Source organism: Polaromonas sp. YR568, assembly GCF_943369415.1.
GTDB lineage: Bacteria > Pseudomonadota > Gammaproteobacteria > Burkholderiales > Burkholderiaceae_C > Polaromonas.
The window spans coordinates 1-55,929 of sequence record NZ_CALRNF020000020.1 but is presented as its reverse complement, the minus strand read 5'-3'; the positions used below and the strand labels follow the sequence as shown (position 1 = coordinate 55,929).

Here is a 55,929-nt window from a genome sequence, read left to right as displayed (position 1 = left end):
CGGTGTGAGATCGAGCGCCAGCATCGCCAGTTCGGTGGTATCGAGGTGCACCGTGCCGCCTTCCACGCGCACGCTGAACTTCTGCACGCAGCCTTCGTCGGGCGCCCGGGCGCAGCCGCCCTCCAGGTCTATGGTCCAGTTGTGCAGTGGGCAGGCCACGCTGGTGCCGAAGACGATGCCCTGGCTCAGCGGTCCGCCCTTGTGCGGGCAGCGGTCCAGCACCGCGAAGACCTGGTCCTCGCCGTTGCGGAAGACCGCGACGTCCATGCCCTGCGCGCGCGCGACACGCCGTGAACCGAGGACGGGGATTTCATCGACCCGGCAGATTTTTTTCCATTCGGACATGGTGATTTCTTCAGGAAGTTTCAGAGGACGGCGAGTTTTTCGAACTGCCGGGTGTCGACGGAGGCTTCCTTGACGTCGAACCACGGGTCGGGCTCGCCGTCGAGCGCGAACTGCAGGCGTTCCCACAGCGCCTTGCGGCCTTCGTGGTCTTCCAGGATGCGCTTCTTGACGTAGTCCAGGCCCACGCGGTTCACGTAGTGCACCGTGCGCTCCAGGTACCAGCCTTCCTGGCGGTAGAGCTCGCAGAAGGCGCCGGTGTATTCGAGTACCTCGGCCGCGGTCTTGAGCTTGGTGAAGAAATGCGCGACCTCGGTCTTGATGCCGCCGTTGCCGGCGATGTACATCTCCCAGCCCGAATCGACGCCAATGATGCCGACGTCCTTGATGCCGGCCTCGGCGCAGTTGCGCGGGCAGCCGCTGACGGCGAACTTCACCTTGTGCGGCGCATACATGCGCCACATCGCGCGTTCCAGGTCCTTGCCCATCTGCGTGCTGTCCTGCGTGCCCATGCGACACCATTCGCTGCCCACACAGGTTTTCACCGTGCGCAGGGCCTTGGCGTAAGCGTGGCCGGACGGCATGCCGATGTCGTTCCAGACGTTCTGCAGGTCCTCTTTCTTCACGCCCAGCAAATCGATGCGCTGGCCGCCGGTGACCTTGACGGTCGGGATCTTGTATTTGTCGACCGCGTCGGCGATGCGGCGCAGCTCGCTGGCCGTGGTCTCGCCGCCCCACATGCGTGGAATGACGCTGTAGGTGCCGTCTTTCTGGATGTTGGCGTGGCTGCGTTCGTTGATGAAGCGGCTTTGCGGGTCGTCCCTGGCCTCCTTGGGCCAGCTGCTGGTGACGTAGTAGTTGACGGCCGGGCGGCAGGTGGCGCAGCCGTTCGGCGTCTTCCATTCCATGAACTTGTAGACGCCCGAGATCGTCAGCAGCTTGTTGTCGCGGATGGCGTCGCGCACGGCCTGGTGGCCGTGGTCGGTGCAGGCGCACATGGCCTTGAGCTTGGGCGTGGCCGAGTAGTCGCCGCCGGCGGTGAACATCAGGATCTGCTCGACCAGGCCGGTGCAGGAGCCGCAGGAGGCGCTGGCCTTGGTGTGCTTGCGCACTTCATCGAGCGTGAACAGGCCTTTTTCCTTGATGGCCTTGCAGATCGTGCCCTTGTTGACACCGTTGCAGCCGCAGACTTCCGCGTCGTCAGCCATCAGCGCGGCCTTGTTCTGGCCTTCGTGGCCCGCGTCGCCGAGGTTGGATTCCCCGAAAATCAGCTTGTCGCGGATGTCGCTGACGCTGCGGCCGTCGCGCAGCAGCTTGAAGTAGTAGCTGCCGTCCACCGTGTCGCCGTAGAGGCAGGCGCCGACCAGCTTGTCGTCCTTGATGACCAGCTTTTTGTAGACGCCGCCGAAGGGGTCGCTCATCACGATTTCCTCGGTGCCGTCGCCGCCCATGAACTCGCCGGCGCTGAAGAGGTCTATGCCCGTGACCTTGAGCTTGGTGGAGGTCAGCGAGCCCGAATAGCGCCCTATGCCGTACTGCGCCAGGTGGTTGGCCGCCACCTTGGCCTGCTCGAACAGGGGCGCGACCAGGCCGTAGGCGATGCCGCGGTGCGCCGCGCACTCGCCGACGGAATAGATGCGCGCATCCGTGACGGTCTGCATGGTGTCGTTGACGACGATGCCCTTGCTGCAGTGCAGGCGCATCGATTCGGCCAGCTGGGTGTTGGGGCGTATGCCGACGGCCATCACCACGAGGTCGGTGGCCACTTCGGTGCCGTCCTTGAACTTGATGGAGGCCACGCGGCCCTCGGCGTTGCCGGTGAGTTCCTGCGTCTGCGCGCCCATCATGAATTTGAGGCCGCGGTCTTCCAGCGATTTCTGCAGCAGCTTGCCCGCCACGTCGTCGAGCTGGCGCTCCATCAGCCAGGGCATGACGTGCACCACGGTGACTTCCATGCCGCGCAGCATCAGGCCGTTGGCCGCTTCCAGGCCCAGCAGGCCGCCGCCTATGACGACCGCCTTTTTGTACTTCTCGGATGCTTCGATCATCGCGTTCGTGTCGGCGATGTCGCGGTAGGCGATCACGCCCTGCAGCTCCTTGCCGGGCACCGGCAGGATGAAGGGGTTGGAGCCTGTGCACATCAGCAGGCGGTCGTAGGCCTCTTCGGTGCCGTCCTCGGCGCGCACCACGCGCTTGATGCGGTCGACTTCCACGACTTTTTTGCCGGCGTGCAGCGTGATCTGGTTGTCGGTGTACCAGTCCCAGGAGTTCAGCACGATCTCGTCCAGCGTCTGCTCGCCGGCCAGCACCGGCGACAGCAGGATGCGGTTGTAGTTGGGATGGGGCTCAGCGCCGAAGACGGTGATGTCGTACATGCCGGGCGCGATCTTCAGCAACTCTTCCAGCGTGCGCACGCCGGCCATGCCGTTGCCGACCATCACCAGTTTCTGCTTTTCCTTGACGCGCATGTCCATGGCGGTCTCCTTGGGTTGTCTCTGTGCTGTGTTGCGGGGCGGCTGGTCAGGCGGCTTTTTCCACATGCGCCTGGCGCGTGTAGAGGAAGTCGATCACCGCCTTGCGGTAATGCAGGTATTGCGTGCTTTCCGCCAGTTCCACCCGGCTGCGGGGCCGCGGCAGTTCGATGGCCAGCACCTCGCCTATGGTGGCCGAGGGGCCGTTGGTCATCATCACGATGCGGTCGGACAGCAGTACCGCCTCATCCACGTCGTGCGTCACCATCACCACCGTGCTCTGCGTGGTGGCGACGATCTGCAGCAGCTCGTCCTGCAGCTTGGCGCGGGTCAGCGCGTCCAGCGCGCCGAAAGGTTCGTCGAGCAGCAGCACCTTGGGCTCCATCGACAGCGCGCGCGCGATGCCGACGCGCTGCTTCATGCCGCCTGAAATCTCGCCGGGTCGCTTTTGCGCGGCGGCGGTCAGCCCGACCATGGCCAGCGCCGCATCGGTGCGGGCCTTGAGCTGAGCCTTGTTTTCGGTCGCCGAGAACACGCGCTCGACGGCCAGGTAGACGTTCTCAAAGCAGGTGAGCCAGGGCAGCAGCGAATGGTTCTGGAACACCACGGCGCGCTCGGGGCCGGGGCCGCTGATTTCGCGGTTGGCGCACAGCAGGCTGCCCTGGGTGGGCGTCGTCAGGCCGGCGACCAGGTTGAGCAGGGTGGACTTGCCGCAGCCCGAGTGGCCGATCAGCGCGACGAACTCGCCCCGGGCGACCGTCAGGTTGATGTCCTTGAGTGCGCAGAACGGCCCCTTCTTGGTCTTGAAGGTCTGCTCGACGCCCTGGATCTCGATGTACTTGCTGCTGAAAGATTCGCTCATGATGTGCTCCGGTTTTTTAGGAGGACCATCGCGGAACCGGCTTTGCCGGGCCGCAGGTGGTGCCCCCTTGAGGGGGAGGCGCCGAAGGCGCTTCGGGGGGGCGTTTTTTTTAGTTCTTGACTTCTTCAAAGGTGAAGGCCGTGGCCAGCTTGATCAGGGCGAACTCCAGCAGCAGGCCGACGATGCCGATCACGAAAATCGCGATGATGATGTTCTTGACGTTGAGGTTGTTCCACTCGTCCCAGACCCAGAAACCGATGCCGACGCCGCCGGTCAGCATCTCGGCCGCCACGATCACAAGCCAGGCGGTGCCGACGGCCAGGCGCACGCCGGTCAGCATGTAGGGCAGCACGGCGGGAAAGAGGATCTTGGTGACGATCTTCCATTCGCTGAGGTTGAGCACGCGCGCCACGTTCATGTAGTCCTGCGGAACGCGCTGCACGCCGACGGCGGTGTTGATGATCATGGGCCAGATGGAGCAGATGAAGATGGTCCAGATGGCGGCCGGGTTGGCGCCCTTGAAGACCAGCAGGCCTATCGGCAGCCAGGCCAGCGGCGAGACCGGGCGCAGCAGGCTGATCAGCGGGTTGAACATCCGGCTCAAAAAGCTGAAGCGGCCGATCAGGAAGCCGACCGGGATGCCGACGACGGCCGCCAGACCGAAGCCCATGGCCACGCGCTTGAGTGAGGACAGCACGTTCCAGCCCACGCCCTGGTCGTTGGGGCCCTTGCTGTAAAACGGGTCGCTGAAGATCTGCACCGCCTGCAGGAAAGTGTCTTTCGGCGAAGGGATGCTGCCGCCCGTGCCCATGAAGACCAGTTCCCACACCAGGGCCAACAGGCCCAGGCCCAGCAGCGGCGGCAACAGGCTCAGCCAGATGAACGAGAGGTCCCATGGTGCGCGGGCCGCCGGGGTGGTGGCCGCCTGCACGGCGGGGGAAGCGGTGGTGGGGTTTGTCATGTCGTTGTGGGCGGTTGCCAAAGGAGCGCCGGCTTCCCGGGCCCTGGTTTTGTCGCCGCCGCGGGCCGCGGGCGCGGCCTCAAGCGGGCTGTGGAATACGGCACTGACCATGGCGTGACCTCTTTGCGTGGGGTGGAGAATTCGGTGAACTGGGGTGGGGCCGGCCGGAACGAGCCTAGGCGCGAATCTTGAAGCTGTCGGCGTACTTCTTCGGGTCCTTGCCGTCCCAGACTGTGCCGTCCAGCAGCTTGCTGCTGCGCATCGCGTCCTTGGGCACGCTGACCTTGGCGGCGCTGGCCGCCTGCTTGTAGATCTCGATCTGGTTGATCTGTTTGGCGATGCCCAGGTAGTCGGGGTGGTCCTTGACCAGGCCCCAGCGCTTGTGCTGCGTGAGGAACCACATGCCGTCGGACAGGTAGGGAAAGTTGACCGCGCCGTCGTTGAAGAACTTCATGTAGTTGGGGTCGTCCCAGGTCTTGCCCATGCCGTTCTGGTAGCGGCCCAGGATGCGCTGGTTGATGGCGTCGACGCTGGTGTTGACGTAGCTCTTGTCGGCGATGGTCTCGGCCATCTTCTGCTTGTTGCTGAGATTGGCATCGATCCACTTGCCCGCTTCGATGATGGCGGCTGTCACGGCTCGCGCGGTGTTGGGGTTTTTCTGGACGAATTCGGCGGTGGTACCGAGCACCTTCTCGGGGTGGTCCTTCCAGATGTCCTGGGTGGTGACGGCAGTCACGCCTATGCCGTCGATGATGGCGCGGTGGCCCCAGGGCTCGCCTACGCAGAAGCCGTCCATATTGCCCACGCGCATATTGGCCACCATCTGCGGCGGCGGCACGGTGATGACCTTGGCGTCCTTCATCGGGTTGATGCCGTTGGCGGCCAGCCAGTAGTACAGCCACATCGCATGGGTGCCGGTGGGGAAGGTCTGGGCGAAGGTGTATTCGCGTTTGTCGCTGGCCATGAGCCTGGCCAGGCCCGCGCCGTCCACCGCGCCCTTGTCGGCCAGTTTTTTCGACAGGGTGATGGCCTGGCCGTTGTTGTTGAGCGTCATCAGCACGGCCATGTCTTTTTTCGGGCCGGACGTGCCCATGTGCACGCCGTAGACCAGGCCGTACAGCACGTGGGCGAAATCCAGTTCGCCGTTGACCAGCTTGTCGCGCACGCCGGCCCAGCTGGCTTCCTTGGTCGGGATGATCTTGACGCCGTATTTCTGGTCTATTCCCAGCACCGAGGCCATCACGACGGAGGCGCAATCGGTCAGTGGAATGAAGCCTATCTTCACTTCCTTCTTTTCCGGCGCGTCGGAGCCCGCGGCCCAGGCCCCGCCGGGGAGCATGCCGGCGAACAGCGCGGCGCTGCCGGCGGCGCCGGCTTTTTTGATGAAATCGCGGCGGGCGGGTTTGAAGGGGCCGTAAGACTGCTGCGTCATGCTGAACTCCTGGTGGCAAAGGTAGAAGAGAAGAAAAACACGCTGAAAAACAAAAACGGCGTCCACCTTTCACCTGCACGAAGCGGGTAAGAGATGGACGCCGTTGTCCGGGACAAACCTTGGAGGGCTTGCTGTCGAGCCGCCTTTGGCTCAACTTGGCAATGTTTCAAGCAGAAAGCGTGCCAGCGGGTTGAGGTGGTGAAGGGTCTGGATTTTTTCCTTTAAAAACAAGGACCTGGAGGAAAACAGGATGGAGCACGGCGGGATTGCGGCGCTCCCATCGTGGTGCGCGGCAGGGCGGCAGGCACGGGTTTTGTGCAGTGCAGCAGGCCGGGCGGGCGCGGCGCTGGCAGCGTGGTGCGTTTACAGGTAGTCGGCCATCGCCAGCACGGACTCGGCCACATCCAGCAGCCGGCGGTTCTGGCTCATGGCGGTCTGCCGCAGCATCTTGTAGGCGTCGTCTTCGCTGAGCTTGCGGGTGGCCATCAGCAGGCCTTTGGCACGCTCCACCACCTTGCGCTCGTTGAGCGCGGCGCGCACGGTTTCGAGTTCATCGCTCATGACCTGCAGGCGATGCGCCTGTTCCTGCACCAGGCCGAGGATGGAGCGCTCCAACTGGGGGCCGTAGTGGGCGGGGGCGTGCGGGCCGGCATCGGCCTGGCGCGAGAGTTCGTCCAGGATGGCCTTCTGGTCGCGCAGCTCGGCATGCGCCTGGGCGATCTTGCGTTCGCACAGGCCGCGCAAATTGGCTGCCAGCAGGTCTTCCACCGTTTTCATCGCGTCTATGCGCTGGGTGCAGCAGTCGAACCAGGTCTGGCTCAGGTTGGCGTCCAGCCTTCCGCCGGCATTCGGGGCGCAACCCGTGCGGCGCAAGCGCTCCAGTTCGGCCATGGATTCGGCCAGCTGGGCGACGTTCCAGGCATTGAGGACCGCCGGGTCCGCGAAGTCCGTGAACACTTCAAAGCAGCGCTCCTGGGATTCAATCAGGTGCAGCCACTGCTGCTGGCGCGCCGCGTCCGTGTGGCCCGAGGCGAAGGTGGCCGCGCCGCAGGCACGTTCCTGCCCGGCAAACTCCTTGCCCTGCATGAAGTTGAACATGGCCACCAGCGCGCGGGAGATTTCGGGGTCGGTGGCACTGTCGGCCGCTTCAAAAACCACCACCAGCAGGCCCGCGATCAGCCGTATGAAGGCTGTTGTGGACTCGTCGGGCGTGATCGCCTGGGCGGCTACGCGCCGGCGCAAGGCGGGCAAGGCGTCCAGCGCGTGCAGCACGAAGGCAATGCGGCTGAAGAGCCGGGCGCCGTTGCGCACGCGGCTGGGGGCAGTGTCCAGTGCGTCAAAGTGATCGCGCACGAACTGCTGGACCCGCTCGCATTCGGCGACCTGTTGCAAGCGCTGCTCGGCAAAGCGCGTGCCCTGCGAGCCGAGAAACACATTGCAAATGCCGCGCTCCTTTTGCAGCGCATGGATCAGGCGGCCTATGGCATTGACCAGCTCGCTGGTAAGCGCAAGCTGCTCGAGTTCGCCGATTTCACATTGGCGGGCGGCGATCAGGAAACTGAGTGGGGATTTCGGCATGGGTATCTTTTATCGACCGCAACATCTGTGCCGTGAGCGTCCATCAGGCGGCCAAGCGGGCGGGCTGGGCATTTCCCGCCAACATGACAGGCATTGTGACGGCGTATGGCGCCGCTCCATGCGGCCCGGCCCGCGGCTCCGACCGCATTGAGCCCCTTAAATATGAGCCGCATGTGACAAATAGTGATAAATCCGGTTTGAGTGGCGCTCCGATTTGAGGGTATTTGGTCGAATTCAATAAAAATCAACAATAAATATCAATCACTTGACTGAAACCTCATGAGCATAGAGAAAATTTTTTGCACGACAAGGGAAGCCGCCACGCTGCTCGGAGTTTCCGTGGGGACCGCCCAGCTTTGGGTGGACAACGGCTTGCTGACCGCCTGGAGGACGCCCGGCGGGCATCGCCGCGTCACGCGCGAATCCATCAACAAGCTGCTGCACATGAAGGCGGGTTTACCTGCCGTGCTGACCGGTGAGGCGGGTGGCGCGCAGATGAAGGTGCTGATCGTGGAGGACAGCAGCAACCTGCGAAGGCTCTATGAGATCGTGCTGGCGCAGTGGCCCATGTCGCCGCGCATCACCACTGTCGACAACGGCATAGAGGCGGCCATGCTGCTTGAGCAGGAGCGGCCCGACCTCCTGGTCGTGGACCTGGATACACCGGGCATTGACGGCTTCCGGCTGGTCGGGATCCTCAAGAAAAACCCGAAGTATGCCGATATCACGGTTGTCGTGGTCAGCGGGCTGGACGAAATCGACATCGTGAAGCGCGGGGGCGTCCCTCCGGACGTGTTTGTATTGAGAAAGCCGGTGCCGTTCGCCAAATTGCTGGCCATCGCCAGCGGTATTGAGGACGCCAGGAAAAACGGCGTCGGCGCGCCTGGGCCGTGAAATGGCCTTTAACCACCCTGCCGCCTCCCAGTCGTTGCGCCGCCATTCTTTTTGTCTGAACCGGTTGCGCCCATCCCCGGCATCCGGCTCCGCATGCGGAAGAACAAAAAAATGAAAACCATCCTGATCGTCGACGACCACCCCGATATCCGGCGCCTGCTCTCCATCACCCTGGGCGGCGACTACGAAATTCTTGAGGCGATCGACGGGGCCAGCGCGCTCGCCGCCGTCCGTGCCAACCGGCCGCAGGCGGTCCTGCTGGACGGGATGATGCCGGGCGGGATGGACGGCCTGCAGGTGCTCGAGGTGATAAGGTCCGACCCGGAGTTGAAAGGCACGCTTGTCGCCATGATCACCGCGCGCGGCCAGTCCGCCGACCGGCTGGCCGGCCTGGAGTGCGGCGCCGATGCCTACTTCATCAAGCCCTTCAGTCCACTTGCCATCGCGGTCTGGCTGAAGGAGAACCTCAAATGACGCGCACCACTGCCCGCTGCATGGCGTCTTCATCCGGACGCCGGGCTGGGTTCGCGCGGCACAACGCTTTCGCAGGCCTGGAAGGCCTCCAATGAAACAAACCGTATTCGCCCGTGGGGATTGCCCCGCGGCTGCCCCGAAAACAAGCCGGCCGGTGTCAAAGCCCGGCCTTCGGATCGCCATCTGGCTGTCCACACTGGTGTTGATGTTCGGTGTCGGAGCCTTCAGCTATGTCCAGCTGAAAAACATCAAGGCCCAGCAGCTCGAGCGCGTTGAAAACACCTTGGCCAACCTGGCCCGGGTTAACGAAGAACATGCACTGCGTACCTTCCGCGCGGCCGACCAGACGCTGCGCTTCATGATGACGGAGTACGCGGACGAAGGCGAGAAACTGGACCTCGGCTTGCTGGTCCGCCAGGGTGTCATCGACGGCAGCCTGTTTGCGCAGATTGGAATCATTGATGCCCAGGGCATCTTCCGGCTGAGCAACCTGCCCTTCACAAAGGGGCTTGACCTCTCGGACCGTGAGCACTTCAAGGTGCATAAAAATGAGGATACGGGCGAGCTTTTTATCTCCAAGCCCGTCCTGGGCCGTGCATCCGGAAAATCATCCATCCAGTTGACACGGCGCATCAACCGGCCGGACGGCAGTTTCGGCGGCGTGGCGGTCGTCTCGATAGACGCCACGTATTTCACGCATTTTTATTCGGATCTCGACTTGCCCGAAAAAAGCGTGGCGGCGTTGGTAGGCCTGGACGGCGTCATCCGTGCGCGGCAGCTGGATGAGGTGGCATCCTTCGGCGAGGTCATCACAAAATCGCCAACCTTTCAATACATCCGCGACGGCAAGTCCAGCGGCCAATTCACCAGTTTTTCGGCGGTGGACGGCGTGGAGCGCATTTACGCGTACCGGAAAATTACCGACTACCCGCTCGCCGTGACCATAGGCATTGCCACCGAGACACTGGCGGGCATGTTCACGCCCGGGCGCAATGCGTTGCTGATAGAGACTGCGGTGTTGTGTTTCCTGCTGCTGGCCATGGCCTCCGCGTTGACTTTTTACACCTTGCGCCTGGAGGGCGAGCTGGGAAAGCGCCAGCGGATTGCCGTCGAATTGCGAACCAGCGAGGAGCGCCTTGAGCTCGCGCTGATAGGCGGTGAGCTTGGCGCGTGGGAATGGAACCTGAAGGACGAGGCGTTCACCAGCAACGCCCAGTTGTTCACGCTTATCGGGTACGAGCCCGGGGAGCTGAAGTTCGGCAAGGGTTCCCTGCTGCCGCTGTTCCACCCGCAGGACCTGAGCCCGTTTTTGGTGAGCTTGAAGCAGCATCTCAAGGGGGAAAGCAAAACCCTCAAATGCGAGTTTCGCCTGCTGCACAAGCAAGGCGGCTGGATCTGGATCAGCCTCATGAGCAAGGTCATAGAACGCGACCCGGCCGGGCGCGCCGTCCGCCTGTCGGGCACTGCCCACGACGTGACCTCGCGCGTCGAGGTGACCCAGATGGTGGCCGAAAACGAAGAGCGATGGAAGACCGCGATCTCGGGCGCCAATGAGGGTATCTGGGACTGGAGCGTGGCGACCGGGGGCCTGTTTGTGTCCCGGGCGCTCGGCACCATACTGGGTTACACCGCCGGCCCTTCCAGCGTCACCCTGAAAGACTGGACGGTGCATATTCACCCGGATGACATCGCCGAGGCGTACCGGCAAATCATTTCGCATTTCAAGGGGCAGACCGAGTTCTATCGGGTGGAGATGCGCCTGCGGTGCAAGGACGGCGCCTACAAATGGATGTTGATCAGGGGCCGGGCCTCGTTCGACAAGGCCGGCCGGGCGGTGCGCTTCACGGGTTCGGCGTCCGACATCACGGACCAGCATCTGGCGCAGGAACAGATACAGGACAGGAACGAGCAGCTGAGCGCCATTTTCTCCTTGAGCCCGGATGCCTTTGTTTCGTTTGACCACGCGTTTTGCGTGAAAGACGTCAATCCCGCCTTCGAGCAATTGACCGGGCTGGCGGGGGCCAATGTGATCGGGTTGAGCGAAGAGAAGTTCACCGAGCAAATGAACGGGCGATGCGCGGCGTCCCGGCCGTTTTGCGGGCTGGTTGAATTGCGCAGGCTTTCCGTCCTCAAGGCGCGCAAAGGGCGCGGCGTGATCGAGCTTGCGTCGCCGGTCCGGCGTGTGTTGCAGGCCAAGCTCAAAACCAGCGGAGCCGCTTCGGTGTCGCAAATTCTTTATCTGCGGGACATCACCCACGAGACCATCGTCGAGGACATGAAAACGGAGTTTCTGTCGACGGCGGCCCATGAATTGCGCACGCCCATGGCCAGCATATTGGGATTCGCGGAGGTGATGCTGACCCACAAGCTTGATGAACCCCAGAGACTGGAATTCTCGAACATCATCCATACCCAATCCCAGCAGATGTCATCCATCCTGGACGAGTTGCTGGACCTGGCCAGGATTGAGGCGCGAAAGGAAAAGGATTTTGTCTTTGAGACGCTGGACCTGCAAACGATAGTCGGCCAGGTCGTCAGGGGATTCGGGCTGCCGGCCGGGCGGGCGGCGCCGAGGGTCGCGATACCTTCGATCTTTTTCCACGCTGACCGCGGCAAGGCCAAGCAGGCCATTTTGAATGTCTTGTCGAATGCGTACAAGTATTCATCCGGTGGCGATGTCGAGATCACGCTGGTTGAATCCTCAGGCGCAGGAGGTGCGCCTCTCGTCGGCATTTGCGTGCGGGACCACGGCATCGGTATGGAGAAGGCGCATCTCGAGCGGGTTTTTGAGCGCTTTTATCGCGCCGACAGATCCGGAAAAACGCCAGGCACGGGTCTGGGAATGAGCATCGTCAAGGAGATCATGCGCATTCACCGCGGAAAGATTTCGCTTGACAGCAAGCCCGGAGAAGGAACCTCGGTAACCTTGTTGTTTCCTTGCGTCCCTGCGCACGGGCTGCATGAACCTTCCGACGCTTCCGATTGGATGAAACTGGCCGAAGGCTGATCCCGGCAGTGTGCGGTGCGGATTTCGCGCACGGAGGTGACATCTGGAAGGAGGGGAAGGAGGAGTACCTTTCCCGCGTCCCTTGCAGACCACGGATATTCCTCAAACCGTACACTCGGGGCAATGATTGTCCTTGGATTTGAATCGAGTTGCGACGAAACCGGCGTGGCGCTGGCTGATGCGTCCGGCCCCGGTGTTCCGCGCCTGCTTGCGCACGCGCTGTACAGCCAGATCGCCATGCACCAGGCCTATGGCGGCGTGGTGCCGGAACTGGCCAGCCGCGACCACATCCGGCGCGTGTTGCCGTTGACGCGCCAGGTGATGGCCGAGGCGGGCCGCAGCCTGGCGCAGGTCGACGTGGTGGCCTACACACGCGGGCCGGGCCTGGCCGGCGCGTTGCTGGTGGGTGCCGGCGCGGCCTGCTCACTGGCGGCGGCGCTGGGCAAGCCGGCCATGGGCGTGCACCACCTTGAAGGACATCTGCTTTCGCCCTTCCTGAGCGCCGATCCCCCTGAATTCCCGTTCGTGGCCTTGCTGGTGTCCGGCGGCCATACCCAGCTGATGCGCGTGGACCGCGTGGGCAGCTACGAGTTGCTCGGTGAAACCATTGACGACGCGGCCGGCGAGGCTTTTGACAAATCGGCCAAGCTCATGGGCCTGCCTTACCCGGGCGGCCCGCACCTGGCGAAACTGGCCGAGGGCGGCGACAGCGCGGCCTTCAAGCTGCCGAGGCCTTTGCTGCACAGCGGAGACCTCGATTTTTCCTTTGCCGGGCTCAAGACCGCGGTACTCACGCAAGCCAAAAAACTGGGCACCGAGCTGGACAGCCGCAAGGCCGACCTGGCAGCGTCCACGCAGGCGGCGATTGTCGAAGTGCTGGTGAAAAAATCACTGGCTGCCATGGCGCAAACCGGGCTCAAGCGCCTGGTGGTGGCCGGCGGTGTGGGCGCGAACTCATTGCTGCGCAGCCAGCTCAATGCGGTGTGCAGGCAGCGCGGCATCCGCGTGCATTACCCCGAGTTGCATCTGTGCACCGACAACGGCGCGATGATTGCGCTGGCCGCCGCGATGCGGCTGCAGGCGGGGCTGGAAACGCCGCAGCGCGGCTACACCTTTGACGTGAAACCGCGCTGGGAATTGGCCCCCACGGTCGCTCGCTCCGCGTAGCTTCCTGCCCCCCGAGGGGGCCGCTGCGCCTGCGGCCCGGCAGAGCCGGTTCCGCGGCCCTGGCTGGCAGGGACGGATACCGGCTCGATCGGTGATTACTGGATGTTGAGGTGGGTAACGTTGCTGACAGGGACCTTCTTGCCCAGCGTCAGGGTCAGCACGCCGTTTTCGAGTTTGGCCGTGCTGTTGGCGGTGTCGATTTCCAGCGGAAAGCGCCATGCGGCCTTGACCTTGCGCGCAGCATCTTCCTTGCTGGAAACGCGGACCACGTCGCCTTCAATGCCGATGTCCAGCTGTTCGCGGGTCAGGCCTGGGACGTCGAGTTGCAGGGTGTAGGCCTTTTCAAGGTCTTCCACGCTGGCGGCCTTGGCGGCGCCGGTGTCGGAGATTGAAGAGAAGGTGTCGTTGAGGAATTTTTCCAGTGCGCCGTTGCTCACGACGGGCGCATAGTGGCGATGAAAGGCGCGGGCGGGGCGGTTGGCGAGAGAGTAAAACATGTCGATTCCTTGATGGGTTAACAAGGGGTGTTTTCCCCTTACACTGCGCGGCGCTCACCGTGATTGCCGCATGCTCACCAGTTAGGTGTGCGTGCCGTTTATTCAAGCCAGATCAAGCAAAAGCCGGAGGTCTATTTTTTTATGCGGAAACACTTGAAACGCCTGTTCATGGCCCTATGTCTTGGCGCCTCGCTGGCCGCCGCGGCACAGACCGCGAGCCCGCCGCCGGTCCGCATCGCGCTGATCGAAAGCCTGTCGGGCTCCTTCGCCAATACCGGCGAGGCGGTATTCCGCAACCTTGTGTGGGCCACGGAACGCGTCAATGCGCGCGGCGGCGTGACGCTGGCCGGCGGCGCGCGCAAGCTGGTGGTCGAGCGCTACGACAACAAGGGCCAGAATGAAGAGGCTCTGGCCGCCTTGCGCTCGGCCATCGACGACGGCGTGACCGTCATCGCGCAAGGAAATTCGTCGGCGATCGCCGCGGTGCTCATAGACGCCATCAACAAGCACAACGAGCGCGAGCCGAACAAGCGCGTGCTCTTCCTCAACTACTCGGCGGTCGACCCCATCCTGACCAACGAAAAATGCAGCTACTGGCACTTCCGCTTCGACGCGCATGCCGACATGCGCATGGCCGCGCTGATGGACGTGCTCAAGGACGACAAGGCGCTCAAGAGCATTTACCTGTTCGGCCAGGACTACAGCTTCGGCCAGGCGGTGCTGCGCGAGGCGCGCAGGCAGCTCGGCGTGCAGCGCCCCGACGTGCAGATCGTGGGGGACGAACTGCACGCGCTGGGCCGCGTCAAGGATTTCATTCCCTACGCCGCGAAGATCAAGGCCAGCGGCGCGCAGGCGGTTCTGACGGGCAACTGGGGCAACGACCTGACCTTGCTGATCAAGGCCGCCAAGGAAGTGGGCTACGAGGGCAAGTTCTACACCTTCTACGGCAATGCGCTGGGTGTGCCGGGCGCGCTGGGTGATGCCGGCGTGGGCAAGGTCGTTGCGGTGGCCGACTGGTTCCCCAACGAGCCGGGCGCGCAGTCCGAGGCTTTCTACCAGTCCTTCCGCCAGCGTTTTCCCAGGCCGCAGGACGACTATGTGCACATGCGCATGCAGCTCATGGTCGAAGCCCTGGCCCAAAGCATCGACAAGGCCGGCAGCGCCGAGGCCGGCGCCGTCGCGGCGCAGCTCGAGCGCAGCACTGTGACCTTCGCAGGCCACCAGGGCGCGATGCGCGCTGTCGACCACCAGTTCCAGCAGCCCTTGCTGGTGGCGCTGATGGGCAAGCAGGGCTCACCGGGCGTGAAGTTCGACGTGGAAGGCTCGGGTTACGGCTTTCGCGTGATCAAGACGATTTCGCCCGAACGGGCAGAGCAGCCGAGCAGCTGCAAGATGGTCCGGCCCTGAGCCTTTGCCCTTTTCTTTTTTATTGATTGACGCCGGCAGGCAGATCGAAACATTCCCATGAGACAGGCCGTTTTAAACCTTGAAGAATCCATGATCCGCCAGGTCGCCAACGCGGGCATGGGGCGCAGCGACGTGCTCAAGTTCTGGTTCGGCGAAAGCGACGAGGTCACGCCGGCCTTTATCCGCGACGCGGCGGCGGCCTCGCTGCAGCAGGGTGAGACTTTTTATGCCCACAACCTCGGCTTGCCCGAGCTGCGCGAGGCGATTGCCGGCTACGCCACAGGCCTGCGCTGCCCGGGCGCCGCGCCCATCACGGCCGAGCGCATCGCGGTAACCTCGGGCGGCGTCAATGCGCTGATGTTGGCCGTGCAGGCGCTGGTCGATGCGGGCGACGAAGTCGTGGCGGTGACGCCGGTCTGGCCCAACCTGACGGCCCAACCGGCCATCATGGGCGCGCGGGTGAAATGCGTGAGCCTCAAGCCGGTGGCGGGGCAATGGCAGCTCGACATGGCCGAGTTACTGGCCGCCATCACGCCGGCGACCAGGTTGCTGATCCTCAACGCGCCCAACAACCCCACCGGCTGGACCCTGGCGCGCGCCGAGCAGGAGGCCATCCTGGCGCATTGCCGCAAAACCGGCACCTGGATACTCGCCGACGAGGTCTATGAGCGGCTGTATTACGAGCCGACCCCCAATGGCTGCGCGCCCAGTTTTCTCGACATCGCAGCGCCGGAAGACCGCCTGGTGGTGGTTCACAGCTTTTCCAAAAGTTTTCTGATGACCGGCTGGCGCCTGGGCTGGCTGGTGATGCCGGCCAGCATGACGCCGCACATGGGCAAGCTGGTGGAATTTAATACCTCCTGCGCGCCGGTCTTTGTGCAGCGGGCCGGGCTGGTGGCCATAGAGTGCACGGCCGACATCACGCCCCGCGTGGTCGCCCACCTCAAAACCTGCCGCGACACCCTGGTGCCGCTGTTGCAGGCCGTGCCGGGCGTGCAACTGGCGCCGGCCAAGGGCGGCATGTACGCCTTTTTCCGCCTGGAAGACCAGGCCCGCTACGGCGACTCGCTGGAGACGGCCAAACGCCTGGTCGTGGAGGCCGGGCTGGGCCTGGCGCCCGGCAACGCCTTCATGGTCAATCCCGGGCCCGAGGCCCAGGGATGGCTGCGCTGGTGTTTCGCCAGCCAGGACCTTGACCGGCTGGGGCAGGGGGTTGAGCGCCTACGGCGATGGCTTGGGCTATAATCCAAGGCTCTGCGCAGTTTGAGGCCATTTTTTGGCCTTTTGCCTGCCGGAACACGACGAAAGCGGTTTATTCACTCCCATGTCGGGAACGCTGCTTCGCTCGCAAGCGCACCTCGGTGCAGGAAAGAGAAAACATGATTGCAAAATCAATCAAGGCCGAAATCGTTCAGGCCAACGCCCGCGCCGCCGGCGACACCGGCAGCCCTGAAGTTCAAGTGGCGCTGCTCACCGGCCGCATCAACGAACTGACCCCCCATTTCAAGGCCAACGCCAAGGATCACCACGGCCGCCGCGGTCTGCTGCGCATGGTGAGCCGCCGCCGCAAGCTGCTGGACTACCTGAAGTCCAAGGATGCCGAACGTTACACCGCGCTGATTGCCAAGCTTGGCCTGCGCAAGTAATCGGTAACAACGATTTGAAAGCGCCTGAGTTAGTTCACTAGCTCAGGCGCTTTTTACTTCGGAGCAAGGCAAAACGAACACGCGCTGTGTCATTCCACAAGAAAAGCCCCTGGTCAGCCCGCTGATTTCAGGCATTTTGTGGAATGGCATCGTGTTCAGCCAGCCGCCGCTCCGGGCCTCCCGCGCTGCCTCAAGCGCGTGAATTTAGTGGAGATAAGAACATGAGCATTTTCAACAAAGTCAGCAAATCCTTCCAATGGGGCCAGCACAAGGTCACGATGGAAACCGGCGAAATCGCCCGCCAGTCCGGCGGCGCCGTCGTCGTTGACATGGACGGCACCGTGGTGCTGGCCACCGTGGTCGCCAAGACCGACGCAAAGCCCGGCCAGGACTTCTTCCCCCTGACCGTCGACTACCTCGAAAAAACCTACGCCGCCGGCCGAATTCCCGGCAGCTTCTTCAAGCGCGAAGGCCGCCCCAGCGAATTCGAAACGCTGACCTCCCGCCTGATCGACCGCCCGATCCGCCCGCTGTTCCCCGAAGGCTTCTTCAACGAAGTGCAGGTCGTGATCCACGTGCTGTCGCTGAACCCTGAAGTCGAAGGCGACATCCCCGCGCTGATCGCCTCGAGCGCGGCCCTGTCGATCTCCGGCATCCCGTTCAACGGCCCCATCGGCGCCGCGCGCGTGGCCTACATCGACGGCCAGTACGTGCTGAACCCCGGCAAGACCCAGCTCAAGGAATCGAAGATGGACCTCGTCGTGGCCGGCACCGAAGCCGCCGTGCTGATGGTCGAGTCCGAAGCCCAGCAACTGTCCGAAGAAATCATGCTCGGCGCCGTGGTGTTCGGCCATGAGCAGGGCAACATCGCCATCAGCGCGATCCACGAACTCGTGCGCGACGCCGGCAAGCCGGTCTGGGACTGGCGCGCTCCTCCCAAGGACGAAGTGCTGATCGCCAAGGTCGGCGCGCTGGCCGAAGAAAAACTGCGGGCCGCTTACCAGATCCGCAACAAGCAGGCCCGCACCCACGCCACGCGCGAAGTGACCACCTGGACCAAGGCGGGCCTGAAGGCCGAGGGCGTCGAGTTTGACGCCGTCGCCGTTGACGGCATGCTGTTCGACATCGAAGCCAAGATCGTGCGCAACCAGATCCTGTCCGGCGAGCCACGCATTGACGGCCGTGATACCCGCACCGTGCGCCCGATTGAAATCCGCAACAGCGTGCTGCCGCGCACCCACGGTTCTGCCCTGTTCACGCGCGGCGAAACCCAGGCTCTGGTCGTGACCACGCTGGGCACCGAGCGCGACGCGCAGCGCATCGACGCGCTGTCCGGCGACTACGAAGACCGCTTCATGCTGCACTACAACATGCCTCCGTTCGCCACCGGCGAAACCGGCCGTGTCGGCAGCCCGAAACGCCGCGAAATCGGCCACGGCCGCCTGGCCAAGCGCGCGCTGATCGCCGTGCTGCCTACCAAGGAAGAATTCCCGTACACCATGCGCGTGGTGTCTGAAATCACCGAATCCAACGGCTCCTCGTCGATGGCTTCGGTCTGCGGCGGCTGCCTGTCGCTGATGGACGCCGGCGTGCCGATGAAAGCCCACGTGGCCGGTATCGCCATGGGCCTGATCAAGGAAGACAACCGCTTCGCCGTGCTGACCGACATCCTGGGCGACGAAGATCACCTGGGCGACATGGACTTCAAGGTTGCCGGTACCACCTTCGGTATTACCGCATTGCAGATGGACATCAAGATCCAGGGCATCACCAAGGAAATCATGCAGGTCGCGCTGGCGCAAGCCAAGGAAGCCCGCATGCACATCCTGGGCAAGATGCAGGAAGCCATGGGCGAGGCCAAGGCCGAAGTGTCCGACTTCGCACCGCGCCTCTACGTCATGAAGATCAACCCCGAGAAGATCCGCGACGTGATCGGCAAGGGCGGCGCCGTCATCCGCGCACTGACCGAAGAAACCGGCACGCAGATCAACATCGAGGAAGACGGCACCATCACCATCGCCTCGAACGACAGCGCCAAGGCCGACGAGGCCAAGCGCCGCATCGCCGAGATCACCGCTGAAGTCGAGATCGGCAAGGTCTACGAAGGCCCGGTCACCAAGATCCTGGACTTCGGCGCCCTGATCAACCTCCTGCCCGGCAAGGACGGCCTGCTGCACATCAGCCAGATCGCCCACGAGCGTGTCGAGAAAGTCACCGACTACCTGACTGAAGGCCAGATCGTCAAGGTCAAGGTTCTCGAGACCGACGAAAAAGGCCGCGTCAAGCTGTCGATGAAGGCCTTGCTGGACCGTCCGGCCCAGGATCAGGACCGCGGCTGATCCGTCTTGCGACGGATTTTGCAGCCGCCAGCGCCCGTGTAGCGGGCGCCGGCGGCGCAAATGAACTGCATACCCCATGAAAGCTGTTGAAATTACCTCCTACGGCGCGCCCGAGGTGTTGCGTCTGGGCGCGCGCCCCGCACCCACCGAAGGGCCTGGCGAGGTGGTGATCCGCGTGAACGCCAGCGGCGTGAACCGCCCCGACGTGTTGCAACGCATGGGCAACTACCCGGTGCCGCCGGGCGCATCCGACATTCCGGGGCTGGAAGTCGCCGGCGTGATCGTCTCCGGCGATGCCAAGGCCATGGCCGCTGCCGGCCTCAAGCTCGGCGACCGCGTCTGCGCGCTGGTGGCCGGCGGGGGTTATGCCGAGCTGTGCGTCGCACCCGTGGGGCAATGCCTGCCGGTGCCTGAGGGCCTCAGCGACATCGAGGCGGCTTCGCTGCCCGAGACCTTTTTCACGGTCTGGAGCAATGTGTTCGAGCGCGCCCGCCTGCAGTCGGGTGAAACCCTGCTGATCCAGGGTGGCTCCAGCGGCATAGGCGTCACGGCGATCCAGATCGCCAAGGCCATGGGCGCCACGGTGCTGGTCACGGCCGGCAGCGACGACAAATGCGCAGCCTGCGTTGCCCTGGGTGCCGACCACGCCATCAACTACAAGGCCAGCGACTTTGCCGAAGAGGTGAAAAAGCTGACCCAGGGGCAGGGCGTCAACGTCATTCTCGACATGGTGGCCGGCAGCTATGTGGCGCGTGAGATCGAATGCCTGGCCGAAGACGGCCGCCTTGTCATCATTGCGGTGCAGGGCGGTGTCAAGGCCGAGATCAATGCAGCCCTCGTGTTGCGCAAGCGGCTGACCATCACCGGTTCGACCTTGCGTCCGCGCTCCGTCGAGTTCAAGGCCGCGATTGCGAAAGCGCTCAAAGAAAAAGTCTGGCCCTTGCTTTCATCGGGCAGGATCAAACCGGTCATCCACAGCACTTTTGCCGCGGCTGATGCCGCCAAGGCCCATGCACTGATGGAGTCGAATTCGCATATCGGCAAAATTGTTTTGACCTGGTGAGCCAAAGATGAAAAAACTCATTGCGGGAAACTGGAAGATGAACGGCAGCCTGGCCGCCAACGCGGCCCTGCTGGACGCGCTGGCGCAAGGCCTGGCGACGCCGCCGTCTTGCGAAGTGGCGGTCTGTGTGCCCGCGCCTTACCTGGCGCAGGTGCAGGCGATGCGTTCGGCGCAGCCCGGCCTCGCGGCCATTGACCTGGGCGCGCAGGACGTCTCGGCACAAGCCTCCGGCGCTTACACCGGTGAGGTGAGTGCCGCCATGCTCAAGGATTTTGCGTGCCGCTACGCCATCGTCGGCCATTCGGAGCGCCGCCAGTATCACGGCGAAACCGATGCGCTCGTGGCCGACAAGGCCAAGGCCGCGCTGGCATCGGGCATCACGCCCATCGTCTGCGTGGGCGAGACACTGGCCGAGCGCGAAGCCGGCCACACCGAAGAAGTCGTCAAGCGCCAGCTGGCCGCAGTGATTCACACCAACGGCCATTGCATCAGCGAAATCGTCGTGGCCTATGAACCCGTGTGGGCCATAGGCACCGGCAAGACAGCGTCGCCCGAAGAAGCGCAGGCGGTGCATGCGGTGCTGCGCGCCCAGCTGAAGGCCGCGACGGACCAGTTCGCGCGTGTGAAAATCCTGTACGGCGGAAGCATGAACGCGGCCAATGCGGCAACGCTGCTGGCCCAGCCCGACATCGACGGCGGCCTGATTGGCGGCGCCTCGCTCAAAGCCCCCGATTTCTTGACCATCATTGCTGCAGCCCGTTAACGACGAGCGCAGAACGCTATTAATTTAGGAGTAGATATGAACGTTGTATTAACCATTGTCCTCGCCGTGCAAATGCTCTCGGCGCTCGGCATGATCGGCCTGATCCTGGTGCAGCACGGCAAGGGCGCCGACATGGGCGCGGCATTCGGCAGCGGCGGCTCGGGCAGCCTGTTCGGTGCCAGCGGCAGCGCCAACTTCCTGTCGCGCAGCACCGGTGTTCTCGCGGCCCTGTTTTTTGCATGCACCTTGCTGCTTGCTTACTTCGGCGGTGCTTCGCTGCCGCGCAACAGTTCCAGCGTGCTGGAAGGTGCCGCAGTAACGGCGCCTGCGCCTGCCACCGCGGCTTCCGGTGTCGGCCAAATCCCTGGAACCACCGCGCCTGCAAGTACCAGCGCCGCAGTTCCGGCGCCGCCTGCGCCGGCCGCATCGGGCTCCGCGCAAATCCCGACGAAATAACGTGATTTTGCTGCCGCCTCCCGACGAGGGAAGTGGTATTTCAGGGTAAACTCTAAGACTGTCTGGAAAGCCAAAACCGCAAGGTTCCTCATGCCATCCAGACAGTGAAATATAAAACCGCGGACGTGGTGAAATTGGTAGACACGCTATCTTGAGGGGGTAGTGCCGAAAGGTGTGCGAGTTCGAGTCTCGCCGTCCGCACCAGATTGACATGCATCGGCAGCAGCGCTCCGGCGATGCCGTCGGCTCAAACGGCAAGCTGAAACAAACCGCACAGGTGGCTTTTCAGAAGTTGAATCCACGATGAACCTCGATCAATACCTTCCTGTTCTCCTGTTTATTCTGGTCGGTGTGGGTGTCGGCGTGGTGCCCCAGGTCCTGGGGCGTTTGTTGGGCCCTGTGCGCCCCGACAGCGAAAAAAATTCCCCTTATGAATGCGGCTTCGAGGCTTTCGAAGATGCCCGCATGAAATTCGATGTGCGCTACTACCTGGTCGCCATCCTCTTCATTCTTTTTGACCTCGAAATCGCGTTTCTTTTTCCCTGGGCCGTGGCGCTCAAGGAAATCGGCCCCGTCGGTTTCTGGTCGGTCATGATTTTCCTGGGCATTCTGGTCGTGGGCTTTGTCTACGAGTGGAAAAAAGGTGCCCTGGACTGGGAATAAGAAGAGAAGAGATCCCGAGGGTTTCCAGGGTCTAGGGCGGGTTTCGCCACAAAGGTACGGGTATGTCACTTGAAGGTGTTTTCAACGAAGGCTTCATGACCACGAGTTACGACTCGGTGGTGAACTGGGCCAAGACGGGTTCGCTCTGGCCCATGACGTTCGGCCTGGCCTGCTGCGCCGTCGAAATGATGCATGCGGGCGCGGCGCGTTACGACCTGGACCGTTTCGGCATGTTGTTCCGTCCCAGTCCGCGCCAGTCCGACCTGATGATCGTGGCCGGCACGCTGTGCAACAAGATGGGCCCGGCCCTGCGCAAGGTGTACGACCAGATGTCCGAGCCGCGCTGGGTGCTGTCCATGGGCTCGTGCGCCAACGGCGGCGGCTACTACCACTACAGTTATTCCGTGGTCCGCGGCTGCGACCGTATCGTGCCGGTGGACGTGTACGTGCCCGGCTGCCCGCCCACGGCGGAAGCCCTGATGTACGGGATCATCCAGCTGCAACAGAAAATCCGCCGCACCAACACGATTGCGAGGGCATAAAGCATGTCCTCTTCTCCCGTGTCCATGGAGCAACTCGCCGAAACGATTCAAGCCGTTCTCGGTGACAAAGTCAAAACGCTGAAGACCGCACTGGGTGAAATCACCCTCACGGTCGCCGCCGCCGATTACCTGGCCGCCGCCACCTTGCTGCGCGATGCGCCCGGCTGCCGCTTCGAGCAACTCATCGACCTGTGCGGCGTCGACTATTCCGAGTACAGGGACGGCCAGTACGACGGCCTGCGCTACTGCGTGGCGTCGCACCTGCTGTCGGTCAGCCTCAACCAGCGCGTGCGCCTCAAGGTGTTCTGCCCGGACGACGATTTCCCCGTGGTGGATTCGCTCAACGGCATCTGGAACTCGGCCAACTGGTTCGAGCGCGAAGCCTTCGACCTCTACGGCATCATCTTCGAAGGCCACAACGACCTGCGCCGCATCCTGACGGACTACGGCTTCATCGGTCATCCTTTCCGCAAGGATTTCCCGACCTCGGGCCATGTGGAAATGCGCTACGACCCTGAGCAAAAGCGCGTGATTTACCAGCCGGTCACCATAGAGCCGCGCGAGATCACCCCGCGCGTGATCCGCGAAGACAACTACGGCGGACTGCAGTAAGCGGCGCAGGCAAGAGATACCCCACATGGCTGAAATCAAAAACTACACGCTCAACTTTGGACCCCAGCACCCCGCGGCGCACGGTGTGCTGCGCCTGGTGCTTGAGCTCGACGGCGAAGTGATCCAGCGCGCCGACCCGCACATCGGCCTGCTGCACCGCGCGACCGAAAAGCTGGCCGAAAGCAAGACCTACATCCAGTCTCTGCCTTACATGGACCGCCTGGACTACGTCTCGATGATGTCCAACGAACACGCCTACTGCCTGGCCATCGAGAAGCTGCTCGGCGTCGACGTGCCGGTGCGTGCGCAGTACATCCGCGTGATGTACGCCGAAATCACTCGCCTGCTCAACCACCTGCTGTGGCTGGGCGCGCACGGTTTCGACTGCGGGGCGATGAACATCCTGATTTACTGCTTCCGCGAACGCGAGGCGCTGTTCGACATGTACGAGGCCGTCTCCGGCGCGCGCATGCATGCGGCCTACTTCCGCCCGGGTGGCGTCTACCGAGACCTGCCCGACAGCATGCCTCAGTATCGCGTCAGCAAAGTCAAGAACGCCAAGGCCATCGCGGCGCTGAACGAGAACCGCCAGGGTTCGCTGCTCGACTTCATCGAAGACTTCACCAACAAGTTCCCGAATTACGTCGACGAATACGAAACGCTGCTGACCGACAACCGCATCTGGAAGCAGCGCACCGTCGGCGTCGGTGTCGTCTCGCCCGAGCGCGCACTCAACCTCGGCTTCACCGGCCCCATGCTCAGGGGGTCGGGTTTTGCCTGGGACCTGCGCAAGCAGCAGCCCTACGACGTCTACGACAAGATGGACTTCGACATCCCGGTCGGCAAGACCGGCGACTGCTACGACCGCTACCTGGTCCGCATCGAAGAGATGCGCCAGTCCAACCGCATCATCAAGCAGTGCATTGACTGGCTGCGCGTGAATCCCGGCCCCGTGATCACCAGCAACCACAAGGTCGCCGCGCCGGACCGCGAATCCATGAAGTCCAACATGGAAGAGCTGATCCACCACTTCAAGCTCTTCACCGAGGGCTTTCACGTCCCCGAAGGCGAAGCCTACGCGGCGGTCGAGCACCCCAAGGGCGAGTTCGGCATCTACATCGTGAGCGACGGCGCCAACAAGCCTTACCGCCTGAAGATCCGCCCGCCGGGCTTCCCGCACCTCGCGGCCATGGACGAGATGTCGCGCGGCCACATGATTGCCGATGCCGTCGCCGTGATCGGCACCATGGACATCGTGTTCGGTGAGATTGATCGCTAAACCGGATGGTTTCCCCCATGATTTCTGAACAAACCCGAGCGCGCTTCGACCGCGAAGTTGCCAAATATCCCGCGGACCAGAAGCAGTCGGCCGTCATGGCCTGCCTGACCATCCTGCAGGAAGAGCACGGCTACGTGAGCGCCGAGAGCGAAAAAGTCGTGGCCGAATACCTCGGCATGGCGCCCATAGCCGTGCATGAGGTCACCACCTTCTACAACATGTACAACCAGCGCCCCGTTGGCAAGTACAAGCTCAACGTCTGCACCAACCTGCCTTGCCAGCTGCGCGACGGTGCCAAGGCGCTCAAGCACCTGGAGCACAAGCTGGGCATCGCCATGGGCGAGACCAGCGCCGACGGCCTCTTCACGCTGCAGCAGTCCGAATGCCTGGGCGCTTGCGCCGACTCGCCCGTGATGCTTGTCAACGACCTCACCATGTGCAGCTTCATGAGCAACGAGAAGCTGGACCAGCTCATCGAAGGTCTCAAATCCGCCGAGGCAAAGCAACCATGACGCTCGCACCCCTGAATCCCCACAGCGCAGCCGCGCAAAGCGTGCTGTCCCAGTTCGCGGCCACCGGCGTGCAGAGCTGCTTCCACGGCCGGCACATCAACCCGCAGATCCTGGCCGACCTCGACGGCAGCAACTGGCGGCTCAAGGACTACGAAGCGCGCGGCGGCTACCAGGCCCTGCGCAAGATTCTCAAGCAGGACGGCGGCGAGGGCATGACGCCCGACCAGGTCATTGCCGAAGTCAAGGCCGGCAGCCTGCGCGGCCGCGGCGGCGCGGGTTTCCCGACCGGGCTCAAGTGGAGCTTCATGCCGCGCCAGTTCCCGGGCCAGAAGTACCTGGTCTGCAACTCGGACGAGGGCGAGCCGGGCACCTGCAAAGACCGCGACATCATGCAGTACAACCCGCACAGCGTGATCGAGGGCATGGCGATTGCCGCCTACGCCATGGGCATCAGCGTGGGCTACAACTACATCCACGGCGAAATCTTCGCGACCTACCAGCGCTTTGAAGAGGCGCTGGAAGAAGCCCGCGCCGCCGGCCTGCTGGGCGACAACATTCTCGGCAGCGGTTACAGCTTCCAGCTTCATGCCTCGCACGGCTTCGGCGCCTACATCTGCGGCGAAGAAACCGCGCTGCTCGAGTCGCTCGAGGGCAAAAAAGGCCAGCCGCGCTTCAAGCCGCCGTTCCCGGCCAGCTTCGGCCTCTACGGCAAGCCCACCACCATCAACAACACCGAAACCTTCGCGGCGGTGCCCTGGATCATCCGCAACGGCGGCCAGGCCTACCTCGAATGCGGCAAGCCCAACAACGGCGGCACCAAGATCTATTCGGTCTCGGGCGACGTCGAACTGCCGGGTAACTACGAAGTGCCCATGGGCACGCCGTTCTCCAAGCTGCTGGAGCTCGCCGGCGGTGTGCGCAAGGGCCGCACGCTCAAGGCCGTGATCCCCGGCGGATCGTCGGCGCCGGTGCTGCCGGCTTCCATCATGATGGACTGCACCATGGACTACGACTCCATCGCCAAGGCCGGCTCCATGCTGGGCTCGGGCGCGGTGATCGTGATGGACGACAGCCGTTGCATGGTCGAGTCGCTCAAGCGCCTCTCCTATTTCTACATGCACGAGTCCTGCGGGCAATGCACGCCTTGCCGCGAAGGCACGGGCTGGCTCTGGCGCGTCGTGGACCGCATCCACAACGGCCACGGCAAGCAGACCGACATGGACCTGCTCAACTCGGTCGCCGACAACATCCAGGGCCGCACCATCTGCGCGCTCGGCGATGCCGCGGCCATGCCGGTGCGCGCCATGATCAAGCATTTCCGTCATGAGTTTGAAGCCATGATCAAGACGCCGGCCCCTCAAGTTCCCACATCCCAGGCTTCGGCTGCTGCGCAAGCCTGAAGCCGCGGAAAGAAAAATATATGGTTGAAATAGAACTCGACGGCCAGAAGGTGGAAGTGCTCGAAGGCAGCACGGTGATGCACGCGGCTGAAAAAGCCGGTACTTACATTCCGCACTTCTGCTATCACAAGAAACTCAGCATTGCGGCCAACTGCCGCATGTGCCTGGTAGACGTGGAGAAGGCGCCCAAGCCCATGCCGGCCTGCGCCACGCCCGTCACGCAGGGCATGATCGTCCGCACCAAGAACGACAAAGCCATCAAGGCCCAGAAGGGCGTGATGGAGTTCCTGCTGATCAACCACCCGCTGGACTGCCCGATCTGCGACCAGGGCGGCGAATGCCAGCTGCAGGACCTGGCCGTCGGCTACGGCGGCAGCGAATCGCGCTACGAGGAAGAAAAGCGCGTCGTCTTCCACAAGGACGTCGGCCCGCTGATTTCCATGCAGGAAATGAGCCGCTGCATCCATTGCACGCGCTGCGTGCGTTTCGGCCAGGAAGTGGCCGGCGTGATGGAACTCGGCATGTCTCATCGCGGCGAACACGCCGAGATCGAAACCTTTGTCGGCATGTCGGTGGACTCCGAACTGTCCGGCAACATGATCGACATCTGCCCGGTCGGCGCGCTGACCAGCAAGCCTTTCCGCTACAGCGCCCGCACCTGGGAATTGTCGCGCCGCAAGTCGGTCAGCCCGCACGACTCGACCGGCGCCAACCTGATCGTCCAGGTCAAGAGCAACAAGGTCATGCGCGTGGTCCCGCTCGAGAACGAAGACGTCAATGAATGCTGGATCGCCGACCGCGACCGCTTCTCGTATGAGTCCCTCAACGGCGACGAACGCCTGACCAGTCCCATGCTCAAGCAGGGCGGCGAGTGGAAGACGGTCGACTGGCAGACCGCGCTCGAATACGTGGCCAACGGCCTCAAACAGATCAAGGCCGATCACGGTGCCAACAGCATAGGCACGCTGGCCAGCCCGCACAGCACGCTCGAAGAGCTCTACCTCGCTGCTTCACTGATGCGCGGCCTGGGCAGCGACAACATCGACTACCGCCTGCGCAATGCCGAGTTCGCCACGCCGTCTGCCATCCGCTGGCTGGGCACCTCGATTGCTTCGCTGTCGCAACTGCAGCGCGTGCTGGTGGTCGGTTCCAACCTGCGCAAGGACCATCCGCTGTTTGCACAGCGCATCCGCCAGTCCGTGCGCAAGGGCGCCGCGCTCAGCACCATCAATTCCACCCACGAATTGGCAAACGCCGATGCGTGGGCTATGCCCGTCGCCAACGCGCTGCTCTCGGCACCCGAAGCCTGGGCCCAGTCTCTGGCCGACGTGGCAGCGGCGATCGCTGCGGACAAAGGCGTCACGGCGCCTGCCGCCGGCCAGGCCACCGATGCCGCCAAAGCCATCGCCAAGTCCCTGCAGGGCGGCGAACGCAAAGCCATCCTGCTGGGCAACGCCGCGGCGCACCACGCCAATGCTTCCAGCCTGCTGGCGCTTGCCAACTGGATAGGCGCGCAGACCGGCGCCACCGTGGGCTATCTCACGGAAGCCGCCAACACCGTAGGCGCCCAACTGGCCGGCGCCTTGCCCGCCGGCAAGGGCCTCAACGCAGGCCAGATGCTGGACGGCCAGCTCAAGGCCGTGATCCTGCTCAACAACGAGCCCGAGTTTGATTCGGCCGCGGGCGCCAGGGCGAAGACCTCGCTCAATTCCGCGCAAATGGTCGTGACGCTGAGCCCCTTCAAGGCCAACATGGGCTTTAGCGACGTGCTGCTGCCGATCGCGCCTTTCACCGAAACCCCGGGCACCTTCGTGAACGCCGAAGGCCGTGTGCAAGGTTTCCATGCCGTCGTCAAACCATTGGGTGATACGCGTCCGGCCTGGAAGGTGTTGCGCGTGCTCGCCAACCTGCTGGACCTGCCCGGATTTGATTTCGAATCCTCGCAGGACGTGCTCAAGCAGGTCGCCGGCGCCGAGGCAGCCCAGCTTCCCGCTGACAGGCTGGGCAATGCCACACAAAGCGGCATCCAGCTGTCGGCAGCTCCCGTGCAGGCGCCAGCGGTGGCCAGCATTTACCAGCTCGACGGGTTGGTCAGGCGCGCGACCTCACTGCAGCTGACGGCGGACGCCCGCCAGGCCGCGGGCCTTGACGCGAAGCTCGAAGGAGTGGCCGCATGATTGATGCGATTTACACCTTCGGCCAGGGTTTGATGGGCGGCATCTGGCCCGCCACCGTGTGGCCCGTGCTGTGGGCGCTCATCAAGATCGTCTGCGTGCTGCTGCCGCTGATGGGCTGTGTGGCCTACCTCACTTTGTGGGAACGCAAGGCCATCGGCTTCACCCAGATTCGCCTCGGCCCCAACCGCGTCGGGCCTTTCGGCCTGCTGCAGCCGATTGCCGATGCGCTCAAGCTGCTGACCAAGGAAATCATCATCCCGACGGCGGCCAGCAAGGGCCTGTTCGTGCTCGGCCCCATCATGACCATCATGCCGGCCCTGGCCGCCTGGGCTGTGATTCCTTTCGGGCCCGAAATCGCGCTGGCCAACATCAACGCCGGCCTGCTGTTCCTCATGGCCATCACTTCGCTGGAAGTCTATGGCGTGATCATCGCGGGCTGGGCCTCGAACTCCAAATACGCTTTCCTGGGCGCCATGCGCGCTTCGGCGCAGATGGTCAGCTATGAAATCGCCATGGGCTTCTGCCTGGTGGTGGTGCTCATGGTGTCGGGCAGCCTGAACATGACCGACATCGTGATGAGCCAGGGCAAGGGCACGCTGGCAAGCCACGGCTGGACTTTCCTGTCCTGGAACTGGTTGCCGCTGCTGCCGATTTTTGTCGTCTACTTCATCTCCGGCCTGGCCGAAACCAACCGCCACCCCTTCGACGTCGTTGAAGGCGAATCCGAAATCGTGGCCGGCCATATGGTCGAGTACTCGGGCATGGCTTTCGCGATGTTCTTCCTCGCTGAATACGCCAATATGTGGCTGGTCGCCATCCTGGCCGTGCTGCTGTTCCTCGGCGGCTGGTTGCCGCCTGTTGAGGCCCTGAGCTTCATCCCGGGCTGGATCTGGCTTGGCGCCAAGACTTTTGTCGTGGTCACCATGTTTCTCTGGGTGCGCGCCACTTTCCCGCGTTTTCGTTATGACCAGATCATGCGTTTGGGCTGGAAGATTTTCATTCCCGTGACCCTGGTCTGGCTGGTCGTCGTCGGGGCCTGGATGCAGACCCCGTACAACATCTGGAAGTAGATATGCCCCCACGCTTTTCACTTCGTGTAATGCGCTGCCCCCCGAGGGGGCGCTGCGCCTGCGGCCCGGCAAAGCCGGTTCCGCGGCCCCTGCTTGGGCAGAGCCTCTCGCGAGCACCCCTTATATGACTCAGTTGCGCAGGAAATCATCATGAGTGCCGTAGCTTCCATCAAAGACTTTGCGTCGAGCTTCATGCTCACCGAGCTGTTCAAGGGTATGGCCCTGACCGGCAAGTACATGTTCAGCCGCAAGATCACAGTCCAGTTTCCCGAAGAGAAAACTCCGCTGAGCCCGCGTTTTCGCGGCCTGCACGCGCTGCGCCGCTATGAAAACGGCGAAGAGCGCTGCATCGCCTGCAAGCTCTGCGAAGCGGTGTGTCCGGCGATGGCCATCACCATCGAATCCGACGTGCGTGAAGACGGCAGCCGCCGCACCTCGCGTTACGACATCGACCTGACCAAATGCATCTTCTGCGGTTTCTGCGAAGAAAGCTGCCCGGTCGATTCCATCGTCGAGACCCATATCTTTGAATACCACGGCGAAAAACGCGGTGACCTGTATTTCACCAAAGAGATGCTGCTGGCCGTGGGCGACCGCTATGAGTCCGAAATTGCCGCCAGCCGCGCGGCGGATGCCAAGTACCGCTGAACCCCAGGCCGACGGCTCAAGAAAGAACCCACAAGAACATGGACGCTAAAACAGGTCTTTTTTATGTCTTCGCCGCGGTGCTGCTGTTTGCGGCATTCAAGGTGATTACCGCGCGCAACCCTGTGCATGCGGCGCTCTACCTCGTGCTGGCATTCTTCCAGGCGTCCGCCGTGTGGATCCTGCTCAAGGCCGAGTTCCTGGCCATCACGCTGGTGCTGGTCTACGTGGGCGCCGTGATGGTGCTGTTCCTGTTCGTCGTGATGATGCTGGACATCAACATCGACAGCATGCGCAAAGGCTTCTGGAGGCACTTCCCGCTGGCCGGCTCCGTGGGTGCCATCATCGCGCTGGAAATGTCTTACGTGCTGATGGGCGGCTTTCGTGAGCCTCCCAAGGTCGCGACGGCGGCGGGCCAGATAGGCGCGCAGGTCTCCAACACCAAAGAGCTCGGCAAGCTGCTGTATTCGGAATACCTCTATCCGCTGGAAGTCGCGGCGGTGATCCTGCTGGTGGCCATCATTGCCGCCATCGCGCTGACCCTGCGCGCACGCAAAGACTCCAAATACCAGAACCCTTCAGAGCAGATCCGCGTCAAGCGCGCCGACCGCGTAAGCCTGGTCAAGATGAAATCCGTGATGCCCGCGCCCGTTGTGGCCGCTGCCGCCGCACCCGCCGAGGAAAAGAAACCATGACGCTCACCCTCGGACATTTTCTTTCGCTGGGCGCGATGCTGTTCGCGCTGTCGGTCATCGGCATCTTCCTGAACCGCAAAAACCTCATCGTGCTGCTGATGGCCATCGAGCTCATGCTGCTGGCGGTCAACATGAACTTCGTGGCCTTCTCTTACTACCTGAACGACATGGCCGGCCAGGTTTTTGTGTTCTTCATCCTGACCGTCGCGGCGGCCGAATCGGCCATCGGCCTGGCCATTCTGGTGCTGCTGTTCCGCAACAAGTCCAGCATCAACGTCGACGAACTCAACACGCTCCAGGGCTAAAAACAAGATGAGCCAAACCCTTTCCGCATCGGCCCTGCTGGCCGTTCCGCTGGCGCCACTGGTTGGCGCCCTGGCGGCCGGCATCCTCGGCACCTCCTTCGGCGGCAACTGGATAGGCCGGCGCCTGTCGCACACCCTCACCATCCTCGGCGTGCTGGTGGCCTTCATCATTTCGGCCATGACGCTCAAGAGCGTGGCGGTCGACGGTGCGCGTTTCAACGAAACGCTCTACACCTGGATGAACGTCGGCGGCCTCAAGATGGAAATCGGCTTCCTGGTCGACGGCCTCACGGCCATGATGATGTGCGTGGTGACTTTCGTCTCGCTGATGGTGCACATCTACACCATAGGCTACATGGAGGAGGACGAAGGCTACAACCGCTTCTTCGCCTACATCTCGCTGTTCACCTTCTCCATGCTGATGCTGGTGATGAGCAACAACATGCTGCAGCTGTTCTTCGGCTGGGAAGCCGTGGGCCTGGTGTCCTACCTGCTGATCGGCTTCTGGTTCAACAAGCCCACCGCCATCTTTGCGAACATGAAGGCCTTCCTGGTCAACCGCGTGGGCGACTTCGGCTTCATCCTCGGCATCGGCCTGATCGCCGCCTATGCCGGCACGCTCAACTACGGCGAAGCCTTTGCCAAGGCCGACGAACTCTCCAAGCTGAGCTTCCCGGGCACCGGCTGGATGCTGGTGACCGTGATCTGCATCTGCCTGTTCATCGGCGCCATGGGCAAATCGGCGCAATTCCCGCTGCACGTCTGGCTGCCCGATTCCATGGAAGGCCCGACCCCGATCTCCGCGTTGATCCACGCGGCGACCATGGTGACCGCCGGCATCTTCATGGTGGCGCGCATGTCGCCGCTGTTTGAGCTCAGCGACACCGCACTCAGCTTCATCATGGTGATAGGCGCCATCACGGCGCTGTTCATGGGTTTCCTCGGCATCATCCAGAACGACATCAAGCGCGTGGTGGCGTATTCGACGCTGTCGCAGCTGGGCTACATGACGGTGGCGCTGGGCGCCTCGGCCTATTCCGTCGCGGTGTTCCACCTGATGACGCACGCTTTCTTCAAGGCGCTGCTGTTCCTGGCCGCCGGCTCGGTCATCATCGGCATGCACCACAACCAGGACATCCGCTGGATGGGCGGCGTGCGCAAGTACATGCGCATCACCTGGATCACCTCGCTGCTGGGCACGCTGGCCTTGATCGGCACGCCGCTGTTCGCGGGTTTTTATTCCAAGGACAGCATCATCGAAGCCGTGCATGAAAGCCACCTGGCCGGCTCCGGTTTTGCGTATTTCGCGGTGCTGGCGGGCGTCTTTGTCACGGCCTTCTATTCCTTCCGCCTGTACTTCCTGGTGTTCCACGGCAAGGAACGCTACGACCAGAACCCCGACGCGCACCACCATGCCCATGACGACCACGGCCATCATGACGAACACCACGAACCGCACGAATCCCCCTGGGTCGTGACGGTGCCGCTGATCCTGCTGGCGATCCCGTCCGTGGTCATCGGCTTCCTGACGATCGAACCCATGCTGTATGGTGATTTTTTCAAGGGCGCCATCATGGTGAACCTGGAGAAGCATCCCGTCATGGAAGAGTTGAAGCAGGCATTCCACGGCCCGGCCCAGATGGCCTTGCATGGCCTCACGGCTGCGCCGTTCTGGCTGGCCTTGTCGGGCACCGTGCTGGCCTGGTACATGTACATGGTCAACCCGGCCCTGCCGGCAGCGATCAAGCGCATGTTCATGCCTGTCTTCACGCTGCTCGAGAACAAGTACTACCTCGACTGGTTCAATGAAAACGTGCTGGCCCGGGGCACGCGTGCGCTCGGCACCGCGCTCTGGAAGGGCGGCGACCAGAAGCTGATCGACGGCGCGCTGGTCAACGGCTCCTGGAAGCTGATCGGCTGGATCTCCGGCATGGTGCGGCGGCTGCAGTCCGGCTACATCTATCACTATGCCTTCGGCATGATCATTGGCGTGTTTGTGTTGATGACGTATTTCGTCTGGCTCAATCGCTGATCAGTTCAACAAAATCAAGGAAGAACAAGAATGGGTTTGTTGAGTCTTGCGATCTGGACACCGATTGTTTTCGGTGTGGTTCTGCTGGCGCTGGGGCGTGACGAGCAGGCGCGCAGCGTTCGCTGGATCGCGCTGATAGGCGCGGTCGTCAGTTTCCTGGTGACGCTGCCGCTTTACGACGGCTTCAAGCTGGGCACTTCGGCCATGCAATTCGTCGAGAAGGGCAGCTGGATCCAGCGCTTCAACGTCAATTACCACGTCGGTGTCGACGGCATCTCGCTGTGGTTCGTGCTGCTGACGGCCTTCATCAACGTGGTGGTCATCATTGCCAGCTGGGAAGCCATCACCACGCGCGTGAACCAGTACATGGCCTCCTTCCTGATCCTCAGCGGGCTCATGATCGGCGTGTTCTCGGCGCTGGACGGCATCCTGTTCTACGTGTTCTTCGAAGCCACGCTGATCCCGATGTACCTCATCATCGGCATCTGGGGCGGCCCCAACAAGATCTACGCGGCCTTCAAGTTCTTCCTGTACACCTTGCTCGGCTCCCTGCTGATGCTTGTGGCGCTGATCTTCCTGTACAACAAGTCGGGCGGCAGCTTCGACATCCTGACCTGGCACAAGCTGCCGCTGGGCGGCACGATACAGACGCTGCTGTTCTTCGCCTTCTTCGCGGCCTTTGCCGTCAAGGTGCCGATGTGGCCGGTCCACACCTGGCTGCCCGACGTGCACGTCGAGGCGCCCACCGGCGGCTCCGCCGTGCTGGCGGCCATCATGCTCAAGCTGGGTGCCTACGGCTTCCTGCGTTTCTCCATGCCCATCGCCCCGGACGCCGCGCACGAATGGGCCTGGCTGATGATCGCCCTGTCGCTGATCGCCGTCATCTACGTCGGCCTGGTGGCACTGGTGCAGCAGGACATGAAAAAGCTGGTCGCCTATTCATCGGTGGCGCACATGGGTTTTGTCACGCTGGGTTTCTTCATCTTCAACGACCTCGGCGTGTCCGGCGGCATCGTGCAGATGATTGCCCACGGCTTTGTGTCGGGCGCCATGTTCCTGTGCATTGGCGTGCTGTACGACCGCGTCCACTCGCGCGAGATCGCCAGCTATGGCGGTGTGGTCAACACCATGCCCAAGTTCGCGGCCTTCGCGCTGCTGTTCGCCATGGCCAATTGCGGCCTGCCGGGCACGGCCGGCTTCGTCGGCGAATGGATGGTGATCCTGGGCGCCGTCAAGGCCAACTTCTGGATGGGCGGCGCGGCGGCGACGGCACTGATCTTCGGCGCGGCCTACACCCTGTGGATGTACAAGCGCGTCTACCTCGGCCCCGTGGCCAATGAGGATGTCAAGGCGCTCACCGACATCAACAGCCGCGAGTTCCTGATGCTGGCCCTGCTGGCCGTTGCCGTGCTGTACATGGGCATCTATCCCAAGCCCTTCACGGACGTGATGAACACTTCAGTGGCGGACCTGCTCAAGCACGTTGCAGTCTCCAAGCTGAACTGAAACTACAAAGAATTCAGATGATTGACAAACTCTCCTGGATCGCGGTTTACCCCGAACTCGTCCTCCTGACCATGGCCTGCGTGATCGCGCTGGTGGACCTGGGCGTGAAGACGCCGCAGCGCACGCTCACCTATGTGCTCACCCTGGTGACGCTGGCCGTGGTGGCCGCATTGGAGGCAGCTTACGCCGTGGGCGGGCAGACCTTCTACGGTTTCGGCAACATGATCGTCGTCGACCCCATGGGCAGCTGGCTCAAGTGTTTTGCCTGCATCACCGTGATGATCACGCTGGTCTACGGCCGTCCCTATGCGGCCGACCGCGACATGCTGCGCGGCGGCGAGTTCTTCACGCTGAGCCTGTTCGCGCTGCTGGGCATGTTCGTGATGATCTCGGGCCACAACTTCCTGGTCATCTACATGGGCCTGGAATTGCTGACGCTGTCGAGCTATGCGCTGGTAGCCCTGCGCCGCGACAACGCCACGGCGACTGAAGCCGCCATGAAGTACTTCGTGCTGGGCGCGCTGGCTTCGGGTTTCCTGCTTTACGGCCTGTCGATGCTCTACGGCGCGACCGGCTCCCTGGACCTCAACGAAGTGTTCAACGCGATTGCCAGCCGCCAGGTCAGGCACCAGGTCCTGATTTTCGGCCTGGTCTTCATCGTGGCCGGCCTGGCCTTCAAGTTGGGTGCAGTGCCTTTTCACATGTGGCTGCCCGACGTTTATCAGGGCGCGCCCACGGCGGTCACGCTGCTGATTGGCGGCGCGCCGCAGCTCGCGGCCTTCGCGATCTGCATCCGCCTGCTGGTCGAAGGTTTGCTGCCGCTGGCGATCGACTGGCAGCAGATGCTGGCCTTGATGGCCATAGGCTCGCTGTTGGTCGGCAACCTGGCCGCGGTCGCGCAGTCCAACCTCAAGCGCATGCTGGCGTTCTCCACCATTTCGCAGATGGGCTTCCTGCTGCTCGGCCTGCTGGCCGGCGTGGTCAACGGCAACCAGCTCAACACCGAATCCGCCTACAGCGCGGCGATGTTTTACGCCTTGACCTATGTGCTCACCACCTTGGGCGCTTTCGGCATCATCATGCTGTTGGCGCGTGCCGGGCATGAGTCTGAAGAGATCGTCGACCTGGCCGGCCTCAACCAGCGCAGCCCCTTGTATGCCGGCGTGATGGCCATCAGCATGTTCTCGCTGGCCGGCCTGCCACCGCTGGTGGGTTTTTACGCCAAGCTGTCCGTCCTGCAGGCACTGATTTCATCGCAGCAAACCAGCTACATCGTGCTGGCGGTCTTTGCCGTGATCATGTCGCTGGTGGGTGCCTTCTATTACCTGCGCGTGGTCAAGGTCATGTACTTCGACGCGCCGCTCGCCCACAACGCGCTGCCGGTCTCAGGCCCGACCGACGCCAAGGTGGTGCTGGCGATCAATGGCGCGCTCATCCTGATCCTGGGCATGCTGCCCGGCGGCCTGATGACGCTGTGTTCCCAGTCCATCAGCAGCATCGTCAAGTCCCTGGGCACCTGATCCCTCCATGACGCAAACCGTTTCGGTCTGGCTGGTGGTGTTGCTGGCCCTGCTGGCCGCCAACCTGCCTTTTATCAGCAACCGGTTGTTCGCGGTGTATGCGCTCAAGCAGCCCAAGAATCTTGCGATCCGCGTGGGCGAGATGGTGGTCTGGTACTTCATCGCCGGCGGCCTGGGCCTTTACCTTGAGCAGCGGACCGGCCAGATTGCCCCGCAGGGCTGGGAGTTTTACGCCATCACCGGCGCGCTCTTCATCACCTTCGCGTTTCCCGGTTTTACCTGGCGCTACCTGTTCAAGCACCGCGCATGAAATCCGTACCGGCCGACCCTGAAGCCGGGACACCGGATGATGCGCACCTCGTAGAGACCCGCATCGACTCCACGGAGATCCTGAAAGGGAAGTTTCTTCACGCCATGCGCGACACCGTCGGCCTGCCCGACGGCACCCAGGCGACGCGCGAATACGTCATCCATCCCGGCGCCGTGATGATCGTGGCCCAGTGCGACGACGGCAGCCTGGTGCTGGAGCGTCAATACCGCTACCCGGTGCAAGCCGTCATGGTCGAGTTCCCCGCGGGCAAGCTGGACCCGGGCGAAGACTCGCTGGCTTGCGCTCAGCGCGAACTGCTGGAAGAAACCGGCTACACCGCGCGCGAGTGGGCCCGCGCCGGCGTGCTGCATCCCGTGATCTCCTACTCCACGGAATTCATCGACATCTGGTTCGCGCGCGGGCTGACGCCGGGCCCGCGCAAGCTTGATGCCGGAGAGTTTCTGGACGTTTTCACTGCCACGCCTGCCGAGCTCCTGGCATGGTGCGCGGGCGGCCAGGTGACCGACGCGAAAACCCTGACCGGCGCGCTGTGGCTGCAGAACGTGCTGTCGGGCGCATGGGCATTGGACTGGCAAACTGCCGCTTCGTGAGCACGCGGCGATAATCCGCCCATGAAGGTCCTGAATCTCCAATGTTCGCACCAGCATTCGTTTGAAGGCTGGTTTGCGTCCGAAGACGATTTCCAGAACCAGTTGTCGCGCGGTTTGGTCGAATGCCCGATGTGCGCCGACAAGAGCGTGCAAAAACTCCCAAGCGCGCCGCGGCTCAATCTGGGCGGCCATCAAGGCCCTGATACGCCAGGCAAAGCTTCCCGGTCCTCATCGACGGCCGCTGGCGCCGCAGGTGCTCAGGAAGGTGCAACGCGCAATTTGCCCGCCGTTGCGGGATTGCCCGCCAGCGCCAGCCAGGCGGAGCAGGTCGCGTTTCTCAAGGCCCTGCGCCACGTGGTGGCCAACACCGAAGATGTGGGCAGCCGGTTTGCCGAGGAGGCACGCCGCATGCACTATGGCGAGCAGGAAGCGCGCAGCATACGCGGCCAGACCAGCGTGCGTGAAGCCGTCGAATTGATGGAGGAGGGGATTGACGTGATGCCCTTGCCGCTTTCCGCGGCGATCAAGGAAACGCTGCAGTAAGCCTTGCCGGCTCAGTTGAGCGCGGACTTTTCCCTGCGACGCCGCACCATGCGGCTGGCCGCATAAAGTCCCAGCGGCACGGCGACGAAATGCGGCCAGATGAAGTAGGCCGGCTCGTAGCCCATCCAGCTGAACGGGCTCTCGCCGACGGCGACGGATTCCATCGTGCCGGTCACGACCACATACACAAGCCAGGGCACGATGCTTATCGCCACCGTGGCGGGTGAGGTGTTTTTGAGCAGCCTGAACACGATGTTGCCGGCGGCGATCGCAAGCAAAAACATGGGTAAGTGGCGCACGCCGATCAGTGCGAAAGCGGCCCGCAAAGCTTCGTCGTCATAACTTTGCACGGTCCAGCGCGCAATGGCCGGGGCGTCCAGCAAAGGCCCCAGCAGCGCCGCGAGGGCCGCCACCAGGGCACCGAGAAAGAGCGCGGCCGCAGGCTGCCGCAAAGCGGCCGTCCAATGCCGCCCTTCCAGGCCCGCCGGCGTGCCGCCGACCATCAGGGGTAGAGGCCGCGCAGTTCGCGCGTGTGCAGGATGCGCTTGCAGGCCACGATGAAGGTCGCGGTGCGCAGGCTGACCTTCTGGTCTTGCGCAACATGCCAGACGCCGGCGAAGGCGTCTTTCATGATCTTGACCAGGCGCGCGTTGATTTCTTCCTCGTCCCAGAAGAAGCTGGAGAAATCCTGCACCCATTCAAAGTAGCTGACCGTTACGCCGCCGGCGTTGGCGATCACGTCCGGCAGCACCAGCACGTTGCGGTCGTGCAGGATGTCGTCGGCCGCCGGCGTGGTCGGGCCGTTGGCGCCTTCGATGATCATGCGCGCCTTGATGCGTCCGGCATTGGCTTCGGTGATCTGCTGCTCAAGCGCGGCGGGGATCAGGATGTCGCACTCGACGTCCCAGAATTTGTCGTTGGCGATGACTTCGGCTTCCGCGAAACCGGCCACGCTGCCGTTGGCTTCCACGTGCCTGAGCAGGGCCGGCACGTCCAGGCCGGCTTCGCGGTAAATCGTGCCGCCGTGGTCCTGCACGGCCACCACGCGCGCGCCGGTTTCGGCAAACAGCTTGCCCGCCACGCCACCCACGTTGCCGAAGCCCTGCACCGCGACCCGCGCGGTCGAGATGTCCAGGCCTATGTGCTTGGCCGCCTCCACGCCCACGGTGTAGACGCCGCGTCCGGTGGCTTCACGCCGGCCCAGCGAGCCGCCCAGGTCCACCGGCTTGCCGGTGACGACGCCGGTCGAGGTGGAGCCGGTGTTCATCGAGTAGGTGTCCATCATCCACGCCATGATCTGGTCGTTGGTATTGACGTCGGGGGCGGGGATGTCCTTGTTGGGGCCGATGATGATGCCGATCTCGCTGGTGTAGCGGCGCGTCATGCGCTCGAGCTCGCCGCGCGAGAGCTTCTTGGGGTCCACGCGGATGCCGCCCTTGGCGCCGCCGTAGGGCACGTTGACAGCCGCGTTCTTGACGGACATCCAGGCCGACAGCGCCATCACTTCCGACAGCGTGACGTCCTGGTGAAAACGCACGCCGCCCTTGCCGGGGCCGCGCGAGACGTTGTGCTGCACGCGGTAGCCCTCGAAGTGGGCAACGGTGCCGTCATCCATGTGGATGGGCACATCGACGATCAGCACGCGCTTGGGGCGCTTGAGCGTTTCGGCCCAGCGCGCGAGGCTGCCCAGGTGCGGTATGACGCGGTCAACCTGTTGCAGGTAGTTGCCCCAGGGGCCCAGGTTATCCGCTTGCAGATAAGAGGGAAGGGGGTGTGGGCCGACGGCGCCGGCGGTTACGCTTGCATGAGACATTGAAAAACTCCTTGTGGGAAACACTCAATGCCCGAAGCTTAAGAGCCCGCGCCGGAATAGTCCAAGGCATTGTGCACCAATGATTATGCAAAAAATGCATGGCGTGGATTTTGCCTTGATGGATTGCGCGGGCGGCAAGGCCGCTAATCCGTGTCCCCCGGCGAGCGCCCGCAAGGGGTTAGCGGTGTGACAACACTTCGGCCAGAGTGCTTGCCAGCTCATCGGCCGCGAATTTGGCGATATAGGCATCGGCCCCCACGCTCTTGACGTGGCCTTCATTGGCCGCGCCGGTCAGGGACGAATGGATGACCACCGGCAGGGATTTGAAGCGCGCGTCGCCCTTGATGTTGCGTGTCAGGGTGAAACCGTCCATCTCCGGCATCTCCAGGTCCGTCAGGATCAGTGCCACCTTGTCGCGCACCGTTTTGCCCTCGGCCACGGCCTGGGTGGAAATGGCCTGCAGGCGTTCCCATGCCTCCTTGCCGGTCTTGGTCATGATGTAGGGAACGCCCATGGACGTCAGCCCCTGCTCGATCATGGAGCGGGCGAGGGCGGAGTCATCGGCGGCCAGAACCACCGTGCCCGGGGGCAGGGTCACCTTGGTGTCCGAGACGAGCCCGGTGTCCTGGTTTTCCGCCGGCATGACATCGCGCAATATCTGCTCGACATCGAGAACCTGGGCCAGCCGCGTGTTTTCCGCATCCCCGTCGAGACGGGCAATGCTGGTGACCAGGCCGCCGCCCTGGCCTTCGGCCGAAAGCACTTGCTGCCATTCAAGCCGCACGATTTCACTGACTTCCTCGACGGCGAAAGCCTGTGTGCTGCGCGCGAACTCGGTGACCAGCAGGATGGCCAGGCCGTTGTTGGGTTTGCATCCGACCACCGCCGGCAGGTTGATCACCGGGATGATCTGGCCGCGGACGTTGGCCACGCCCATGACGTGCGGCGAGGCGTTGGCCATGCTCGTGATGGTGGGCATCACCAGGATTTCGCGCACCTTGAAGACATTGATGCCGAACAATTCCCGGTTCCCGGAGTTCGCGGCCTCTCCCAGCCGGAACAGCAGCAGTTCGAACTTGTTGCTCGAGGTGAGGTTGGTCCGTTCGTCGATATCGTGAAGCGCTGGTTTCATGGAGGCCGTCCCTGGTCATGGTGAATATGGATACACGCCGGCAGGACATGCACACCAAATTTAGCCTGAACGGGCCGCGAGCTTGCTTGCATGAGCAGGCCCGAACTCGCGCATATCGGCCGTACGCTGCGGCCTGTTTTGTGCTACCAATCGGTGTTTCGCCGGACCGACCGCGTTGCGCGCGGCGCCTGCGAGGCGGGCCTTGCCGCTCAGGCCTTGAACTGCAGGGCCGCCAGGCGCGCGTAAATACCCGCCTGTGCGACCAGTTCGGCGTGGGTGCCCTGTTCGACCAGCTTGCCGTGCTCCAGCACCAGGATGCGGTCAGCCTGCTGCACGGTGGCCAGCCGGTGCGCGATCACCAGCGTGGTACGGTCCTTCATGGCCGACTCCAGCGCCGCCTGCACCATGCGCTCGCTTTCGGCATCCAGCGCGCTGGTGGCCTCGTCCAGCAGGAGCAGCGGCGCGTTCTTCAGCATCGCCCGCGCGATCGCGATGCGCTGGCGCTGCCCGCCCGACAGCCGCACGCCGCGTTCGCCCAGGAAAGTGTCGTAGCCCTCCGGCAGCGCCGTGATGAATTCATGCGCGAAGGCGGCCTGCGCGGCGGCGCGGGTTTCTTCGTCGCTGGCTTCGGGCTTGCCGTAGCGGATGTTTTCGAGCGCGCTGGTGGAGAAGATCACCGCGTCCTGCGGCACGATGCCGATGCGGTTGCGCAGGTCTTGCAGCGACATGTCGCGCGTCGCCACGCCGTCGAGTTCGATGCGGCCCGAAGCCGGGTCGTAAAAACGCAGCAGCAGCTGGAACACCGTGCTCTTGCCCGCGCCGCTGGGCCCGACGATGGCCACGGTCTCGCCGGGCGCCACGCTCAGGCTGAAGTCGCGCAGGGCGGGCTGCGCCGGCCGCGAGGGGTAGTGAAATGTCACGGCGTCAAACCGCAGGGCGCTGCCAGCTTTGGTGACGCGGGCGGGCACCGGATTGGGCGGCGAGGTCACAGGTGAGCGCGAGGCCAGCAGTTCCATCAACCGCTCGGTCGCCCCCGCCGCGCGCAGCAGGTCACCGTACACCTCGCCCAGCACGGCGGCCGCGCTCGCCAGGATGATCACGTAGACCACGGTCTGGCCCAGGTGACCCGCCGTGATGTCGCCGCGCATCACCGCCTGCGTGCCCTGGTACAGGCCCCACAGCAGCGCCGCGGAGGTGGCGATGATGATGAAGGCCACCAGCACCGAGCGCGCCTTGGTGCGGCGCACGGCGGTGTTGAAGGCATTGGTGGTCGACTGGTCGAAGCGCGCCGATTCGCGCGCCTCGGCGGTGTAGCTTTGCACCACGGGAATCGCATTGAGCACCTCGGCGGCGATCGCGCTGGAGTCGGCCACGCGGTCCTGGCTGGCACGCGAGAGCTTGCGCACGCGCCGGCCGAACCACACCGAAGGCGCGACGATCAGCACCAGCACGCCCAGCACCTGCACCATCAGGTAGGGGTTGGTGTAGACCAGCATGCCCAGCGCGCCTATGCCCATCACGGCATTGCGCAGGCCCATGCTGAGCGACGAACCCACCACCGTCTGCACCAGCGTCGTGTCGCCCGTCAGGCGCGACAGCACCTCGCCGGTCTGCGTGGTCTCGAAAAACTCGGGGCTTTGCCGCACCACGTGGGAATAGACCGCGTTGCGCAGGTCCGCCGTCACCCGCTCGCCCAGCCAGCTCACCATGTAGAAGCGGCCTGCTGAAAACAGCCCCAGCGCCGCCGCCACGCCGAACAGCTCGAAGAAATGCGTGCGCAAGGCCATCAGCTGTTCGCCCTTGTCGGGCGCGCTGAAGCCGCCGTCGATCAGGCCGCGCAAGGCCAGCGGGAACACCAGCGTGGCCACCGCGGCCAGCACCAGGAACACGGCGGCCAGCAGGATGTGGCCGCGGTAAGGCCGAAGAAAGGGCAGCAGGCCGGACAGCGAGCGCGGGGAGCCTTTGGGGCCGAGGGAGGAGGGAAGAGTAGCCATCCGGGGAGTTTAGTCAAAAACAGGTCAATAAACTGTCCAAACAAACACAGCCTTGACATTATTTGTCTAGGCATGTATTATTCGTTCCCATGAATTCCAAATCCATCAGCCCGAAATCGGCAAAAACGCCGGAAACCTCTCTTTGCGGGTTGCCGGCGGAGTTCTATTGCGCGGCTGACTACGACGCCGGGCAAAGCACGGGCTACCTGATGCGCCAGATCCTCAACAGCGTCGCCCAGCAGGTTGCCCGCGAGCTCGAACCCAAGGGCCTGACGAACGCGCAGTGGGTGCCCATGCTCAAGCTTTACCTGGGCAAGGCCTCCACCGTGGCCGAGCTGGCCCGTGTCTGTGACCTCGACGCCGGCTCCATGACCCGTTTGCTGGACCGGCTTGAAGCCAAGGGCTTTTGCCGGCGCATCCGCTCCAGCGACGACAGGCGCGTAGTGAATATCGAGCTGACCCCCGAGGGCCGCGAAGCCGCCAAGGAAATTCCCGCCGTGCTCAGCCGCGTGCAGAACGCCCACCTGGCCGGTTTTTCCGTCGAGGAATGGCAAACCCTCAAAAGCTATCTGCGCCGCATTCTCGAAACCTCGCACATTCTTCAAGCAGCGAATGAACACCATGACAAATAACACCTGTTCCACCTGTGACCTCCCCCGGGCATCCGCAGCCCCCGGCATGACGCCGGACAACGCCGACCGCACCATGCCCGTCTGGAGCGCATCCTTCCGCATGGCCCTGGTGGCCGCCGCCAGCGTGGTGGCCGTGGGCATCATGGCGACCGGCCTGACCGGTTGCGCCGACATGTCGGGCATCGCACCGCAGTCCAGCCTGCGCGACGAGACCTCGCTGGGCCTGAAGGCCGACGCCGCCGCGCCCGTCACGGCGCAGGCGCCGGTAGCCGCCGAATGGTGGCGAGATTTCGGCGACGAACAGCTCAACACCCTGGTTGCGCAGGCCCTGCAAACCAGCCCCTCCCTCAAGCTGGCGCAGGCACGGCTGGCGCGCGCGCAGGCGGTCACTGAAGTGGCCGACGCCGCCACCTTGCCGCAACTGACCGGCCAGGTCGACCTGACCCGCCAGCGCTACACCGCCAATGGCGCGGTGCCGCCGCCGCTGGCCGGCTCCATCCGCGAAAGCGGCACGGCCCAGCTGGCCGCCAGCTGGGAACTGGATTTCTTCGGCAAGAACCGCGCGGCGCTCGACGCCGCACTGGGCAGCGCCAACGCCGCCGAAGCCGACGCCCAGGCCGCCCGCGTGCTGCTGGCCAGCAACGTCGCCCGCACTTACTTTCAGCTGGTGCGCCTCAATGAACAGGCCAACGTGGCGCGCCGCACACTCGCGCAGCGCGAGGAAACCCTCAAGCTGGTGCGGGACCGTGTCAACGCCGGCCTGGACACCCGCCTCGAACTGCGCCAGAGCGAAGGCGGCCTGCCCGAAGCGCGCCTGCAACTGGAAACCCTGCTCGAGCAGATGGCCCTCACGCGCAATGCGCTGGGCGCGCTGATTGGTCAGCCCGACGGCGCCGCCGCCCTGACGCCGCCGGCGCAGGCAAGCATCAAGAACGCCGCCGTGGCCGCCACCCTGCCGGCCGACCTGCTGGGCCGCCGCGCCGACATCGCCGCCGCGCGCTGGCGTGTCGAGGCCTCGTCCAAGGACGTGGCCAATGCCAAGACCCAGTTCTATCCCAACATCAACCTCGTCGCCTTCGCCGGTTTTTCCAGCATAGGCCTGGGCAGCCTGCTCGACTCGGGCAGCCGCCAATGGGGCGTGGGCCCGGCGCTGCGCCTGCCGATCTTTGACGCGGGCCGGCTGCGCGCCAACCTGCGCGGCAAAACCGCCGACCTCGACGCCGCCGTCGAAAGCTATAACGCCGCCGTGATCGACGCGGTGCGCGACGTGGCCGACCAGGTCGCCTCCTCGCAAGCCATCGTGCGCCAGCAGACCGAGCAGCGCGCCGCGCAGGACGCCGCCGAAAGCGCTTACGACATCGCCGTGCAGCGTTACAAGGCCGGCCTGGGCAACTACCTCAATGTGCTGACAGCGGAGACCAGCGTGCTGGCCCAGCGCCGGCTCGCGGTGGATTTGTCGGCCCGTGCGCTGGACACGCAAGTGGCGCTGATCCGCGCACTGGGCGGCGGCTATACCCCCGGCCAGGCCGTGCCTGCGGGCCGCCAGGCCAGCGTTGCCGCCTTCTGAACAAGCCACAGACGATCAATACATACAGACATCAACAGATAACCAGCAGACCCAAACATCATGAGCACTCCTGAATCTTCCAATTCCGCAGCTTCCCCAACGTCCACGCCCGCCGCCGCACCGGCACAGGCGCCCGCGGGAAATCCGAAACGCAAAAAGGCGCTGACCGCGCTGGCCGCCGTCGTCGTCGTCGCCGGCCTGGGCTGGGCCGCTTACGAATACCTGGTGGCCAGCCACTATGAATCCACCGATAACGCCTACGTGCAGGGCAATGTGATCCAGATCACGCCGCAAATCGGCGGCACCGTCATGGCCATCATGGCCGACGACACCGACTTCGTGAAAGCCGGCCAGGCGCTGGTGCAACTGGACCCGGCCGACGCCAAGGTCGCGCTCGACCAGGCCGAAGCCGCGCTGGCCCAGGCCGTGCGCCAGGTGCGCACGCTCTACGCCAACAACGGCACGCTGTCGGCGCAGATCGCCCTGCGTGACGCCGACGTCGTCAAGGCGCAAAGCGACATCGCCCGCGCCAGCGACGACCTGAACCGCCGCCAGTCGCTCACCGGCAACGGTGCCGTGTCCGGCGAAGAACTCAACCATGCCCGCACGCAGCTGGACACCGCCAAGAGCGCGCTGGCCGCGGCGCAGGCCGGTGTGGTCGCCGCGCGCGAGCAACTCTCCAGCAACCAGGCCCTGACCGAAGGCACCAGCGTCGAGCAACACCCCAGCGTGCAGGTGGCCGCCGCCAAGGTACGCGAAGCCTACCTGGCCACGCAGCGCGCGGCCCTCCTTGCGCCGGTCGACGGCTACGTTGCCAAACGCACGGTGCAGCTCGGCCAGCGTGTGGCCGCCGGCACGCCCATGATGTCCATCATCCCGCTCAAACAGGTCTGGGTCGATGCCAACTTCAAGGAAGTGCAGCTGCGCAACATCCGCATAGGCCAGCCCGTCACGCTGGTGGCCGACCTCTACGGCAAGAAGATTGAATACAAGGGCACGGTCGCCGGCCTGGGCGTCGGCACCGGCGCGGCCTTCTCGCTGCTGCCCGCGCAGAACGCCACCGGCAACTGGATCAAGGTGGTGCAGCGCGTGCCCGTGCGCATCGCGCTGGACGCCAAGCAACTGGCCGAGAACCCGCTGCGCGTGGGCCTGTCCATGGACGCCGAAGTCGACGTGAGCAAGAAGGACGGCAAGACCCTGGCCGACGCGCCGCGCGATGCCGCCCTGGCGCACACGCAGACCTACGGCGCGCAGGACGATGCCGCCGACAAGGACGTGCAGCGCGTCATTGCCGCCAACAGCGGCAAGGCTGTCGTGAAGTCGGCCAAGGCCGCGACCTCGAACAATGCGGCCAAGGCGGCCATCCCGCCGGGCAGCGCCGTGTCCCCCGCCAAGGCCGGCGCCGATGCGCAGACCCTCGCGTTCAGCCACACGCTGTCGCTGGCCGGCAAGCGCACGGCGCCTTAAGCCGCATACCCAGCACGCGTCACCGTAGCGGCCTTTTTTCACATCGGTTCCCGCCGCGGTTTCCACCCGCCCCCTATTCGCAAGGCTTTCATGGCTTCCGCACCTGCTACTGCTTACATCCCGCCGCCGCCCCTGACGGGCTCGGCGCGCCTCTGGGGCACGCTGGCCCTGTCGGCCGCGACCTTCATGAACGTGCTCGACACGTCCATCGCCAACGTCTCGCTGCCGGCCATCGCCGGCGACCTCGGCGTCAGCCCCAACCAGGGCACCTGGGTCATCACCAGCTTCGGCGTGGCCAACGCGATCGCCGTGCCGCTCACCGGCTGGCTGTCGCAGCGCTTCGGCCAGGTGCGCCTGTTCACGGCCAGCATCATGCTGTTCGTGCTCACCTCGTGGCTGTGCGGCCTGGCGCCCAACATGACCACGCTGATCTTTTTGCGCGTGCTGCAGGGCCTGGTCGCCGGGCCCATGATTCCGCTGTCGCAGGCGCTCCTGCTGTCGAGCTACCCGAAGGCGCTCGCGGGGCTGGCCATGGCGCTGTGGTCCATGACGACGCTGGTCGCGCCCGTGATGGGGCCGCTGCTGGGTGGCTGGATCACCGACAACATCTCCTGGCCCTGGATTTTCTACATCAATATTCCCGTCGGCTTCGGCGCGGCCTTCATCACCTGGAGCATCTTCCGAAAGCGTGAAAGCCCCACCAAAAAGCTGCCCATCGATTCCGTGGGGCTGGCGCTGCTGGTGGTCTGGATCGGCTCGCTGCAGATCATGCTCGACAAGGGCCAGGAACTCGACTGGTTCCATTCCGGCGAGGTCATCGCGCTGGGTATCGTCGCGCTGGTCGGCCTGATCGCCTTCGTGATCTGGGAGCTGACCGAAGAGCATCCGGTGGTGGATTTGACGCTGTTCAAGCGGCGCAACTTCTGGGCCGGCGCGCTGGCGCTGTCGGTGGGCTACGGCCTCTTCTTCGGCAACGTGGTGCTGCTGCCGCTGTGGCTGCAGCAGTACATGGGTTACACCGCCACCCAGGCCGGCATGGTGCTGGCGCCGGTGGGGCTGTTCGCGCTGCTGCTGTCGCCCGTCGTCGGCAAGAACATCGCCAAGGTCGATCCGCGCCGCTTCGCCGCCTTCGCCTTCGCCGTGTTCGCGCTGGTGCTGTGGATGCGTTCGAACTTCAACACCCAGGCCGACTTCAAGACCATCATGATCCCCACCATCATCCAGGGTGTGGCCATGGCCTTCTTCTTCATCCCGCTGGTCACCATCACGCTGTCGGGCATCTCGCCCGAGAAGATTCCGGCGGCGTCGGGCCTGTCAAATTTTGTGCGCATCACGGCCGGCTCCTTCGGCACCTCGATCGCCACCACCATCTGGCAGGACCGCGCCGCCATGCACCACGCGCAGATCAGCGAGTACGTGAACCAGGGCAGCGTCGCCACCAACAGCGCCCTCACAGGCCTGGCCGCCGCGGGCCTCACACCCGACCAGGCCCTGGGCACCATCAACCGCCTGGCCGACCAGCAGGCCTACATGCTCGCGGCCAATGATGTGTTCTATGTGTCGGCGCTGATCTTCCTGCTGCTGATCCCGCTGGTCTTCCTGACAAAGCCCACGCATGCCGGGGCGGGCAGTGCGGATGCGGCTGCCGGGGCGCATTGACCGAGCTGGCCATGAGCGACAACACCGTCACCCTGATCAACGTGTTCACCGTCGCGCCTGAACGGCAGCAGCAGTTGATCGATTTGCTCACCCGCGCAACCGAAGGGTCGGTGCGCAATGCACCCGGGTTCATCTCGGCAAAGCTGCACCGCAGCCTGGACGGCACCAAGGTCACCATGTATGCGCAATGGCGCAGTGAAGAGGACTACCAGGCCATGCGCAAAGACCCGGCGCCGCTGCCCTATCTGAAGCAGGCGCTGGAGATCGCGACCTTCGAGCCGGGCATGTACGAAGTCTTGCAGTCATTTCTTCCTCCGGGCAGCGGCGCCTGACACCGGCCTCAAGCGGACCGGCCTGTCATTCAGATGACATACGTCGATGAACCCGTCAGTGTCCGCGTCTACCAAGCCGACCATAGTCATCATGCTCGGCGTCGCCGGATACCCACTCCCGCTCTCACCCCTACAGGCCCCTGAAAGCCTCGGCTGCGAGACACTCGGCGAAGCGGGGGGGCCAGGCCGGCTGGTTATGCGCGGGGGCAAAGGAGGGCAAAGTGTCTCGCGGGGGCTGCATAAGGGCCAATAACCCGGCCACAGGCTTGCGGCAAGACTGGTGGCTCGGGCAAACTGGCTGCATGCGTCTCACATCCAAAACTCAATGCATCACCGGCGCCGGCGTATCGCGTCAGCCCGCAAAGGAGCTCACATGGACACATCGTTTCTCGCTTTCCTTGCAATCTCGGCAGTCGTGATCGCGACACCAGGACCGGACACCGCGCTGACAATCCGAAACACCATGGCCGGTGGGAGGCCCGCCGGCCTGACAACCGCGCTTGGTGTTTCCGTGGGCCAGCTCGTCTGGGCCGTAGCCACCAGTCTCGGCCTCGTCGCCATCCTCCTGGCATCCGAGCCCATCTTTCACGCGCTTCGCCTCATCGGCGCCGCGTACCTGATCTTCCTGGGGGTGCAGTCCCTGCGGTCGGCTTTCACAGGCGCGTCCGCTTCAAGCGCCGGGCAGCGCGGTCATCCCGCCCATGCCCTGTCTCCCGGCAAAGCCTTCATCCAAGGGGTCGTCAACGACCTGGCAAACCCAAAGATGGCAGTCTTCTTCGCTGGTGTTTTGCCGCAGTTCGCTTCGCAAGGCCAAGGCATGCTTTCGCACCTCATCCTGCTGGGCCTGGTTTTCTCATTGCTCACCTTTGTGTGGCTCGCTCTTTACGCGTCGGCCATCGCATCGGCGGGCACACTTCTGCGCAGTCCGCGGGTGAGGCGCTCAATCGACGGAATCGCCGGCCTGGCACTCGTGGGCATGGGCGTTCGTGTCGCGACCAGCGAGCGGTAAAACGAGTGCGGGCCAACCCTTGCATCGAGAGCACCTGCGCCGGCAAGCCGGGTCAGGCCTCTCATGCCAAACCTTAAAACTCTCTTCCGCCTATGTCAGCATCTACCCCACCCGTCGCTCGAATGTTCAGCTTCATCGGCGGCAGCGCAGGCCCATGGCTCATTGATCAGATGCACGGTGTCGTCGGGGAGTCGATGGTCATTCCCTCGCGGCTGTCCATCGTTCCCGGCCCCGTGCTTCAACTGCCGCATGGCGCTGCCTGGTTTCTTCGCGGGATTACGAGCAACGAGCGCTACGTCGTGCGCGAGGAGAAGGACGCACTGGTCAGCAGGCAGGAAGGGCTGGGCCGGGGCGCTTCAACGCGTGCGGCGCTTATCCCGATTCGCAAGAATGCTGCCTGGTGGGCACTCACCCAGGACGAGCGCCGCGAAGTTTTCGAAGCGCAATCGCATCACATCGCAATGGGGTTGAAGTACCTCCCTGCCGTTGCGAGGCGGTTGCACCACTGCCGGGACCTTGGCCCGGACGAGCCTTTCGACTTTTTGACCTGGTTCGAATACGCGCCTTCAGACTCGTCGGCATTCGAAGAGCTTGTGGAGGCGCTTCGAGCCTCACCAGAATGGAAATACGTTGACCGTGAAGTCGATATACGCCTCACCCACGCGGAGGCCTAAGCCTTCGGCCAAGCGAACCGGCCTTGCGCAGGCCGCTTTGGCAGTTCACAAAAATCCGACGCTTCAAGGACGGCTTGTTGCAGTTTCAAGGAGCGGGTGTATTCATTGGCTTCCCGACTTTCCGCGGCTGATGTCATGGCGGTGGCGAACGCCCAGGAACCGGCTCGCTGGAGTCCTGACTACCGTGATGTCTGACAGTTCAGGCGGCGCGACGTATCGATGCAGTTCCCGGAGCATTGACCGCAGGCGCCAGGCGGCCTAGGCACGAGGACGGGCGGGCGCCTCCACCGGCACCAGAATCGCATTGGCGGTTGCCACCAGCATCAGCTCACCGCTTTCCTGCTCGGCAAACAGCTCCGCACTCGCAAACACCTGCTTGCGCCCGGCCTTCACCACGCGGCCGCGCGCCACAAAGCTGCGGCCCACGGCGGGGGCCAGACAGTTCACCGAAAAGTGCGAAGCCAGCACGCGGCCGGCCACGGTGGCGGCCGCATAGCCACAGGCCGTGTCCAGCATCGCGCCTGTGAGTCCCGCGTGCAGGTAGCCGGCGTACTGGCCCATATCCTCTTCACGCCAGGCCATGCGTATTTCGGCTTCGCCGGCCGCGGCCTGCACGACTTCAAAGCCGGCCCAGCGGTTGAAAGACGCCGTCTGGTTCACGGCCTGCAGGGTGTGAAGGAAAGTGGGGTCCGTCATGGATTGCAATATAGGACGGGCAGGCGCGGAAAGCTGTAGCGTGCGTGACAAGTCGGCAGGACCCTGCGCCGGCGTTCAAACCTCAATAAGCCTGCGCATCGATCGCGCGCCTGACCTTCTGCAGCGCATCGCGCAGCGTGTCCAGGTCGACAGACCCCAGCGCCAGGCGCAGGGCGTGCGGCACCTGGGCGGAGGTCGCGAAAGGCTCGGCCGTCGACACCGCGATCTGTTCGCGCATCAGCGCCGTGGCCAACTGGTCGGCGCGCAGTTCCTCCGGCAAGGGAAGCCAGACGAAGTACGACGCCGGGTGGCGAACGCAAGGCATGCGGGCGAACACCTCGCCGGCAATCGCCTGCCGGGCTTTGGCGTCGCGGCGCTTCTCTTTTTCGAGGCGGGTGACCGTGCCGTCGGCCAGCCAGCCGCAGGCGAGCGCCGTCATCACGCCGGGCGTGTTCCAGGTGGTGGCCCGGATGGCCCGTTCGAGTTGGGCCACCCATTCGGCTGGCGCGGCGACAAAGCCCACGCGCAGCCCGGTCGCCACACTCTTGGACAGCCCCGAGACGTAGACCGTTATCTCAGGCGCCAGCGCGGCCAGCGGGGCGGGCGCATCCTCGGCCAGAAACGCGTAGGCCGCATCCTCGATGATGAGCAAACCATGCCGGCGCGCAATGGCTACCAATTGCCGTCGGCGGCTCAGGGGCATCACCCAGCCGAGCGGGTTGTGCAGTGTCGGCATTACATAGATGGCGCGCACACGCCGGCGCTTGCACAGGCGCTCAAGCGCGTCCAGGTCGGGGCCGTTTCCGGCGGCCGGAATCGGCGCCAGCTCCAGGCGGTGCGCTTCGGCCAGCACCTTGAAGCCCGGGTAGCTCAACGCATCGACCGCCACCACGTCACCGGGCTGCAGCAGCGCCATGACGGTGGTGGCCAATCCCTGCTGCGCGCCGTTCACGATCAGCACCTGCTCCGCATTCACTGTCAAACCGCGGGCCGCGAGATGGCGGGCCATGATTGCCCGCTCATGCTGGCGCCCGCCGTGCGGCTGGTAGCGCAACAGGGCTTCCAGGTCGCCGGATGCGGCAAGCTGGCGCAAGCCGTCGCGCAGCAACTCGGCCTGGCCCGGCAGCGAGGGGTAGTTGAAATTCAGGTCCACCATGCCCGACGCCGCGGCATGCTGGTCTATGCCCAGGTGGCGGGGCAGGGTGCTTTCCCTGACAAAGGTGCCGCGCCCGGTTTCGCCGCTGACCAGCCCCATCGCCTGCAGCTCCGCATAGACGCGGCTTGCGGTCACCAGGGCCAGGCCTTCGCGCGCCGCGAGCTTTCGGTGCGTGGGCAGGCGTGTGCCCGGCGGCAAGCGTCCCTCGCGGATGTCAAAGGCGAGGGTGTCGACGAGTTGTTTGTAGCGGGCTTGGGCCATGCCGCATTGTATGCATGACAATAATTTGATTGTATTGGGCAGGGTGTTTACGATGGGAAACTCCCAACCACCTGATACGAAACCCGACGCCATGCACATCGCCATCCTGACCTTTGAAGGCTTTAACGAACTCGACTCGCTGATCGCACTCGGCATCCTGAATCGCGTGAAGAAACCGGGCTGGCGGGTATCGATTGCGAGCAATGCCGCGCGTATCCGTTCCATGAACGGTGTGGTGCTTGAAGCGCAGGCATCGCTTGCCGATGCGGCCGCCGCCGATGCGGTCATCGTCGGCAGCGGCATGCGCACGCGCGAGGTGGTGGCCGATGCGGCCTTGATGGCGCAGCTGCAGTTCGACTCCTCGCGGCAGTTGCTGGGCGCTCAATGCTCCGGCACGCTCATATTGGCAAAGCTCGGGATGCTGGACGGCGTCCCCGCATGCACCGACCTCACGACCAAACCCTGGGTCGAGGAAGCCGGCATCGCCGTGCTGAACCAGCCCTTTGTGGCCAGAGGCAATGTCGCCACCGCGGGCGGCTGCCTGGCGTCGCAGTACCTCGCCATCTGGCTCATCGCGCGCCTGGTGGGTGTCGACGAGGCACGCAGCGCGATGCACTACGTCGCGCCCGTCGGCGAAAAGGACGACTACGTTGATCGCGCGATGCGCAACGTCACGCCTTTCATGCAGGCGCCGCTGGCCATGGCATGAGCCGGTTCGCCGGTAGTCGAAAAACAGATAAGCACATCCAGACTTCTTCCTTCCCGTTTGCCGCGAGGCTTTTTATAGTTCGCTTCCCTCCACAGGAAGCGTCCCATGAAGCTTTATCACCTCGCCCTTGCGCTGGCCGCCCTGACAGGCGCCGGCGCGCCGGCCGTTTCGGCAGCGGCCGATGCCTATCCCTCCAAGCCTGTGCAAATTGTCGTGTCGGCCGCACCGGGCGGCAGCCCGGACATCCTGGCACGCATCGTCGGCCAGGCCTTGAGCCAGCGCCTGGGCCAGCCCGTCAGCATCGACAACAAACCGGGCGGGGCGGGCAATATCGCGGCCAACTATGTGGCGCGCTCCGCGCCTGACGGCTACACGATTTTTGTCGCGGCCGACGGCCTGTCGATCAACCAGACCTTGTTCACCAACCTGCCGTTCGACGCGCGCACCAGCTTCGCGCCCATCGTGCATGCGATCTCTTCGCCGCAGGTGTTCGCCGTGCATGCCGGTGTGCCGGCCCGCAGCGTGCAGGAGTTCCTCAAGCTCGCGAAAGCCGAGCCGGAGAAATACGCGCTGGCCTCGCCCGCCATCGGCACCACCGGCCAGCTCGGCGTGTTGCTGTTGCAAAGCCAGGCCAACATCAGGGTCAAGCCGGTGGTTTACCGCAGCGCGCAGCCGGCACTCACCGACGTGCTGGGCAAGCATGCCGACGGCATCATTGTCACCATCGCGCCGGCGCTGCCTTTCATCAAGGACGGCAAGCTGCGCGCGCTGGGCGTGTCCACCGCCACCCGTTCCGCCGCGCTGCCCGACGTGCCGACCTTTGCCGAGCAGGGCCTGCCCAACTTCCAGTTCGACTCCTGGCAAGGATTTGTCGCGCCGGCCGGCACGCCGCAACCGGTCATTGACCGCCTGAACCGCGAGATCAATGCCGTGCTCAAGGACCCCGAGGTCAGGGCCAAGCTGCTGGCGCAGGCCTTCGACCCGGTGGGCGGCACGCCAGAAGCTTTCAGCAAGCTGATCGTCGATTCGATAGGCGGCTGGGAAAAAGTGATTCGCGCCAATGACATCCGTGTTGATTGAAGAAAGAAGTCCGTCATGACCATCACACCTTTCTCCAAACCGCTGGACCAGCTCTGGTACACACGCTGCCCGGTGCCGACCGCCTCGGGCATCGCGATTCACCACGGCTGGATCCATGAGGAATTCGCCAAAGACGGCATCGCGGTGTCGTCGCTGCGCGCCTCTGCCGACCGCAGCGTGCGCGAATCGCATTTCGACCACCGCCAGGCCAACTCCTTCCGCCAGGGCGGCAACGCGCCGCCCATCTGGTCGCGCTCGCAGGGGCAGGACGTGGTGGTGCTCGGGTTGACCTGGCTGCCGCAGTACCAGTCCATCCTCGCGCTGCCTGGCTCGGGCATCAAGGCGCTGGGCGACCTCAAAGGCAAACGCCTGGCGCTGCCGCGGCGCGTCAATGAAAAGATCGATTTCTGGCGCGCCTCGGCCTTGCAGGGTTATCTGCAGGCGCTGGCGCTTGAGGGGCTCACCGAGCGCGACGTCACGCTGGTCGACCTGCCCGTTGAAGAGCCTTACATCGGCGAGGTGTCGCAGTCCGGCTCGGGGCCGCTGTTTGACGCGCACCAGTTCGCCAGGTCGGCGCGGGCCGAAACCTTTGCGCTGATACGCGGCGAAGTCGATGCGATCTACCACTACGGCGCGGCCGGGCCGGCGCTGCAGAGCTACCTGGGCGCGCACGTGGTGCTGGACATCAACCACCATGCCGACCAGAAGGTTGCCATCAACAACGGCACACCCAATGTGCTGACGGTCAGCGGCGAGCTGCTGCGCAAGCAACCCGCCATCGTGGCCCGTTACCTGGCGCAGGTGCTGCGCGCGGCGCGCTGGGCCAGGGCGCACCGGCAAGAGACTGCGGCGATCGTGGCCCGCGAGGTGTCGGTGGCGGAAGAGTGGGTGCCCGAGGCGTTTGACGAGTCGCTGTACGAGAACCTGGAGCCCAGCCTGCGGCCCGATCTGGTCAGCGCGCTGGAAAGCCGCAAGGACTTCCTGTTGCGCCACGGCTTTATCCAGAAAGACTTTTCCGTGGCCGACTGGAGTGACCCCGGCCCGCTGGCCGAAGCGCACAAGCTGCTGCGGCAGTTGGAGCCCGAGCAGGCCAGGGCCGCCTGAGCGTCTGATCGGCAGTTGCTCAGCGGCTCACCAGGGCGGTGTAAGCCGCGCGTGTCTCGGGCGACACCGAGGCGATCAACTGCTCATGTGAGGTCTTGTGCCGTACCAGCATGCGCGCCGAGGCCACGGCCTTTGACTTGCAGAACCAGTGGCAACTGTGCTGCATCAGGAACAGCTCGGCCGATAGGGTGAAGGCCTTGTCCTTGGGCGTGCGCTGGGCGGCGTTTTCCGCCGCGCGCAGAATGCCTTGCGCGTGGATGGCCAGGGCCTTGCGCATGTCGAAGGTGATGCCGGGGAAAAACTTGGTGGCGAAGGGAATGGCAATCGGCAGCTTGCTCACGCGCGCGTCCACTTCATCGACCTTGGAAAAGCCCGCGACAAAGCGGGTGAACTGCTCGCACAGCTTCAGTTCGCTGCCGGCCAGCTGGTTCCAGACCTGGTCACGGCGTTCAGGCTCCTTCTCGCCAAGGGCGCGCAGATAGCCGTCGGTCAGGGTCTCCATCAGCTTTTCAATCTGGAACTGGCCGAGGTGGCTGCCCAGCAGGGCAATGCGCCGGCGTTCCTCCGACAGTTTGAGGATGTAGACGGCTATGGCGACGCAGGTCACCAGGGTGAATAATTCCATTGAGGGTGTTGTTGGGGATTAGGGGTTGGGGTGAGGTATCAGTGTAGTCATTCCTTTGCCGGGTCTTGCTCTCTCTTGCCCTTTGCATGGGCTTGCTGGCCGGGAGTGGCCCGGCGGCCAGTAACTTTCTTTTGCTTCGCCAAAAGAAAGTCACCAAAGAAAAGGCGACCCTGGTTGCTGCGTCCCCTGCGCTTCGCTCCGGGGCAACCTGTGGTGCTCGGTCCAGACGGGGTCAAAA

General features: G+C 63.9%; 52 protein-coding genes and 1 tRNA gene (1 of these 53 only partly in view). 39 read left to right on the top strand and 14 right to left on the bottom strand.

What is annotated here, in order from left to right; all coding sequences use genetic code 11:
* The 6 genes from nirD to ACLV74_RS13960 form a co-directional block, all read right to left on the bottom strand.
* On the bottom strand, positions 1-345 hold the 5' portion of the coding sequence (gene nirD, locus ACLV74_RS13985; RefSeq protein ID WP_411879996.1) for a nitrite reductase small subunit NirD. It extends 51 nt beyond the left edge of the window; 345 of the gene's 396 nt are visible here — the first part of the coding sequence; the start codon lies at positions 343-345; its stop codon lies beyond the left edge, outside the window.
* A gap of 20 nt (positions 346-365) precedes the next feature.
* Positions 366-2,816 (bottom strand): nitrite reductase large subunit NirB, encoded by a 2,451-nt coding sequence (gene nirB / locus ACLV74_RS13980; protein WP_411879995.1) that lies wholly within the window; start codon positions 2,814-2,816, stop codon positions 366-368.
* Between the two features lie 46 nt (positions 2,817-2,862).
* On the bottom strand, positions 2,863-3,675 hold the full coding sequence (locus tag ACLV74_RS13975) for an ABC transporter ATP-binding protein (protein ID WP_411879994.1): 813 nt from the start codon (positions 3,673-3,675) through the stop codon (positions 2,863-2,865).
* Between the two features lie 109 nt (positions 3,676-3,784).
* Entirely contained in the window at positions 3,785-4,747 is a 963-nt protein-coding gene (ntrB, locus tag ACLV74_RS13970) for a nitrate ABC transporter permease (protein ID WP_411879993.1), read from the bottom strand.
* Positions 4,748-4,811: 64 nt separating this feature from the next.
* Positions 4,812-6,068 (bottom strand): CmpA/NrtA family ABC transporter substrate-binding protein, encoded by a 1,257-nt coding sequence (locus tag ACLV74_RS13965; protein WP_411879992.1) that lies wholly within the window; start codon positions 6,066-6,068, stop codon positions 4,812-4,814.
* A gap of 363 nt (positions 6,069-6,431) precedes the next feature.
* Positions 6,432-7,646, bottom strand: coding sequence for a nitrate- and nitrite sensing domain-containing protein (locus tag ACLV74_RS13960; protein WP_411879991.1), 1,215 nt, complete (start codon positions 7,644-7,646; stop codon positions 6,432-6,434).
* A 279-nt stretch (positions 7,647-7,925) separates the two neighbouring features.
* Between ACLV74_RS13960 and ACLV74_RS13955 the strand changes: the two genes are divergently transcribed.
* The 4 genes from ACLV74_RS13955 to tsaD all read left to right on the top strand — a co-directional run bounded on the left by ACLV74_RS13955 (position 7,926) and on the right by tsaD (position 13,188).
* On the top strand, positions 7,926-8,540 hold the full coding sequence (locus tag ACLV74_RS13955; RefSeq protein ID WP_411879990.1) for a response regulator: 615 nt from the start codon (positions 7,926-7,928) through the stop codon (positions 8,538-8,540).
* Between the two features lie 111 nt (positions 8,541-8,651).
* The gene (locus ACLV74_RS13950) at positions 8,652-9,014 is read left to right on the top strand and encodes a response regulator transcription factor (RefSeq protein ID WP_411879989.1); all 363 of its coding nucleotides are present in this window, start codon (positions 8,652-8,654) and stop codon (positions 9,012-9,014) included.
* Positions 9,015-9,105: 91 nt separating this feature from the next.
* Entirely contained in the window at positions 9,106-12,021 is a 2,916-nt protein-coding gene (locus ACLV74_RS13945; RefSeq protein WP_411879988.1) for a PAS domain-containing protein, read from the top strand.
* A gap of 123 nt (positions 12,022-12,144) precedes the next feature.
* Entirely contained in the window at positions 12,145-13,188 is a 1,044-nt protein-coding gene (gene tsaD / locus ACLV74_RS13940; RefSeq protein ID WP_411879987.1) for a tRNA (adenosine(37)-N6)-threonylcarbamoyltransferase complex transferase subunit TsaD, read from the top strand.
* Positions 13,189-13,283: 95 nt separating this feature from the next.
* Here the strand turns inward: tsaD and ACLV74_RS13935 are convergent, their stop codons facing one another.
* Complete coding sequence (locus ACLV74_RS13935) at positions 13,284-13,685, bottom strand: Hsp20/alpha crystallin family protein (RefSeq protein ID WP_411879986.1); 402 nt, start codon at positions 13,683-13,685, stop codon at positions 13,284-13,286.
* Between the two features lie 168 nt (positions 13,686-13,853).
* Here ACLV74_RS13935 and ACLV74_RS13930 point away from each other — a divergent pair, with 168 nt between their 5' ends.
* The 25 genes from ACLV74_RS13930 to ACLV74_RS13810 all read left to right on the top strand — a co-directional run bounded on the left by ACLV74_RS13930 (position 13,854) and on the right by ACLV74_RS13810 (position 37,781).
* Positions 13,854-15,092: a branched-chain amino acid ABC transporter substrate-binding protein gene (locus tag ACLV74_RS13930; RefSeq protein WP_411879985.1), complete on the top strand. Its 1,239-nt coding sequence runs from the start codon at positions 13,854-13,856 to the stop codon at positions 15,090-15,092.
* Between the two features lie 57 nt (positions 15,093-15,149).
* On the top strand, positions 15,150-16,337 hold the full coding sequence (locus tag ACLV74_RS13925) for a pyridoxal phosphate-dependent aminotransferase (protein WP_411879984.1): 1,188 nt from the start codon (positions 15,150-15,152) through the stop codon (positions 16,335-16,337).
* A 134-nt stretch (positions 16,338-16,471) separates the two neighbouring features.
* On the top strand, positions 16,472-16,738 hold the full coding sequence (gene rpsO, locus ACLV74_RS13920; RefSeq protein ID WP_348046953.1) for a 30S ribosomal protein S15: 267 nt from the start codon (positions 16,472-16,474) through the stop codon (positions 16,736-16,738).
* A gap of 221 nt (positions 16,739-16,959) precedes the next feature.
* On the top strand, positions 16,960-19,077 hold the full coding sequence (gene pnp / locus ACLV74_RS13915; RefSeq protein ID WP_411879983.1) for a polyribonucleotide nucleotidyltransferase: 2,118 nt from the start codon (positions 16,960-16,962) through the stop codon (positions 19,075-19,077).
* 76 nt (positions 19,078-19,153) lie between these two features.
* Positions 19,154-20,140 (top strand): NAD(P)H-quinone oxidoreductase, encoded by a 987-nt coding sequence (locus ACLV74_RS13910; RefSeq protein WP_411879982.1) that lies wholly within the window; start codon positions 19,154-19,156, stop codon positions 20,138-20,140.
* 7 nt (positions 20,141-20,147) lie between these two features.
* A complete protein-coding gene (gene tpiA, locus ACLV74_RS13905) occupies positions 20,148-20,903 on the top strand; it encodes a triose-phosphate isomerase (RefSeq protein WP_411879981.1) in 756 nt (251 codons plus the stop codon).
* Positions 20,904-20,939: 36 nt separating this feature from the next.
* Positions 20,940-21,359, top strand: a complete 420-nt coding sequence (secG, locus tag ACLV74_RS13900; RefSeq protein WP_411879980.1) for a preprotein translocase subunit SecG — start codon at positions 20,940-20,942, stop codon at positions 21,357-21,359.
* A 119-nt stretch (positions 21,360-21,478) separates the two neighbouring features.
* Positions 21,479-21,563, top strand: a tRNA-Leu gene (locus tag ACLV74_RS13895).
* Between the two features lie 99 nt (positions 21,564-21,662).
* Positions 21,663-22,022 carry an NADH-quinone oxidoreductase subunit A gene (locus tag ACLV74_RS13890; RefSeq protein ID WP_007864471.1) on the top strand — a complete coding sequence of 120 codons (360 nt, stop codon included), beginning with the start codon at positions 21,663-21,665 and terminating at the stop codon, positions 22,020-22,022.
* 62 nt (positions 22,023-22,084) lie between these two features.
* Complete coding sequence (locus ACLV74_RS13885) at positions 22,085-22,564, top strand: NuoB/complex I 20 kDa subunit family protein (RefSeq protein WP_007864469.1); 480 nt, start codon at positions 22,085-22,087, stop codon at positions 22,562-22,564.
* Between the two features lie 3 nt (positions 22,565-22,567).
* A complete protein-coding gene (locus tag ACLV74_RS13880; RefSeq protein ID WP_411879979.1) occupies positions 22,568-23,176 on the top strand; it encodes an NADH-quinone oxidoreductase subunit C in 609 nt (202 codons plus the stop codon).
* A gap of 25 nt (positions 23,177-23,201) precedes the next feature.
* Positions 23,202-24,455 (top strand): NADH-quinone oxidoreductase subunit D, encoded by a 1,254-nt coding sequence (locus tag ACLV74_RS13875; RefSeq protein WP_411879978.1) that lies wholly within the window; start codon positions 23,202-23,204, stop codon positions 24,453-24,455.
* Between the two features lie 17 nt (positions 24,456-24,472).
* Positions 24,473-24,967: an NADH-quinone oxidoreductase subunit NuoE gene (nuoE, locus tag ACLV74_RS13870; RefSeq protein WP_411879977.1), complete on the top strand. Its 495-nt coding sequence runs from the start codon at positions 24,473-24,475 to the stop codon at positions 24,965-24,967.
* Positions 24,964-26,367 (top strand): NADH-quinone oxidoreductase subunit NuoF, encoded by a 1,404-nt coding sequence (gene nuoF, locus ACLV74_RS13865; RefSeq protein WP_411879976.1) that lies wholly within the window; start codon positions 24,964-24,966, stop codon positions 26,365-26,367. The genes nuoE and nuoF overlap by 4 nt, the downstream gene beginning before the upstream one ends.
* Before the next feature lie 20 nt (positions 26,368-26,387).
* Complete coding sequence (gene nuoG, locus ACLV74_RS13860) at positions 26,388-28,544, top strand: NADH-quinone oxidoreductase subunit NuoG (protein ID WP_411879975.1); 2,157 nt, start codon at positions 26,388-26,390, stop codon at positions 28,542-28,544.
* On the top strand, positions 28,541-29,614 hold the full coding sequence (gene nuoH, locus ACLV74_RS13855) for an NADH-quinone oxidoreductase subunit NuoH (protein WP_411879974.1): 1,074 nt from the start codon (positions 28,541-28,543) through the stop codon (positions 29,612-29,614). The genes nuoG and nuoH overlap by 4 nt, the downstream gene beginning before the upstream one ends.
* A gap of 150 nt (positions 29,615-29,764) precedes the next feature.
* Positions 29,765-30,262, top strand: a complete 498-nt coding sequence (nuoI, locus tag ACLV74_RS13850) for an NADH-quinone oxidoreductase subunit NuoI (protein ID WP_411879973.1) — start codon at positions 29,765-29,767, stop codon at positions 30,260-30,262.
* Positions 30,263-30,300: 38 nt separating this feature from the next.
* Positions 30,301-30,954 (top strand): NADH-quinone oxidoreductase subunit J, encoded by a 654-nt coding sequence (locus ACLV74_RS13845; RefSeq protein WP_411879972.1) that lies wholly within the window; start codon positions 30,301-30,303, stop codon positions 30,952-30,954.
* Positions 30,951-31,259 carry an NADH-quinone oxidoreductase subunit NuoK gene (gene nuoK / locus ACLV74_RS13840; protein WP_007864437.1) on the top strand — a complete coding sequence of 103 codons (309 nt, stop codon included), beginning with the start codon at positions 30,951-30,953 and terminating at the stop codon, positions 31,257-31,259. Before ACLV74_RS13845 ends, nuoK begins: the two co-directional genes overlap by 4 nt.
* A 7-nt stretch (positions 31,260-31,266) precedes the next feature.
* Entirely contained in the window at positions 31,267-33,291 is a 2,025-nt protein-coding gene (gene nuoL / locus ACLV74_RS13835; RefSeq protein WP_411879971.1) for an NADH-quinone oxidoreductase subunit L, read from the top strand.
* A gap of 30 nt (positions 33,292-33,321) precedes the next feature.
* Entirely contained in the window at positions 33,322-34,797 is a 1,476-nt protein-coding gene (locus ACLV74_RS13830; protein ID WP_411879970.1) for an NADH-quinone oxidoreductase subunit M, read from the top strand.
* 17 nt (positions 34,798-34,814) lie between these two features.
* Entirely contained in the window at positions 34,815-36,317 is a 1,503-nt protein-coding gene (nuoN, locus tag ACLV74_RS13825; RefSeq protein ID WP_411879969.1) for an NADH-quinone oxidoreductase subunit NuoN, read from the top strand.
* A gap of 7 nt (positions 36,318-36,324) precedes the next feature.
* Complete coding sequence (locus ACLV74_RS13820; protein WP_411879968.1) at positions 36,325-36,627, top strand: DUF2818 family protein; 303 nt, start codon at positions 36,325-36,327, stop codon at positions 36,625-36,627.
* Entirely contained in the window at positions 36,624-37,238 is a 615-nt protein-coding gene (locus ACLV74_RS13815; protein WP_411879967.1) for an NUDIX domain-containing protein, read from the top strand. Before ACLV74_RS13820 ends, ACLV74_RS13815 begins: the two co-directional genes overlap by 4 nt.
* Before the next feature lie 21 nt (positions 37,239-37,259).
* A complete protein-coding gene (locus ACLV74_RS13810; protein WP_411879966.1) occupies positions 37,260-37,781 on the top strand; it encodes a DUF1178 family protein in 522 nt (173 codons plus the stop codon).
* Between the two features lie 11 nt (positions 37,782-37,792).
* Here ACLV74_RS13810 and ACLV74_RS13805 read toward each other — a convergent pair whose 3' ends face one another.
* The 4 genes from ACLV74_RS13805 to ACLV74_RS13790 form a co-directional block, all read right to left on the bottom strand.
* Entirely contained in the window at positions 37,793-38,284 is a 492-nt protein-coding gene (locus tag ACLV74_RS13805) for a hypothetical protein (protein WP_411879965.1), read from the bottom strand.
* On the bottom strand, positions 38,284-39,594 hold the full coding sequence (locus ACLV74_RS13800) for a Glu/Leu/Phe/Val family dehydrogenase (RefSeq protein WP_411879964.1): 1,311 nt from the start codon (positions 39,592-39,594) through the stop codon (positions 38,284-38,286). Before ACLV74_RS13800 ends, ACLV74_RS13805 begins: the two co-directional genes overlap by 1 nt.
* Before the next feature lie 178 nt (positions 39,595-39,772).
* Entirely contained in the window at positions 39,773-40,726 is a 954-nt protein-coding gene (locus tag ACLV74_RS13795) for a chemotaxis protein (RefSeq protein ID WP_411879963.1), read from the bottom strand.
* 209 nt (positions 40,727-40,935) lie between these two features.
* A complete protein-coding gene (locus tag ACLV74_RS13790; RefSeq protein ID WP_411879962.1) occupies positions 40,936-42,720 on the bottom strand; it encodes an ABC transporter transmembrane domain-containing protein in 1,785 nt (594 codons plus the stop codon).
* A gap of 89 nt (positions 42,721-42,809) precedes the next feature.
* Between ACLV74_RS13790 and ACLV74_RS13785 the strand changes: the two genes are divergently transcribed.
* The 7 genes from ACLV74_RS13785 (at position 42,810) to ACLV74_RS13755 (ending at position 50,060) form a co-directional block, all read left to right on the top strand.
* Positions 42,810-43,352, top strand: coding sequence for a MarR family winged helix-turn-helix transcriptional regulator (locus ACLV74_RS13785; RefSeq protein WP_411879961.1), 543 nt, complete (start codon positions 42,810-42,812; stop codon positions 43,350-43,352).
* A 100-nt stretch (positions 43,353-43,452) separates the two neighbouring features.
* Positions 43,453-44,919, top strand: coding sequence for an efflux transporter outer membrane subunit (locus ACLV74_RS13780; RefSeq protein ID WP_411880038.1), 1,467 nt, complete (start codon positions 43,453-43,455; stop codon positions 44,917-44,919).
* Positions 44,920-44,979: 60 nt separating this feature from the next.
* Positions 44,980-46,386, top strand: coding sequence for an HlyD family efflux transporter periplasmic adaptor subunit (locus tag ACLV74_RS13775; protein ID WP_411879960.1), 1,407 nt, complete (start codon positions 44,980-44,982; stop codon positions 46,384-46,386).
* 90 nt (positions 46,387-46,476) lie between these two features.
* Positions 46,477-48,045 carry a DHA2 family efflux MFS transporter permease subunit gene (locus ACLV74_RS13770; RefSeq protein WP_411879959.1) on the top strand — a complete coding sequence of 523 codons (1,569 nt, stop codon included), beginning with the start codon at positions 46,477-46,479 and terminating at the stop codon, positions 48,043-48,045.
* An 11-nt stretch (positions 48,046-48,056) separates the two neighbouring features.
* Positions 48,057-48,377: an antibiotic biosynthesis monooxygenase family protein gene (locus ACLV74_RS13765; RefSeq protein WP_411879958.1), complete on the top strand. Its 321-nt coding sequence runs from the start codon at positions 48,057-48,059 to the stop codon at positions 48,375-48,377.
* Between the two features lie 373 nt (positions 48,378-48,750).
* Positions 48,751-49,386 carry a LysE family translocator gene (locus ACLV74_RS13760; RefSeq protein WP_411879957.1) on the top strand — a complete coding sequence of 212 codons (636 nt, stop codon included), beginning with the start codon at positions 48,751-48,753 and terminating at the stop codon, positions 49,384-49,386.
* A 122-nt stretch (positions 49,387-49,508) separates the two neighbouring features.
* Positions 49,509-50,060 (top strand): chlorite dismutase family protein, encoded by a 552-nt coding sequence (locus tag ACLV74_RS13755; RefSeq protein WP_411879956.1) that lies wholly within the window; start codon positions 49,509-49,511, stop codon positions 50,058-50,060.
* A gap of 258 nt (positions 50,061-50,318) precedes the next feature.
* Here ACLV74_RS13755 and ACLV74_RS13750 read toward each other — a convergent pair whose 3' ends face one another.
* Both ACLV74_RS13750 and ACLV74_RS13745 read right to left on the bottom strand, forming a co-directional pair.
* Positions 50,319-50,756 carry a PaaI family thioesterase gene (locus tag ACLV74_RS13750; protein WP_411879955.1) on the bottom strand — a complete coding sequence of 146 codons (438 nt, stop codon included), beginning with the start codon at positions 50,754-50,756 and terminating at the stop codon, positions 50,319-50,321.
* Between the two features lie 82 nt (positions 50,757-50,838).
* On the bottom strand, positions 50,839-52,173 hold the full coding sequence (locus ACLV74_RS13745; protein WP_411879954.1) for a PLP-dependent aminotransferase family protein: 1,335 nt from the start codon (positions 52,171-52,173) through the stop codon (positions 50,839-50,841).
* 91 nt (positions 52,174-52,264) lie between these two features.
* Here ACLV74_RS13745 and ACLV74_RS13740 point away from each other — a divergent pair, with 91 nt between their 5' ends.
* The 3 genes from ACLV74_RS13740 to ACLV74_RS13730 all read left to right on the top strand — a co-directional run bounded on the left by ACLV74_RS13740 (position 52,265) and on the right by ACLV74_RS13730 (position 55,066).
* Entirely contained in the window at positions 52,265-52,882 is a 618-nt protein-coding gene (locus ACLV74_RS13740) for a DJ-1/PfpI family protein (RefSeq protein ID WP_411880037.1), read from the top strand.
* Positions 52,883-52,987: 105 nt separating this feature from the next.
* Positions 52,988-53,962, top strand: a complete 975-nt coding sequence (locus ACLV74_RS13735; RefSeq protein WP_411879953.1) for a Bug family tripartite tricarboxylate transporter substrate binding protein — start codon at positions 52,988-52,990, stop codon at positions 53,960-53,962.
* 15 nt (positions 53,963-53,977) lie between these two features.
* Positions 53,978-55,066 (top strand): ABC transporter substrate-binding protein, encoded by a 1,089-nt coding sequence (locus tag ACLV74_RS13730; protein ID WP_411879952.1) that lies wholly within the window; start codon positions 53,978-53,980, stop codon positions 55,064-55,066.
* Between the two features lie 19 nt (positions 55,067-55,085).
* Here ACLV74_RS13730 and ACLV74_RS13725 read toward each other — a convergent pair whose 3' ends face one another.
* A complete protein-coding gene (locus tag ACLV74_RS13725; protein ID WP_411879951.1) occupies positions 55,086-55,691 on the bottom strand; it encodes a hypothetical protein in 606 nt (201 codons plus the stop codon).
* Between the last annotated feature and the right edge of the window lie 238 nt (positions 55,692-55,929).

Bases quoted from the DNA above. Each gene is read 5' to 3' on its own strand.
- nirB (WP_411879995.1), bottom strand. From the start codon at position 2,816: ATGGACATGCGCGTCAAGGAAAAGCAGAAACTGGTGATGGTCGGCAAC.
- ACLV74_RS13975 (WP_411879994.1), bottom strand. From the start codon at position 3,675: ATGAGCGAATCTTTCAGCAGCAAGTACATCGAGATCCAGGGCGTCGAG.
- ntrB (WP_411879993.1), bottom strand. From the start codon at position 4,747: ATGGTCAGTGCCGTATTCCACAGCCCGCTTGAGGCCGCGCCCGCGGCC.
- ACLV74_RS13965 (WP_411879992.1), bottom strand. From the start codon at position 6,068: ATGACGCAGCAGTCTTACGGCCCCTTCAAACCCGCCCGCCGCGATTTC.
- ACLV74_RS13960 (WP_411879991.1), bottom strand. From the start codon at position 7,646: ATGCCGAAATCCCCACTCAGTTTCCTGATCGCCGCCCGCCAATGTGAA.
- ACLV74_RS13955 (WP_411879990.1), top strand. From the start codon at position 7,926: ATGAGCATAGAGAAAATTTTTTGCACGACAAGGGAAGCCGCCACGCTG.
- ACLV74_RS13950 (WP_411879989.1), top strand. From the start codon at position 8,652: ATGAAAACCATCCTGATCGTCGACGACCACCCCGATATCCGGCGCCTG.
- ACLV74_RS13945 (WP_411879988.1), top strand. From the start codon at position 9,106: ATGAAACAAACCGTATTCGCCCGTGGGGATTGCCCCGCGGCTGCCCCG.
- tsaD (WP_411879987.1), top strand. From the start codon at position 12,145: ATGATTGTCCTTGGATTTGAATCGAGTTGCGACGAAACCGGCGTGGCG.
- ACLV74_RS13935 (WP_411879986.1), bottom strand. From the start codon at position 13,685: ATGTTTTACTCTCTCGCCAACCGCCCCGCCCGCGCCTTTCATCGCCAC.
- ACLV74_RS13930 (WP_411879985.1), top strand. From the start codon at position 13,854: ATGGCCCTATGTCTTGGCGCCTCGCTGGCCGCCGCGGCACAGACCGCG.
- ACLV74_RS13925 (WP_411879984.1), top strand. From the start codon at position 15,150: ATGAGACAGGCCGTTTTAAACCTTGAAGAATCCATGATCCGCCAGGTC.
- rpsO (WP_348046953.1), top strand. From the start codon at position 16,472: ATGATTGCAAAATCAATCAAGGCCGAAATCGTTCAGGCCAACGCCCGC.
- pnp (WP_411879983.1), top strand. From the start codon at position 16,960: ATGAGCATTTTCAACAAAGTCAGCAAATCCTTCCAATGGGGCCAGCAC.
- ACLV74_RS13910 (WP_411879982.1), top strand. From the start codon at position 19,154: ATGAAAGCTGTTGAAATTACCTCCTACGGCGCGCCCGAGGTGTTGCGT.
- tpiA (WP_411879981.1), top strand. From the start codon at position 20,148: ATGAAAAAACTCATTGCGGGAAACTGGAAGATGAACGGCAGCCTGGCC.
- secG (WP_411879980.1), top strand. From the start codon at position 20,940: ATGAACGTTGTATTAACCATTGTCCTCGCCGTGCAAATGCTCTCGGCG.
- ACLV74_RS13890 (WP_007864471.1), top strand. From the start codon at position 21,663: ATGAACCTCGATCAATACCTTCCTGTTCTCCTGTTTATTCTGGTCGGT.
- ACLV74_RS13885 (WP_007864469.1), top strand. From the start codon at position 22,085: ATGTCACTTGAAGGTGTTTTCAACGAAGGCTTCATGACCACGAGTTAC.
- ACLV74_RS13880 (WP_411879979.1), top strand. From the start codon at position 22,568: ATGTCCTCTTCTCCCGTGTCCATGGAGCAACTCGCCGAAACGATTCAA.
- ACLV74_RS13875 (WP_411879978.1), top strand. From the start codon at position 23,202: ATGGCTGAAATCAAAAACTACACGCTCAACTTTGGACCCCAGCACCCC.
- nuoE (WP_411879977.1), top strand. From the start codon at position 24,473: ATGATTTCTGAACAAACCCGAGCGCGCTTCGACCGCGAAGTTGCCAAA.
- nuoF (WP_411879976.1), top strand. From the start codon at position 24,964: ATGACGCTCGCACCCCTGAATCCCCACAGCGCAGCCGCGCAAAGCGTG.
- nuoG (WP_411879975.1), top strand. From the start codon at position 26,388: ATGGTTGAAATAGAACTCGACGGCCAGAAGGTGGAAGTGCTCGAAGGC.
- nuoH (WP_411879974.1), top strand. From the start codon at position 28,541: ATGATTGATGCGATTTACACCTTCGGCCAGGGTTTGATGGGCGGCATC.
- nuoI (WP_411879973.1), top strand. From the start codon at position 29,765: ATGAGTGCCGTAGCTTCCATCAAAGACTTTGCGTCGAGCTTCATGCTC.
- ACLV74_RS13845 (WP_411879972.1), top strand. From the start codon at position 30,301: ATGGACGCTAAAACAGGTCTTTTTTATGTCTTCGCCGCGGTGCTGCTG.
- nuoK (WP_007864437.1), top strand. From the start codon at position 30,951: ATGACGCTCACCCTCGGACATTTTCTTTCGCTGGGCGCGATGCTGTTC.
- nuoL (WP_411879971.1), top strand. From the start codon at position 31,267: ATGAGCCAAACCCTTTCCGCATCGGCCCTGCTGGCCGTTCCGCTGGCG.
- ACLV74_RS13830 (WP_411879970.1), top strand. From the start codon at position 33,322: ATGGGTTTGTTGAGTCTTGCGATCTGGACACCGATTGTTTTCGGTGTG.
- nuoN (WP_411879969.1), top strand. From the start codon at position 34,815: ATGATTGACAAACTCTCCTGGATCGCGGTTTACCCCGAACTCGTCCTC.
- ACLV74_RS13820 (WP_411879968.1), top strand. From the start codon at position 36,325: ATGACGCAAACCGTTTCGGTCTGGCTGGTGGTGTTGCTGGCCCTGCTG.
- ACLV74_RS13815 (WP_411879967.1), top strand. From the start codon at position 36,624: ATGAAATCCGTACCGGCCGACCCTGAAGCCGGGACACCGGATGATGCG.
- ACLV74_RS13810 (WP_411879966.1), top strand. From the start codon at position 37,260: ATGAAGGTCCTGAATCTCCAATGTTCGCACCAGCATTCGTTTGAAGGC.
- ACLV74_RS13805 (WP_411879965.1), bottom strand. From the start codon at position 38,284: ATGGTCGGCGGCACGCCGGCGGGCCTGGAAGGGCGGCATTGGACGGCC.
- ACLV74_RS13800 (WP_411879964.1), bottom strand. From the start codon at position 39,594: ATGTCTCATGCAAGCGTAACCGCCGGCGCCGTCGGCCCACACCCCCTT.
- ACLV74_RS13795 (WP_411879963.1), bottom strand. From the start codon at position 40,726: ATGAAACCAGCGCTTCACGATATCGACGAACGGACCAACCTCACCTCG.
- ACLV74_RS13790 (WP_411879962.1), bottom strand. From the start codon at position 42,720: ATGGCTACTCTTCCCTCCTCCCTCGGCCCCAAAGGCTCCCCGCGCTCG.
- ACLV74_RS13785 (WP_411879961.1), top strand. From the start codon at position 42,810: ATGAATTCCAAATCCATCAGCCCGAAATCGGCAAAAACGCCGGAAACC.
- ACLV74_RS13780 (WP_411880038.1), top strand. From the start codon at position 43,453: ATGGCCCTGGTGGCCGCCGCCAGCGTGGTGGCCGTGGGCATCATGGCG.
- ACLV74_RS13775 (WP_411879960.1), top strand. From the start codon at position 44,980: ATGAGCACTCCTGAATCTTCCAATTCCGCAGCTTCCCCAACGTCCACG.
- ACLV74_RS13770 (WP_411879959.1), top strand. From the start codon at position 46,477: ATGGCTTCCGCACCTGCTACTGCTTACATCCCGCCGCCGCCCCTGACG.
- ACLV74_RS13765 (WP_411879958.1), top strand. From the start codon at position 48,057: ATGAGCGACAACACCGTCACCCTGATCAACGTGTTCACCGTCGCGCCT.
- ACLV74_RS13760 (WP_411879957.1), top strand. From the start codon at position 48,751: ATGGACACATCGTTTCTCGCTTTCCTTGCAATCTCGGCAGTCGTGATC.
- ACLV74_RS13755 (WP_411879956.1), top strand. From the start codon at position 49,509: ATGTTCAGCTTCATCGGCGGCAGCGCAGGCCCATGGCTCATTGATCAG.
- ACLV74_RS13750 (WP_411879955.1), bottom strand. From the start codon at position 50,756: ATGACGGACCCCACTTTCCTTCACACCCTGCAGGCCGTGAACCAGACG.
- ACLV74_RS13745 (WP_411879954.1), bottom strand. From the start codon at position 52,173: ATGGCCCAAGCCCGCTACAAACAACTCGTCGACACCCTCGCCTTTGAC.
- ACLV74_RS13740 (WP_411880037.1), top strand. From the start codon at position 52,265: ATGCACATCGCCATCCTGACCTTTGAAGGCTTTAACGAACTCGACTCG.
- ACLV74_RS13735 (WP_411879953.1), top strand. From the start codon at position 52,988: ATGAAGCTTTATCACCTCGCCCTTGCGCTGGCCGCCCTGACAGGCGCC.
- ACLV74_RS13730 (WP_411879952.1), top strand. From the start codon at position 53,978: ATGACCATCACACCTTTCTCCAAACCGCTGGACCAGCTCTGGTACACA.
- ACLV74_RS13725 (WP_411879951.1), bottom strand. From the start codon at position 55,691: ATGGAATTATTCACCCTGGTGACCTGCGTCGCCATAGCCGTCTACATC.